Annotated in this window: 51 protein-coding genes and 1 riboswitch (2 of these 52 only partly in view); of the genes, 15 read left to right on the top strand and 36 right to left on the bottom strand. The window is 71.8% G+C overall.

All coding sequences use genetic code 11. The features are described 5' to 3' along the window. The 3 genes in view from IF78_RS0119480 to IF78_RS0119470 are tightly spaced (at most 1 nt apart) and all read right to left on the bottom strand, a layout consistent with a single transcriptional unit that may run on beyond the window. Window positions 1–348 carry the start of a DUF3710 domain-containing protein gene (locus IF78_RS0119480; RefSeq protein ID WP_031486333.1) on the bottom strand. 411 nt of this gene lie to the left of the window's left edge, so only the first 348 of its 759 coding nucleotides appear in the window; the start codon lies at window positions 346–348; its stop codon lies off the left edge, out of view. Window position 349: 1 nt separating this feature from the next. After that, window positions 350–901, bottom strand: a complete 552-nt coding sequence (gene dut, locus IF78_RS0119475) for a dUTP diphosphatase (RefSeq protein ID WP_031486334.1) — start codon at window positions 899–901, stop codon at window positions 350–352. Next, on the bottom strand, window positions 898–1,482 hold the full coding sequence (locus IF78_RS0119470; protein WP_031486335.1) for a PaaI family thioesterase: 585 nt from the start codon (window positions 1,480–1,482) through the stop codon (window positions 898–900). The genes dut and IF78_RS0119470 overlap by 4 nt, the downstream gene beginning before the upstream one ends. A gap of 58 nt (window positions 1,483–1,540) precedes the next feature. On the opposite strand from IF78_RS0119470, the gene IF78_RS0119465 reads away from it, so the two are divergent. Further along, complete coding sequence (locus IF78_RS0119465; RefSeq protein WP_031486336.1) at window positions 1,541–2,002, top strand: DUF3093 domain-containing protein; 462 nt, start codon at window positions 1,541–1,543, stop codon at window positions 2,000–2,002. Window positions 2,003–2,075: 73 nt separating this feature from the next. On the opposite strand, the gene IF78_RS0119460 is transcribed toward IF78_RS0119465, so the two are convergent. The 4 genes from IF78_RS0119460 to IF78_RS0119445 form a co-directional block, all read right to left on the bottom strand. After that, window positions 2,076–3,002, bottom strand: a complete 927-nt coding sequence (locus IF78_RS0119460) for a hypothetical protein (protein ID WP_031486337.1) — start codon at window positions 3,000–3,002, stop codon at window positions 2,076–2,078. A 13-nt stretch (window positions 3,003–3,015) separates the two neighbouring features. Further along, complete coding sequence (locus tag IF78_RS0119455; protein WP_003997302.1) at window positions 3,016–3,312, bottom strand: DUF4193 domain-containing protein; 297 nt, start codon at window positions 3,310–3,312, stop codon at window positions 3,016–3,018. A 405-nt stretch (window positions 3,313–3,717) separates the two neighbouring features. Next, window positions 3,718–4,962, bottom strand: coding sequence for a sensor histidine kinase (locus IF78_RS0119450; RefSeq protein ID WP_031486338.1), 1,245 nt, complete (start codon window positions 4,960–4,962; stop codon window positions 3,718–3,720). A gap of 6 nt (window positions 4,963–4,968) precedes the next feature. After that, entirely contained in the window at window positions 4,969–5,622 is a 654-nt protein-coding gene (locus tag IF78_RS0119445; RefSeq protein ID WP_007385219.1) for a response regulator transcription factor, read from the bottom strand. 420 nt (window positions 5,623–6,042) lie between these two features. Here IF78_RS0119445 and IF78_RS48935 point away from each other — a divergent pair, with 420 nt between their 5' ends. Then, window positions 6,043–6,216 (top strand): hypothetical protein, encoded by a 174-nt coding sequence (locus IF78_RS48935; RefSeq protein ID WP_167348321.1) that lies wholly within the window; start codon window positions 6,043–6,045, stop codon window positions 6,214–6,216. Between the two features lie 70 nt (window positions 6,217–6,286). Here the strand turns inward: IF78_RS48935 and IF78_RS0119435 are convergent, their stop codons facing one another. Beyond that, window positions 6,287–7,102: an inositol monophosphatase family protein gene (locus IF78_RS0119435; protein ID WP_031486339.1), complete on the bottom strand. Its 816-nt coding sequence runs from the start codon at window positions 7,100–7,102 to the stop codon at window positions 6,287–6,289. A gap of 8 nt (window positions 7,103–7,110) precedes the next feature. Further along, window positions 7,111–8,238: a ferrochelatase gene (locus IF78_RS0119430; RefSeq protein ID WP_031486340.1), complete on the bottom strand. Its 1,128-nt coding sequence runs from the start codon at window positions 8,236–8,238 to the stop codon at window positions 7,111–7,113. A gap of 249 nt (window positions 8,239–8,487) precedes the next feature. Here IF78_RS0119430 and IF78_RS0119425 point away from each other — a divergent pair, with 249 nt between their 5' ends. The 3 genes from IF78_RS0119425 to sepH all read left to right on the top strand — a co-directional run bounded on the left by IF78_RS0119425 (window position 8,488) and on the right by sepH (window position 12,508). Then, window positions 8,488–9,726 (top strand): MFS transporter, encoded by a 1,239-nt coding sequence (locus tag IF78_RS0119425; protein WP_031486341.1) that lies wholly within the window; start codon window positions 8,488–8,490, stop codon window positions 9,724–9,726. Further along, window positions 9,686–11,005 (top strand): D-arabinono-1,4-lactone oxidase, encoded by a 1,320-nt coding sequence (locus tag IF78_RS0119420; protein WP_031486342.1) that lies wholly within the window; start codon window positions 9,686–9,688, stop codon window positions 11,003–11,005. Before IF78_RS0119425 ends, IF78_RS0119420 begins: the two co-directional genes overlap by 41 nt. Before the next feature lie 462 nt (window positions 11,006–11,467). Beyond that, on the top strand, window positions 11,468–12,508 hold the full coding sequence (gene sepH / locus IF78_RS0119415; protein WP_031486343.1) for a septation protein SepH: 1,041 nt from the start codon (window positions 11,468–11,470) through the stop codon (window positions 12,506–12,508). Between the two features lie 91 nt (window positions 12,509–12,599). On the opposite strand, the gene IF78_RS0119410 is transcribed toward sepH, so the two are convergent. Next, window positions 12,600–13,451 (bottom strand): sulfurtransferase, encoded by an 852-nt coding sequence (locus IF78_RS0119410; RefSeq protein ID WP_031486344.1) that lies wholly within the window; start codon window positions 13,449–13,451, stop codon window positions 12,600–12,602. Between the two features lie 295 nt (window positions 13,452–13,746). Between IF78_RS0119410 and IF78_RS0119405 the strand changes: the two genes are divergently transcribed. Next, window positions 13,747–14,550, top strand: coding sequence for a VOC family protein (locus IF78_RS0119405; RefSeq protein ID WP_031486345.1), 804 nt, complete (start codon window positions 13,747–13,749; stop codon window positions 14,548–14,550). Window positions 14,551–14,587: 37 nt separating this feature from the next. Here the strand turns inward: IF78_RS0119405 and IF78_RS0119400 are convergent, their stop codons facing one another. The 4 genes from IF78_RS0119400 to IF78_RS0119385 are packed head-to-tail and all read right to left on the bottom strand — an operon-like array spanning window position 14,588 to window position 19,971. Beyond that, on the bottom strand, window positions 14,588–15,235 hold the full coding sequence (locus IF78_RS0119400; RefSeq protein WP_031486346.1) for a thymidine kinase: 648 nt from the start codon (window positions 15,233–15,235) through the stop codon (window positions 14,588–14,590). A gap of 54 nt (window positions 15,236–15,289) precedes the next feature. Then, window positions 15,290–16,483: an alkaline phosphatase family protein gene (locus IF78_RS0119395; protein WP_031486347.1), complete on the bottom strand. Its 1,194-nt coding sequence runs from the start codon at window positions 16,481–16,483 to the stop codon at window positions 15,290–15,292. A gap of 1 nt (window position 16,484) precedes the next feature. Then, window positions 16,485–17,081, bottom strand: coding sequence for a DUF5998 family protein (locus IF78_RS0119390; RefSeq protein WP_078662509.1), 597 nt, complete (start codon window positions 17,079–17,081; stop codon window positions 16,485–16,487). Window positions 17,082–17,124: 43 nt separating this feature from the next. Beyond that, window positions 17,125–19,971 carry a bifunctional acetate--CoA ligase family protein/GNAT family N-acetyltransferase gene (locus IF78_RS0119385; protein WP_031486349.1) on the bottom strand — a complete coding sequence of 949 codons (2,847 nt, stop codon included), beginning with the start codon at window positions 19,969–19,971 and terminating at the stop codon, window positions 17,125–17,127. Window positions 19,972–20,149: 178 nt separating this feature from the next. Between IF78_RS0119385 and IF78_RS0119380 the strand changes: the two genes are divergently transcribed. Beyond that, window positions 20,150–20,431, top strand: a complete 282-nt coding sequence (locus IF78_RS0119380; RefSeq protein ID WP_016432192.1) for an HPr family phosphocarrier protein — start codon at window positions 20,150–20,152, stop codon at window positions 20,429–20,431. A 190-nt stretch (window positions 20,432–20,621) separates the two neighbouring features. On the opposite strand, the gene IF78_RS0119375 is transcribed toward IF78_RS0119380, so the two are convergent. From IF78_RS0119375 to IF78_RS0119360, 4 genes are all read right to left on the bottom strand, one after another. After that, the gene (locus tag IF78_RS0119375) at window positions 20,622–21,317 is read right to left on the bottom strand and encodes a GntR family transcriptional regulator (RefSeq protein WP_031486350.1); all 696 of its coding nucleotides are present in this window, start codon (window positions 21,315–21,317) and stop codon (window positions 20,622–20,624) included. A 241-nt stretch (window positions 21,318–21,558) separates the two neighbouring features. Next, on the bottom strand, window positions 21,559–22,344 hold the full coding sequence (locus tag IF78_RS0119370; RefSeq protein WP_031486351.1) for a M23 family metallopeptidase: 786 nt from the start codon (window positions 22,342–22,344) through the stop codon (window positions 21,559–21,561). A 12-nt stretch (window positions 22,345–22,356) separates the two neighbouring features. Then, a riboswitch (cyclic di-AMP (ydaO/yuaA leader) is annotated at window positions 22,357–22,522 on the bottom strand. Window positions 22,523–22,723: 201 nt separating this feature from the next. Next, window positions 22,724–24,112 carry a M16 family metallopeptidase gene (locus tag IF78_RS0119365; RefSeq protein WP_031486352.1) on the bottom strand — a complete coding sequence of 463 codons (1,389 nt, stop codon included), beginning with the start codon at window positions 24,110–24,112 and terminating at the stop codon, window positions 22,724–22,726. Then, window positions 24,109–25,452 carry a M16 family metallopeptidase gene (locus IF78_RS0119360; protein ID WP_031486353.1) on the bottom strand — a complete coding sequence of 448 codons (1,344 nt, stop codon included), beginning with the start codon at window positions 25,450–25,452 and terminating at the stop codon, window positions 24,109–24,111. The genes IF78_RS0119365 and IF78_RS0119360 overlap by 4 nt, the downstream gene beginning before the upstream one ends. A gap of 666 nt (window positions 25,453–26,118) precedes the next feature. Between IF78_RS0119360 and IF78_RS0119355 the strand changes: the two genes are divergently transcribed. Further along, window positions 26,119–28,575, top strand: a complete 2,457-nt coding sequence (locus IF78_RS0119355) for a DNA gyrase/topoisomerase IV subunit A (RefSeq protein ID WP_031486354.1) — start codon at window positions 26,119–26,121, stop codon at window positions 28,573–28,575. Here the strand turns inward: IF78_RS0119355 and IF78_RS0119350 are convergent. Beyond that, window positions 28,572–29,654, bottom strand: a complete 1,083-nt coding sequence (locus IF78_RS0119350) for a CobW family GTP-binding protein (RefSeq protein ID WP_031486355.1) — start codon at window positions 29,652–29,654, stop codon at window positions 28,572–28,574. The genes IF78_RS0119355 and IF78_RS0119350 overlap by 4 nt on opposite strands. A 320-nt stretch (window positions 29,655–29,974) precedes the next feature. On the opposite strand from IF78_RS0119350, the gene IF78_RS0119345 reads away from it, so the two are divergent. From IF78_RS0119345 to IF78_RS0119325, 5 genes are all read left to right on the top strand, one after another. Next, a complete protein-coding gene (locus tag IF78_RS0119345) occupies window positions 29,975–30,526 on the top strand; it encodes a DUF6082 family protein (protein ID WP_031486356.1) in 552 nt (183 codons plus the stop codon). A gap of 233 nt (window positions 30,527–30,759) precedes the next feature. Beyond that, window positions 30,760–30,996, top strand: coding sequence for a hypothetical protein (locus tag IF78_RS0119340; protein WP_031486357.1), 237 nt, complete (start codon window positions 30,760–30,762; stop codon window positions 30,994–30,996). A gap of 300 nt (window positions 30,997–31,296) precedes the next feature. Then, window positions 31,297–32,238, top strand: coding sequence for a ferredoxin family protein (locus tag IF78_RS0119335; RefSeq protein ID WP_031486358.1), 942 nt, complete (start codon window positions 31,297–31,299; stop codon window positions 32,236–32,238). A 241-nt stretch (window positions 32,239–32,479) separates the two neighbouring features. Continuing rightward, on the top strand, window positions 32,480–34,156 hold the full coding sequence (locus IF78_RS0119330; protein ID WP_031486359.1) for an ATP-binding protein: 1,677 nt from the start codon (window positions 32,480–32,482) through the stop codon (window positions 34,154–34,156). Then, window positions 34,153–34,833, top strand: coding sequence for a response regulator (locus IF78_RS0119325; protein ID WP_031486360.1), 681 nt, complete (start codon window positions 34,153–34,155; stop codon window positions 34,831–34,833). The genes IF78_RS0119330 and IF78_RS0119325 overlap by 4 nt, the downstream gene beginning before the upstream one ends. A 232-nt stretch (window positions 34,834–35,065) precedes the next feature. On the opposite strand, the gene IF78_RS0119320 is transcribed toward IF78_RS0119325, so the two are convergent. The 3 genes from IF78_RS0119320 to IF78_RS0119310 all read right to left on the bottom strand — a co-directional run bounded on the left by IF78_RS0119320 (window position 35,066) and on the right by IF78_RS0119310 (window position 39,489). Next, window positions 35,066–36,658: a solute symporter family protein gene (locus IF78_RS0119320; RefSeq protein WP_031486361.1), complete on the bottom strand. Its 1,593-nt coding sequence runs from the start codon at window positions 36,656–36,658 to the stop codon at window positions 35,066–35,068. Further along, window positions 36,655–37,116: a DUF485 domain-containing protein gene (locus IF78_RS0119315; protein ID WP_031486362.1), complete on the bottom strand. Its 462-nt coding sequence runs from the start codon at window positions 37,114–37,116 to the stop codon at window positions 36,655–36,657. The genes IF78_RS0119320 and IF78_RS0119315 overlap by 4 nt, the downstream gene beginning before the upstream one ends. A gap of 249 nt (window positions 37,117–37,365) precedes the next feature. After that, window positions 37,366–39,489 (bottom strand): DNA gyrase/topoisomerase IV subunit B, encoded by a 2,124-nt coding sequence (locus IF78_RS0119310; RefSeq protein ID WP_031486363.1) that lies wholly within the window; start codon window positions 39,487–39,489, stop codon window positions 37,366–37,368. 444 nt (window positions 39,490–39,933) lie between these two features. Between IF78_RS0119310 and IF78_RS0119305 the strand changes: the two genes are divergently transcribed. Further along, window positions 39,934–40,164, top strand: a complete 231-nt coding sequence (locus IF78_RS0119305; protein ID WP_030945102.1) for a DUF7455 domain-containing protein — start codon at window positions 39,934–39,936, stop codon at window positions 40,162–40,164. A 99-nt stretch (window positions 40,165–40,263) separates the two neighbouring features. Here the strand turns inward: IF78_RS0119305 and IF78_RS0119300 are convergent, their stop codons facing one another. Beyond that, on the bottom strand, window positions 40,264–41,112 hold the full coding sequence (locus IF78_RS0119300; RefSeq protein ID WP_031486364.1) for a S1 family peptidase: 849 nt from the start codon (window positions 41,110–41,112) through the stop codon (window positions 40,264–40,266). A 244-nt stretch (window positions 41,113–41,356) separates the two neighbouring features. Between IF78_RS0119300 and IF78_RS0119295 the strand changes: the two genes are divergently transcribed. Further along, a complete protein-coding gene (locus IF78_RS0119295; protein ID WP_031486365.1) occupies window positions 41,357–41,548 on the top strand; it encodes a hypothetical protein in 192 nt (63 codons plus the stop codon). A gap of 36 nt (window positions 41,549–41,584) precedes the next feature. Here the strand turns inward: IF78_RS0119295 and IF78_RS0119290 are convergent, their stop codons facing one another. The 13 genes from IF78_RS0119290 to lanKC all read right to left on the bottom strand — a co-directional run. Next, entirely contained in the window at window positions 41,585–42,121 is a 537-nt protein-coding gene (locus tag IF78_RS0119290; protein ID WP_051828019.1) for a hypothetical protein, read from the bottom strand. Between the two features lie 106 nt (window positions 42,122–42,227). Then, window positions 42,228–42,683: an FAS1-like dehydratase domain-containing protein gene (locus IF78_RS0119285; protein ID WP_031486367.1), complete on the bottom strand. Its 456-nt coding sequence runs from the start codon at window positions 42,681–42,683 to the stop codon at window positions 42,228–42,230. Window positions 42,684–42,688: 5 nt separating this feature from the next. Beyond that, the gene (gene fabI, locus IF78_RS0119280) at window positions 42,689–43,453 is read right to left on the bottom strand and encodes an enoyl-ACP reductase FabI (protein ID WP_031486368.1); all 765 of its coding nucleotides are present in this window, start codon (window positions 43,451–43,453) and stop codon (window positions 42,689–42,691) included. A gap of 24 nt (window positions 43,454–43,477) precedes the next feature. Further along, window positions 43,478–44,182, bottom strand: coding sequence for a 3-oxoacyl-ACP reductase FabG (gene fabG / locus IF78_RS0119275; protein WP_031486369.1), 705 nt, complete (start codon window positions 44,180–44,182; stop codon window positions 43,478–43,480). Further along, window positions 44,182–44,643 carry an SET domain-containing protein-lysine N-methyltransferase gene (locus IF78_RS45085; protein WP_051828017.1) on the bottom strand — a complete coding sequence of 154 codons (462 nt, stop codon included), beginning with the start codon at window positions 44,641–44,643 and terminating at the stop codon, window positions 44,182–44,184. The genes fabG and IF78_RS45085 overlap by 1 nt, the downstream gene beginning before the upstream one ends. Before the next feature lie 88 nt (window positions 44,644–44,731). Continuing rightward, complete coding sequence (locus tag IF78_RS0119265; RefSeq protein WP_158751435.1) at window positions 44,732–50,299, bottom strand: type I polyketide synthase; 5,568 nt, start codon at window positions 50,297–50,299, stop codon at window positions 44,732–44,734. Next, a complete protein-coding gene (locus IF78_RS0119260) occupies window positions 50,296–52,071 on the bottom strand; it encodes a fatty acyl-AMP ligase (RefSeq protein ID WP_051828014.1) in 1,776 nt (591 codons plus the stop codon). The genes IF78_RS0119265 and IF78_RS0119260 overlap by 4 nt, the downstream gene beginning before the upstream one ends. 54 nt (window positions 52,072–52,125) lie before the next feature. Beyond that, window positions 52,126–52,764, bottom strand: a complete 639-nt coding sequence (locus IF78_RS0119255) for a GNAT family N-acetyltransferase (RefSeq protein WP_051828012.1) — start codon at window positions 52,762–52,764, stop codon at window positions 52,126–52,128. Then, window positions 52,764–54,026 (bottom strand): beta-ketoacyl-ACP synthase II, encoded by a 1,263-nt coding sequence (gene fabF / locus IF78_RS0119250; RefSeq protein ID WP_031498392.1) that lies wholly within the window; start codon window positions 54,024–54,026, stop codon window positions 52,764–52,766. Before fabF ends, IF78_RS0119255 begins: the two co-directional genes overlap by 1 nt. Beyond that, entirely contained in the window at window positions 54,010–55,503 is a 1,494-nt protein-coding gene (locus IF78_RS0119245) for a class I adenylate-forming enzyme family protein (RefSeq protein ID WP_051828007.1), read from the bottom strand. The genes fabF and IF78_RS0119245 overlap by 17 nt, the downstream gene beginning before the upstream one ends. Window positions 55,504–55,651: 148 nt before the next feature. After that, the gene (locus IF78_RS49155) at window positions 55,652–55,744 is read right to left on the bottom strand and encodes a class III lanthipeptide (protein WP_199921444.1); all 93 of its coding nucleotides are present in this window, start codon (window positions 55,742–55,744) and stop codon (window positions 55,652–55,654) included. 209 nt (window positions 55,745–55,953) lie between these two features. Beyond that, complete coding sequence (locus IF78_RS49150) at window positions 55,954–56,046, bottom strand: class III lanthipeptide (protein WP_197972667.1); 93 nt, start codon at window positions 56,044–56,046, stop codon at window positions 55,954–55,956. A gap of 81 nt (window positions 56,047–56,127) precedes the next feature. Then, window positions 56,128–56,502 carry the 3' end of a class III lanthionine synthetase LanKC gene (gene lanKC / locus IF78_RS0119225; RefSeq protein ID WP_051828006.1) on the bottom strand. Its footprint extends 2,256 nt past the window's final position, so 375 of the gene's 2,631 nt are visible here — the last part of the coding sequence; the start codon falls outside the window, past its right edge; it ends in the stop codon at window positions 56,128–56,130.

The raw sequence follows: 56,502 nt of genomic DNA, 5'->3' as shown, positions 1-56,502 counted from the left end.
GCGCACCTCGCCCCAGATGCCCTCGCGCTTGGGCGCGGCGAAGGCCTGCAGCTGGATGGCGCTGTCGCGCAGCACGACGGTCGCCGCGACGATCGCGTCGCCCGCGACCTCCACCCGCAGCTCCATGCCGTCGACGCCGGGCACGAGCAGGCCGCCCAGGTCGACCCGGCCCTCGCCGGGCTCACGAACCTCGGAACTGTCCCAGGGCCCGTCGGGCCGCGGTTCCGGCTCGAGCCGTACGCGCTCGCGCGTGCCGTCGTCGTCCGCCTCAGTGTCGATGTCGACGACCTGCTCGGGCTCGCCGGCCGCGTCCTCGGCGGCACCCTTCTTCTTGCGACGTCCGAACACGTCACTGTCCTTCCCGGTCGGATACGACCGAAGCGTATCGATTCCCACCCGCCCGGCCGCCGTCGGCGGCCTGACCGCTTGTGCTGCTTGTGCCGCCCACCTCGGCATGACCGCCGGTGGACCCGAAGCCCCCTTCGGCCCGTGCCGAATCGGGAAGCTCCGCGACCTCCTGGAAGCGAACCCTCTCGACCTGCTGGACGACCAGTTGGGCAATCCGGTCGAAGCGCTCGAACCGCACGGTCTCATGCGGGTCGAGATTCACCACGATCACCTTGATCTCCCCACGGTACCCGGCATCAACCGTCCCCGGGGCATTCACGAGGGCGACACCGAGGCGGGCGGCGAGACCGGAACGCGGGTGCACGAAGGCCGCGTACCCCTCCGGGAGAGCGATCGACACACCGGTGGGCAGTACGGCCCGCTCCCCCGGCCCCAGTTCGCGGCTCTCGGTGGTGCGCAGATCGGCACCGGCGTCACCGGGGTGCGCGTACGTCGGAAGCGGTACGTCGGGGTCGACGCGCCGGATCAGCACGTTCAGGGGGTCACGGCTCACGGGTTCACCTCGAAGGCACGGGCACGCCGGACCTGGTCCGGGTCGTTCATGGCGGCCCGGATCTCCTCCGGGCGGCCGTTGTCGATGAAGTGGTCGACCTTCACCTCGATGAACAGGGCGTCGGCGCGGACGGCGACGACTCCGTCCGGGCCGCCGATCCGCCCGGTGGCGGAGGAGTAGATCTTGCGGCCCGCCACCGCCGTCACCTCGGCCTCCAGATACAGCACCGTGCCCACCGGAACGGGACGTACGAAGTCGGTCTCCAGCCGCCCGGTCACGGCGATCGTCCGCAGCAGCCAGTTGAGCGAGCCGAGGGTCTCGTCGAGGGCGGTGGCGAGCACACCGCCGTGCGCGAGCCCGGGTGCTCCCTGGTGGGCGGGCTGCACGGTGAACTCGGCGGTGATCCGCACGCCTTCCCCGGCTCGCGCCGCCAGGTGCAGCCCGTGGGCCTGCTCACCGCCACAGCCGAAACACTCGCCGTAGTGCGCACCGAGGAGCTCACCGGGCGCGGGAGCATCAGGGTGACGGACCGGTTCCACGGCGTCGGCCGGGGGCTTGAGAGCCGCTGAAATACCACTCACAGCCGCAGACCTTACCCGCGCGTCGGCGGTATCAGGACACCGTGCCAAGCTTGGCTCCATGCAGCTCTCCGCCGCCCCGTTCGAAGAACGTCTCACCGCCCCCCGCTCCTGGTGGCTGATCTCGTTCCTGGCCGGGGTCTCCCTGGCCCTGATCGCCCTGCCCTTCGGCACGCTGCCCATGCTCGTCGGCCTGGTCGGCGGCACCGCCGCGGCGGCCGTCATGGCCAGCTCGTACGGCTCGGTCCGCATCCGCGTGGTGGGCGACTCACTGATCGCGGGCGAGGCGAAGCTCCCGGTGCGGGCGCTGGGCGAGGCCCATGTCCTGGACCCGGAGGAGGCCCGTGCCTGGCGTACGCACAAGGCCGACACCCGGGCCTTCCTGCTGTTGCGCGCCTACATCCCCACGGCCCTGCGCGTGGAGGTCACGGACCCCGAGGACCCGACCCCGTACCTGTACCTGTCGACCCGCGAGCCGGAGCGTCTGGCGGAGGCGATCAAGGCGGCGAAGGCCTCGGCCTAGCACACCCGACCGGGCCGTCACCGGGCTGGTCAAGACGTGTCCTGCCGGTCGCAAAGATCTCGTCGGCGGGCGCTCAGCCGCCCCCGAGCTCCTTGCGCCCGCGCGGCCGCATGATCTCCCCCATGTCCAGCGGTTGCTCGGGGCTCTCCAGCGGGGGCAGTTGCGGCAGCTCGTCCCACGGCACCTGAACCTTCCGCAGGTCCGCGCGGATCCGCGCCGCGAGTTTCTTGGTGTCCCGGCGGTTCATGGCCGCGCCCACGGCGGCGCCCACCAGGAAGGGCATCAGGTTCGGCAGGTTCCGGACCATCCGCTTCATGATCTGCTGACGCAGCTCCCGCTTCATCTGCCCGCCGAGCGCGGCGTTGACCGTCGCCGGCTTCATGGGGTCGATACCGCGTTCCTCGGACCACGAGGACAGATACGCGGCGCTGCGGTCCTTGAGTCTGCCGGGCGGGCGTACGCCGTACACCTCGTGCAGCTCGGCGATCATCTTCAGCTCGATCGCCGCCACGCCGGTGATCTCGGCGGCCAGCTCCGTGGGCATCGCGGGCGGCACCGGCAGCATCGCCGCCGCGCCGACTCCCGCGCCGACCGTCGAGCTCGCGTTCGCCGCGCCCGCCACGAGCTTGTCCGCGAGCTGCTCGGGCCCGAGGCCCGGGAACTGCTTGCGGAGCGTCGCGAGGTCCCGTACGGGGATCCGCGGGGCGTTCTCGATGATCCGGTCGGCCAGGTACCCGAGGCCGGCCCTGGCGCGGCTGCCGCCCTTACGGACGCCTTCCCGGGCCTTCTCCCGGATCACCGCGGCCCTGCGCCTGGTGGCAGGCGCCGGAACCGCCGTCTGCGCCGGGACGTCGGCCCGGCCGGACGCCGGTTCGAGCGAGGCTCCCGCATCGGGTGAGCCCCGCTCGTCCTCACGCGTGACGTGCGGGCCGTCGGACAGCCCTGGGTCCGCTCCCCGGAACGGGAAGCGGCGCTTCCGAGGTGGGGTCGAGCCAGTCATGCCCGACCCTGCCTCAGTCGCAGTCGCGGCAGATCGGCTGGCCGTTCTTCTCCCGGGCCAGCTGGCTGCGGTGGTGCACCAGGAAGCAGCTCATGCAGGTGAACTCGTCCTGCTGCTTCGGCAGCACCCGGACGGCCAGCTCCTCATTGGAGAGGTCCGCGCCGGGCAGCTCAAGCCCCTCCGCGGCCTCGAACTCGTCGACGTCCACAGAGGAAGTCGACTTGTCGTTCCGCCGGGCCTTGAGCTCCTCAAGGCTGTCCGAGTCGACGTCGTCGTCGGTCTTGCGTGGGGTGTCGTAATCCGTAGCCATGTCGCTCTCCCCCTCTGGGTGTCTGCGGTGTCTCCAGCGCACGTAACGCGTGAGAGGCCGGACTTGTGCCCGACCCGAGGCGGAGATTTTGCCTCACATCAAGGTCTGTTACTCAATCGACACCCAACCGGACTCCTCAAGAGTGATCGGCTTGGATGGCGAACGGGACCGTACACGGTCCTGATACCGCAGTTCAAAGGCGTCTCACCGTGTACTTCCCGTGATCAAGACCCCCGAAAACCCGGATTTTCCCGGCTTTCCGACAGGTCACATGATCACGGAGAGTAGATGGCCGGAAATTCGCCCTTGTGATCGATCACACATGGGACTGCTCGACGAGTGCCCAGAAAATTCCGCGCAAAGAGAACATCCCCGGGAACCCGGCGTGTGTCGGCGCACATGGTCTCAGATCGGCAGGGTGACCCGCATCACGAGACCTCCGCCCTCACGCGGCTGCGCCGAGATGTGCCCGCCGTGCGCCCGCGCCACGGACCGCACGATGGACAGCCCGAGGCCCACACCCTTGTCGCTGCCCGTGCGCTCCGTGCGCAACCGTCTGAACGGCTCGAAGAGGTTGTCGATCTCGTACGCCGGCACCACCGGCCCGGTGTTCGAGACGACCAGGAGCGCCTGCCCGTGCTGGACCTCGGTGGTGACCTCGACCCAGCCGCCCTCCGGCATGTTGTACCGGACGGCGTTCTGTACGAGGTTCAGCGCGATCCGCTCCAGCAGCACGCCGTTGCCCTGGACGACCGCGGGCTTCTGCTCGCCGCGGATCAGCACGCCCTTGGCCTCCGCCTCCGCGTGCACCTGGTCGACGGCCTGCTCGGCCACCTCCGCGAGGTCCACCGGTTTGCGCTCGACGATCTGGTTGTCGCTGCGGGCGAGCAGCAGCAGGCCCTCGACGAGCTGCTCGCTGCGCTCGTTGGTGGCCAGCAGCGTCTTGCCGAGTTGCTGCAGTTCCACCGGCGCGTTCGGGTCCGACAGGTGCACCTCGAGGAGCGTGCGGTTGATCGCGAGCGGGGTACGCAACTCGTGCGAGGCGTTGCCGACGAAGCGCTGCTGGGCGGTGAAGGCCCGCTGCAGCCGCTCCAGCATCTCGTCGAAGGTGTCGGCCAGCTCCTTCAGCTCGTCGTCCGGCCCGTCCAGCTCGATACGGCGGGACAGGTCCGAGCCGGCCACGGCGCGCGCGGTGCGGGTGATCCGGCCCAGCGGCGACAGGACACGGCCGGCCATGGCGTAGCCGAAGGCGAAGGCGATGATCGCCAGGCCGAGGAGAGCCAGGAGGGAACGGCTGAGGAGATCGTCCAGCGCGACCCGGCGCTGGCTGTCGATGCATGCGCTGATCGCCTCGTTGAACTGGGAGATCGTGACGTCGGCCTTGATCGCGGGGCAGTTGTCGCTGGTGACCTGGAGTTGGGTGCCGCCCACGATCTTGAACGGGGGTTCATTGCCCGTGTTGATCGCCTGTGCCGCCAGGAGATAGATGATCGACAACAGCAGGATGCCGGCGATCAGGAACATGCCGCCGTACAGCAGGGTGAGCCTTATCCGGATGGTGGGCCGCAGCCACGGGAAGGGGGGCTCCACCCTGCGGGGGTCCCAGGTGGGCTTGGGGGGCGCCTGGGGAGGCGCGGGAGTCGCTGCCATGGCCGATCAGATCCGGTAGCCGGAGCCGGGCACGGTGACGATGACCGGCGGCTCGCCCAGCTTGCGGCGCAGCGTCATGACAGTGACCCGCACGACGTTGGTGAACGGGTCGGTGTTCTCGTCCCAGGCCTTCTCCAGGAGCTGCTCGGCCGACACGACCGCGCCCTCGCTGCGCATCAGCACCTCCAGGACGGCGAACTCCTTCGGCGCGAGCTGCACCTCCTTGCCGTCGCGGAAGACCTCGCGGCGGTTCGGGTCGAGCTTGATGCCGGCGCGCTCCAGGACGGGCGGCAGCGGGACGCTCGTACGGCGGCCGAGGGCACGCACGCGTGCCGTCAGCTCGCTGAAGGCGAAGGGCTTGGGCAGATAGTCGTCGGCGCCGATCTCGAGCCCTTCGACACGGTCGCTGACGTCGCCGGAGGCCGTGAGCATCAGCACGCGGGTGGGCATGCCGAGTTCGACGATCTTGCGGCAGACGTCGTCGCCGTGCACCAGCGGGAGGTCGCGGTCGAGGACGACCACGTCGTAGTCGTTGACGCCGATGCGTTCCAGGGCGGCCGCACCGTCGTACACGACGTCGACGGCCATGGCCTCCCGGCGCAGTCCGGTGGCCACCGCATCGGCGAGCAGTTGCTCGTCCTCGACGACGAGTACGCGCACGTCGCTTGTCCTTCCTGTGTCCACCCGCGTAGCGCTCGTCCGGCGCGCGGGCAGGGTCTTGTAGATGGGGTTTCCTGGCCTCCATCCTGCCCTTTTCCGCCATAAGTCGGCGGTAAGACGGGTGTGTGGAGCATGAAGGGCGGGTGTGAAGCCCGGGAATGCGAGATTTTCTCGTCCGGTTGAGGTTTCCGTGGAAGGGAGCGGGGGGAGGACGGCTTGTACACCCCGCGATCACGCTCTGCATGTACCGCAACACCATGCGGTACAGCGCAATCCGCTTTCCGCAGAGCGGGTGTGGGTGTCCGGCACCGTCGCCGCCCAGCATGGGCAGCGCTGGGCATCTACTGGAGACGTGATCGCCCCTTCCGAACGGCACACCCCCGTGCCACCGACCCACGACCCAGGACGAGGGGGCGCAGCATGGACGCATTCACCGCAGGACTTCTGCAGCGCATAAAGGCGACCGAGTCCGACCTGACGCGGGCTCGTGACGAGGGCGACGACTTCCTCGTCGAGGTGGAGCAGGGCGAGCTCGACGACCTGCGCCGCCTCGCCGCCGAGCACGGTGTGGAAGTCGGCGCGTCTAGCGTCTGACCGGCTTGTGAGCGGAAAGCGGGCCCCCGGCGAATCCAGCGCCGGGGGCCCGCTTCGTTGCCTTCGATGTCTAGTCGTGCCAGGCCCCCAGGTCCTCCAACAGCCGCTGGAGCGGCTCGAAGACACCCGGAGTGGCGGCGACCGTCAGATCCCACGACGGCCGCTCTCCGGGCCGCCCACCGGTCAGCGCGCCCGCCTCCCGGGCGATCAGGTCTCCCGCTGCCACGTCCCACGGGTTGAGCCCCCGCTCGTAGTACCCGTCCAGCCGGCCCGCCGCCAGGTCGCACAGGTCGATCGCGGCCGAGCCGCCGCGGCGGATGTCGCGGAGCAGCGGGATCAGCCGCTGGGCCACGTCGGCCTGGTGGGTGCGGACCTCGGTGACGTAGTTGAAGCCGGTCGAGACCAGGGCCTGGTCCAGTGGCGCCGTGGGACGGCAGCCGAGCCTGCGCTCGCCCTCCCAGGGCCCGGTGGCCCAGGCACCACCACCACGCTCCGCGTGGTACGTCTCGCCCCGCATCGGAGCGGCCACGACCCCGACGACCGTCTCCCCGTCCTGCTCGGCGGCGATGGAGACGGACCAGGTCGGCAGCCCGTAGAGGTAGTTGACCGTGCCGTCGAGGGGGTCGATGACCCAGCGGATGCCGCTCGTGCCCTCGGTGGAGGCGCCCTCCTCGCCGAGGAAGCCGTCGTCCGGGCGGTGCTCGGAGATCAGGTCGGTGATCAGCTTCTCCGCCGCGATGTCCATCTCCGTGACCACGTCGATCGGGCTCGACTTGGTCGCGGCGACCGCGAGGTCGGCCGGGCGGCCGTCGCGCAGCAGTTCTCCCGCGCGGCGGGCGGCCTCCCGGGCCAGGGCGAGCAGGTCCGTGTGCAGAGCGTCGGTCACGGGGCTCCTCATGCGTAGGGGCTGTCGGCGCCCGCGGCGGCGGGCCTGGGCGCTCGGGACGGGCAGCAGCCCACCGGGCACAGGTTGTGGCTCGCGCCGAGCCCGCCGAGGACGCACGGCGTGACCTCCTCGGCGCGCTCCACGGCGGCGCGCTCCAGGACGAGGTCACGGACCGCGGCGGCGAACCGCGGGTCGTCGCCGACGGTGGCCGAGCGGCGCATCGGCAGGCCCAGCTCCTCGGCCTTCGCCTTGGCCTCGGTGTCGAGGTCGTAGAGGACTTCCATGTGGTCGGAGACGAAGCCGATGGGCGCGATGACCACGGCCGGTGCGCCGGCCTGCTGCCGCTCCTCCAGGTGGTCGCAGATGTCGGGCTCGAGCCACGGGATGTGCGGGGCGCCGGAGCGGGACTGGTACACGAGCTGCCAGGGGTGGTCGACGCCGGTGCGCTCGCGGACGGCCTCGGCGATCAGCCGGGAGACCTCCAGGTGCTGCTCGACGTACGCGCCGCCCTCGCCGTGGTCCTCGACGGGGCCGGAGGTGTCGGCGGCGGCGGTCGGGATCGAGTGGGTCGAGAAGGCGATGTGGGCGCCGTCCCGGACGTCCTCGGGCAGGTCGGCGAGGGACTCGAGCACGCCGTCGATCATCGGCTCCAGGAAACCGGGGTGGTTGAAGTAGTGCCGCAGCTTGTCGACCCTGGGCAGCTCGAGGCCCTCGGCTTCCAGGGCCGCCAGCGAGTCGGCGAGGTTCTCGCGGTACTGGCGGCAGCCCGAGTAGGAGGCGTAGGCGCTGGTGGCGAGGACGAGGATGCGACGGCGGCCGTCGGCGACCATCTCGCGCAGGGTGTCCGTCAGGTACGGCGCCCAGTTGCGGTTGCCCCAGTAGATCGGCAGATCCAGACCGTGCTCGGCGAAGTCCTTGCGGAGGGCGTCGAGCAGGGCGCGGTTCTGGTCGTTGATGGGGCTCACTCCGCCGAACAGGAAGTAGTGCTCGCCGACTTCCTTCAGGCGTTCCTTGGGGATGCCCCGCCCACGGGTGACGTTCTCCAGGAACGGAATCACGTCGTCCGGCCCTTCGGGGCCGCCGAAGGAGAGCAGGAGCAGGGCGTCGTAGGGAGTGGCATGGCGCGCGTCTGGCATGGCTCGATCCTGTCATCCGGTACTGACAGCCGGGAAACGGCGGGGTGACCACCCGGGTTCCCGGTTCGCCCGGACGGGTGCGTTAGGGTCACCTAACTCGTAAGCTGTGTGTACTGCCCACGCGCCTTACCGCGCTGCCCCTGAACTTCCCTTGTGCTGCCCCGAGTTACCCCTGTTGTGCCACTGATCTGCCCCTGACTCGCCTTGAGCCGCCGCAGCGCCGCTGCTCCCGCCCGACCGGAGACCCCCGTGCCCAGCCCCTACCGCGCCCTGTTCGCCGCCCCTGGCACCAAGGCCTTCTCCGCCGCGGGTCTCCTCGGCCGGATGCCGCTGTCGATGATGGGCATCGGCGTGGTCACGATGGTCTCCCAGCTGACCGGGCGGTACGGCCTCGCCGGCGCGCTGTCGGCCACCATCGCGCTCGCCGCGGCGGTGGCGGGCCCGCAGGTCTCGCGGCTGGTCGACCAGTACGGGCAGCGGCGGGTGCTCCGCCCGGCGACGCTGGTCTCGCTCGTGGCGGGGGCACTGCTGCTGTTCGCCGCGCACTACGGGTGGCCGGACTGGGTGCTGTTCGTGGCCTGCGTCGGCATCGGGTGCGTGCCCAGCGTCGGGGCGATGATCCGCGCCCGCTGGGCCGCGCTGTACCGGGGGACGCCGCAGCTGCACACCGCGTACTCCTTCGAGTCCGTGGTGGACGAGGTGTGCTTCATCTTCGGGCCGATCATCTCCATCGGCCTGTCCACGGCGTGGTTCCCTGAGGCCGGACCGCTGCTCGCCGGCTGCTTCCTGGCGGTCGGCGTCTTCTGGCTGACCGCTCAGCAGGCCACCGAGCCGGCACCGCATCCGCGTGAGAAGCAGGGCGGCAGCTCGGCCCTGCGCGCCCCGGGGCTGCAGGTCCTGGTGGCCACCTTCGTGGCGACCGGAGCGATCTTCGGCGCCGTGGACGTGGTCACCGTCGCCTTCGCGGACGAGCAGGGACACAAGGCCGCCGCGAGCGTGGTCCTCGCGCTGTACGCCGCGGGCTCCTGCGCGGCGGGCCTCGTCTTCGGACTGCTGCGCTTCAAGGGGTCGCCCGAACCTCGCTGGCTGCTGGGCATATGCGCGATGGCCGTGAGTATGATCCCCCTCCTACTGGTCGGAAACTTGCCGTTTCTGGCCGTGGCGCTGTTCGCCTCGGGCATGGCCGTCGCTCCCACGATGATCACCACCATGTCCCTGATCGAAGAGCACGTACCACGCGCGCAACTGACCGAGGGCATGACCTGGGTGAGCACCGGGCTCGCGGTCGGGGTGGCGCTCGGCTCCTCAGCGGCCGGCTGGGTGATCGACGCCGCCGGTGCGAGCGCCGGGTACGGGGTTCCGGCGGTGTCCGGGGCCGTCGCGGTCGCGGTCGGTTTCCTGGGGTACCGCCGGCTCAGCAGGCCGGCTCCGCGTCGGGGAGGCACCGTTGAGCAGCACAGCGAGCGGGAAGAACGGCACGTGGCGTAACTGGGGCGGCAATGTCGCCGCCCGTCCCGCGCGTGAGGTCACTCCGGCCTCCGTGGAGGAGCTGTCGGCGGCGATACGCCGGGCCGCCGAGGACGGCCTGAAGGTGAAGGCGGTCGGGAGCGGACACTCCTTCACGTCCATAGCCGCCACCGACGGCGTGTTGATCCGCCCTCAACTGCTGACCGGCATACGCGACATCGACCGGGACACCATGACCGTGACGGTCGAGGCAGGCACCCCGCTCAAGAGACTCAGCATGGCCCTGGCGCGCGAGGGCCTGTCGCTCACGAACATGGGCGACATCATGGAGCAGACGGTCTCCGGCGCCACCAGCACCGGCACCCACGGCACGGGCCGTGACTCGGGCTCGATCGCCGCCCAGATCAAGGGACTGGAGCTGGTCACGGCCGACGGTTCGGTGCTCACCTGCTCCGAGAAGGAGAACCCGGAGGTCTTCGCGGCCGCACGGATCGGCCTCGGCGCGCTCGGCGTCGTCACCGCGATCACGTTGGCCGTGGAGCCCGTTTTTCTCCTCACCGCGCGCGAGGAGCCGATGCCCTTCGACCGGGTCCTGGCCGAGTTCGACGAACTCTGGGCCGAGAACGAGCACTTCGAGTTCTACTGGTTCCCCCACACCGGCAGCACCAACACCAAGCGCAACAACCGCAGCGCGGGCCCGGAGAAGCCGGTACCCCAGCTCCAGGGCTGGATCGAGGACGAGTTCCTCTCCAACGGCGTCTTCCAGGTGGCCCAGTGGGTCGGCCGCGCGGTGCCCGCCACCATCCCGGCGATCGCCCGGATCTCGAGCAAGGCCCTGTCGTCGCGGACCTACACCGACATCCCGTACAAGGTCTTCACATCGCCGCGCCGAGTGCGCTTCGTGGAGATGGAGTACGCCGTCCCGCGCGCGGCCGTCGTCGAGACGCTGCGCGAACTCAAGGCCGTGATCGACCGCTCCGGCCTCCGGGTCAGCTTCCCCGTCGAGGTGCGCACCGCCCCCGCCGACGACATCACGCTGTCCACCGCCTCGGGCCGCGACAGCGCGTACATCGCCGTCCACATGGTCAAGGGCACCCCGTACCAGCGGTACTTCACCGCCGCCGAGCGGATCTTCACCGCGCACGAGGGGCGGCCGCACTGGGGCAAGGTGCACACGCGGGACGCCGAGTACTTCGCCCAGGTGTACCCGCGCTTCGGCGAGTTCACGGCGCTGCGGGACCGGCTCGACCCCGACCGCCGGTTCCAGAACGACTACGTGCGGCGGGTGTTGGGGGCGTAGCGCCCGACCGGCCCGAGCCGGCGTTCGGCCAACCGTGCGGCAAGGGGACGTATGCGCGAAACCATTAGTTCCGTTTCGGCGGATTGCGTGAAGTACGCCACGTTGAAGATCAGACAACGGCTCAACGGTCGGCCGAGTCACGCTTCTTGTCAGAAGTTGGGCGGCGTGCCAATCCACGCACGTGGCCCAAATGGAGTACTGTTGCGAGCCCTGGGTCCGGTCTCCCGCCAGGGCGTCCGTGGCCTTCAAGGACCGCCGGGAGGGGGCTAGTTGCACAGGGTGACGGAGTTGGTCACTTAGCGTTGCGAATAGGTAACCGTGCCATAACGGCGATCCAGGGCCCGTGCCCGACACGCCGGGCAACTCGGCAAGGTTGTGGCAGGCTGCACCCGGGCAGGCCACACTCGACTAGCGGAAGCAGCGACGCACGTGACGTCGGCAGGCACCACCCGGGAGGTCCCCATGCCCGAACTGCGTGTCGTGGCCGTCTCGAATGACGGCACACGGCTGGTGCTCAAGGCTGCCGACGCAACGGAGTACACCCTTCCGATCGACGAACGGCTGCGCGCCGCCGTACGTGGCGACCGCCCCCGCCTCGGGCAGATCGAGATCGAGGTGGAGAGCCATCTCCGCCCCCGTGACATCCAGGCGCGTATACGCGCCGGTGCCACCGCGGAAGAGGTGGCCCAGCTCGCCGGCATCCCCGTCGACCGCGTACGGCGCTTCGAGGGCCCCGTGCTCGCCGAGCGCGCGTTCATGGCCGAACGGGCCCGCAAGACCCCCGTCCGCCGCCCCGGCGAGAACGCGGCCGGTCCGCAGCTCGGCGAGGCCGTCCAGGAGCGGCTGCTGCTCCGCGGTGCCGAGAAGGACAGCGTCCAGTGGGACTCGTGGCGCCGGGACGACGGCACCTGGGAGGTGCTGCTGGTCTACCGGGTCGCGGGCGAACCGCACTCGGCGAGCTGGACGTACGACCCGCCCCGGCGGCTCGTCCAGGCCGTCGACGACGAGGCGCGCTCGCTGATCGGCGAGTCCGACGACCTCGCCGCGCCGGAGCCCAGCTTCCCGTTCGTGCCACGGATCGCCCGGCTTCCGCGCGAGCGTTCGATGGATCGTGCCCTCGACCGCGGCGACCGGCCGAGCCTGCCCGCGCAGGCCTCCGAGCCGGCCGAGGAGATCACGGAGGAACGGGACTCGCTGACCAGCCTGCTGGAGGCGGTGCCGAGCTTCCGCGGCGACCTGGTGGTGCCGGAGCGCCCGTCCGAGCCCGACGTGGAGGAACCTCCCGCCGAACCGGCCACGGAGGAGCCCCCGGCGCCGGCCGCCTCGGCGGGTTCCGCCTACGCGGACGTCCTGATGCCCCGCTCCGTCGGCAGCCACCGCGACCGTCTCATCGGCGCCACGGACCGCCAGGCCGAAGCGGACGGCGTCCGCCCCGGCCGCCGGGCCGCCGTCCCGAGCTGGGACGAGATCGTGTTCGGTACGCGCAGGAAGAAGCAGGAGTAGTCGGTCGTACGGCTGCGCAGGCGACCGTACGAAGACGAGGGCCGCGTTGGTCGCAACGCGGCCCTCGTGCCGTTCGGGGCCGTCCTACGCCCTACTGCGGATCCGGTCCCACAGCCACGGGACGGGACGGATCCGACGACCACTCCGACCACGAACCGACGTACAGCGCCGCCGGAATCCCCGCGACCGCCAGCGCCAGCACCTCATGGGCGGCGGAGACGCCCGAACCGCAGTACACGCCGACCTCCGTGCCCTCGGAGGCGCCCAGCGCCTTGAAACGGGCCCGGAGTTCCTCGGCGGCCAGGAAACGGCCGTCCGCGCCGACGTTGTCGTTCGTGGGGGCGGACACGGCGCCCGGGATGTGGCCGCCGACCGGGTCGATCGGCTCGACCTCGCCGCGGTACCGCTCCCCCGCACGGGCGTCCAGCAGCACCCCGGACCGGGCGAGCGCCGCGGCCCCGTCGGCGTCGAGCAGGCCCGTCGCTCCCGGCACCGGCTCGAAGTCGCCCTCCGCCGGAGTCGGTACGGACGTCTCCAGAGGCCCCTCCCAGCTGGGCAGTCCGCCGTCGAGGACCCGCACGTCCGGGTGCCCCGTCCAGCGCAGCAGCCACCACGCGCGCGCCGCCGCCCAGCCCTGCCCGCCGTCGTACACGACCACCGGCGTCCCGGACGACACGCCCGCCCGGCGCATCGCCGCGCCGAATCCGGCCAAGTCCGGCAACGGGTGACGGCCACGCGAACCGGGCGTGGCGGCCAGTTCCCGGTCCAGGTCGACATAGACCGCGCCGGGGATGTGCCCCGCCTCGTAGGCCTTCCTGCCGTCGAACGGGAGCTCACCGGGCGTCTTGGCCAGGGTCAACTGCCAGCGGACGTCGAGCAGCACCGGCGGGTTCTCCCCCGCCGACGCGCTCGCGAGTTCGGATGCGGAGATGATGGCGTTCATGGCCACCATCCTTGCGCACGGGGTGGCCGCAGCGGCTCGCTCCGGATACTCTGCCCGCCGGACAGGCCCGATCACGAGGCGTACGGGACCGGGCACATGCTGTACAGGAGATCGACATCCGTCGGCAATCGCACGGAAACGGGCGGTAAATCGCACACCGGGCATCCTCCGGGCACCGGCCGCCGTGCGCGGCGCGCCCGCAGCGCGCGCGGCCACGGGTGGTGCGAGCATCGGCACGGGGGTCCGGACAGCGGAAGCGACACGGCCACCGCGAGGGACCGAGGAGAGAGTGACCATGACCGAGGCACGGGGGTCGGCCGGCCCGAACGGCGCGACGCACGCCCGCCACGCGCCCGGCACGCCCTGCTGGGTGAGTCTGATGGTGCACGGCCTGGCCGCGACCCAGGACTTCTACGGCGCGCTGTTCGGCTGGGAGTTCCAGCCCGGCCCTCAGCAACTCGGCCCCTATGTGCGGGCCCTGCTGAACGGCCATGAGGTGGCCGGCATCGGCCAGTTGCCGCCCGACCGCCACCTCCCCATCGCCTGGACGCCCTACCTCGCCTCGAACGACGTGGACCTGACCGCCGAATCGGTACGGCTGTGCGGCGGCACGGTAGGCGTGGGCCCGCTGGACGCCGGCGAGGCCGGCCGGATGGCGATCTGCTCCGACCCCGCCGGCGCCGTCTTCGGCATCTGGCAGACGGCGGCCCACCTAGGCACGGCGGTCACCGGCGTGCCCGGCACCCCCGCCTGGAACGAGCTGCTGACCTTCGAGTCCGTGAACGTGGCCAAGTTCTACGAGTCCGTGTTCGCCTACGAGGAGGAGCCGGTCGTCTCCGCCGACCTCGACTACGTCGCCCTGCACATCGACGGCCGCCCGGTCGCCGGCATCCACGGCGTCGGCAACGCCCTGCCCCGGGACCGGGGCCCGCACTGGATGACGTACTTCGAGGTCGCCGACACGGACGAGACGCTGGCCACGGTCGTCGAACTCGGCGGCCACGTCCTCAAACCGGCCCACGACAGCGCCCACGGCCGCGTGGCGACGGTGTCGGATCCGGAGGGGGCGCGGTTCTCCGTCATCGAGAATCCGCGCTGACGACGCCGGGAGCCGGGCCGCGGGACGGGACCGTGGATCAGGCCGGCTGCACCGGCAGGACATCGGGCGACAGCGCCGCCGCGTGTGCGGTGGCCGCCGTCATACGGCGGCGGTGGTGGCGGCGGCACAGGACCTCGTAGCCGACGGCGTCCGCCTGGTTGACGTCGCCGACGACCACCTGGGCACCCTCGACGACCATCTCGCCGCCTATCGTGCGGGCGTTGTGCGTGGCACGGGCACCGCACCAGCACAGCGCCTCGACCTGGAGCACCTCGACCCGGTCGGCGAGTTCCACCAGCCGCTGGGAGCCGGGGAACAGCTTGGTGCGGAAGTCGGTCGTGATGCCGAAGGCGTAGACGTCGAGACCCAGATCGTCGACCACGCGCGCGAGTTGGTCGATCTGCTTCGGCGCGAGGAACTGGGCCTCGTCGGCGATGACGTAGTCCGCGCGGCCGCCCCGGGAGAGGTGGTCGACGACGTACGCGTACAGGTCCATGCCGTCCTCGACCTCCACCGCGTCCGTGACCAGGCCGAGCCGCGAGGACAACTTGCCCTCGCCCGCGCGGTCGTCACGGGTGAAGATCATGCCCGCGAGGCCACGCGCCGAACGGTTGTGCTCGATCTGGAGAGCCAGCGTCGACTTCCCGCAGTCCATCGTTCCGGAGAAGAACACCAGCTCGGGCATGTTGAGTTGAGCACCTTTCGGCAACGAAGGGAGTGAGGGGGGCGGCGGGACGCGTCAGGAGCGTACTTCGAGCAGGGGGACCAACTGCTCGGCGGGGGTCATGGAGCCGTGGTTGCCGACCATCGCCGACTCCTTCGGCTCCCGCTCGGACGCGATGATCAGGACGTCGTCCCGAGCCGCCGCGACCACGTCGCCGATGCGGTCGTAGACCCGTTCGTCGATCCGCGGCCCGAACCAGCCCGCCGCGATCGCCTCGTCCCGTGAGGCCACCCAGAACTGCTCGCCGAGCACCTCGCGCCAGCAGGTCAGCACGTCCTGCTCGGCCCCCGGCACCGCGTACACGTGCCGCGCCCGGCCCTCGCCGCCCAGCAGGGCGACCCCGGCGCGCAGCTCCCAGTCCTCGTCGAAGTCGATGCGGTGCTCCTCGTCGAAGGGCACGTCGATCATGCCGTGGTCGGCGGTGACGTAGAGCGCGCTGCGCGGCGGGAGCTGCTCGGCGAGGCGCTGGACGAGCCGGTCGACGTACATGAGCTGGCCGCGCCAGGTGTCCGAGTCGACGCCGAAGCGGTGGCCTGCGCCGTCCAGCTCGGCGTAGTACGTGTAGACCAAGGAGCGGTCGCCCGCGGCCAGTTGCCCGGCCGCGAGATCCATGCGGTCCTCGCCGGTGAGCCGCCCGAGGAACGTTCCTCCACTGAGCGCGACCTTGGTCAGCGGGGTGTTCTCGAAGGCGGGCGACGACACCTGGGCCGCGTGCACGCCCGCCTGCTGCGCCAGCTGGAAGACCGTGGGATACGGCTGCCAGACGCGGGGCGACGTCCACGGATTCCAGCGCAGCTGGTTCATCAGCTCGCCGGTCTCGGGGTTGCGCACGGTGTAGCCGGGCAGGCCGTGGGCGCCCGGCGGCAGGCCGGTGCCGACGGAGGCGAGGGAGGTCGCGGTGGTCGCCGGGTAGCCGGCGGTGATCGGGCGTCCGGTGCCGCCGCGCGAGCTGCCCAGCAGCGAGTTCATGAAGGGGGCGTCTTCGGGGTGCGCCCTCAGTTGCTCCCAGCCGAGGCCGTCGATCAGGAACACGCAGTTGCGGTCGGCGGGGGTCAGCTCGGGGATCGCGGCCGTCATGCCCGGTACGGCCATGCCGGCGGCCAGGGTGGGCAGCAGATCGGCGAGCGAGCCGCTGCCGTACTCGGGGGGCGGCGCGGAGGTGACGGCGAGGGGTTCCGGGTGGGAGTCCCAGGTGGCGGGCTGGATCATCTCAGTGTGTGACGTCCGCGGTCGCCTCGGAGAGCGACTGCGCGAAGGCGAGCGCCTGGCGCACCGTCTCGGGGCCGTCGCCGGCCTCGCTGACGCGCAGGCTGAGGTCGTCCGCCGTCGAACTGCCCGTGTAGCCGTGGTCGGCCTCGCAGTTGGGGTCACCGCAGGCGGCGGGCTCCAGATCGATGCGGGAGACGGCGCCCCAGCCGATGGTCAGCACGACCTCGCGGGGCAGCGTGCCCGGGGCGTACTGCTCCGGGTTGGCGACGACGCGGCTGACCACGACCGAGGAGATCCGGCCGAGCTTCACGGACTCCGTGGACGTCGTGGCATACGGCGTCGGGGACGTGTTGTCCGCGGCCTGCTCGTCGGTGTGGCTGACGATGAAGCGGTTGCCGGTGAGGACGAGCACGGTCACGTGCCGCCGCACCTCGTTCTGGTCGAACGTCGTCTCCTGATGGACCAGGTACGACCGGATGGGCTCGCCGCCCACGGCGGCCTCCACCGCCTCGGCCACGAGTGCCGGGTAGTAGCCGCTGCGCTCGATCGCCGCACGCAGCCCCTGGGTCGTCGTACTGGTCTTGGCCATGACGCCCATCCTACGGGGGTGCACTGACTGCGAGGCACCGCTCGCGGCGGTCTCAGTATGCGGGGAGGGTTCTCGGCCCGAGGTCGTCCCGGGCGGGCGGCGGCGCGAGCCGCACGGAGGCGCCGAGCACGCTCAGGCCGTGGGTGGCGACCACGACCGGCTCCAGGGTGACCGCGACAACCTCCGGGTGGTCGTCGACCAGCCGCGACACCCGCAGCAGCAGCTCCTCCAGGGCAGGGGTGTCGACGGGTGCGGAGCCGCGCCAGCCGAACAGGAGCGGTGCCGTCCGGATGGATCGGACGATCGAGGTCGCCTCTCGGTCGGTGACCGGGATCAGCCGGTGCGCCATGTCTCCGAGCAGCTGGGAGGCGGCTCCAGCGAGCCCGAAGGACAGCACGGCGCCGGCCGCCGGGTCGATCACGGCCCGTACGATGGTGTCGACGCCGCGCGGCGCCATTCCCTGCACGACCGGGCGCAGCTCCTCCGGCTTGCCGAACAGCGCCGTCAACTCGGCGTATGCGCGCCGCAGTTGCTCCTCGTCCGCGAGGTCGAGCCGTACGCCGCCGAGGTCGGCGCGGTGTCGCAGGTGCGGGGCGGTGGCCTTGAGGGCGACGGGGTAGCCGAGAGTACGGGCGGCTTCGGCTGCGGCGTCGGGGGTGGGGGCGTGCAGGGCGCGGTGCACCTGGACGCCGTACTTGCCGAGCAGGTCGCAGGTCTCGTCCGTGCCGAGCGTGAGGCCCTGCCCGCGCGCGAGCAGCCCGTCGATCAGCCGGGCTGCCCCCTTCTCGTCGATGTCCTCGTACTCGGGCACCTTGCCGGGGTCGGCACTCTCGCGTCGCCACTGGGAGTACTTGACGGCCTCGGCGAGGGCACGGACGGCGCGCTCGGCCGCGGGGTAGGCGGGGATGAGGCGAGGGGTGTCGTCGGCGGTGTCCGGCTGCTCCGGTGGCGCCTCGGCCAGGAAGTCCAGCGGGCGGAACGGGTGGGGACGGACGGTGGTGCCGGATGCCGGTGTACCCGCCCGGGGTGCGGTGCTCGCGGCGGCCGACAGTGCCTCCGCCAGCCCGCCCAGCTCCACGTGCACCACCAGCACGGGCTTGCCCGGCATCCGCTCGGCCGCCGACCTCAGGGCCTGAGCCAGCTCGGCGTCACCGGTCGTGGCGTCCCCGATCGCCGGGATCGCGGTGACGACGACCGCGTCGCACGTCTCGTCGGCCAGCGCGCGGGACAGCGCCTCGTGGAAGTCCGCCGCCGACGCCCCGGTCGTCAGGTCCAGCGGCGGCAACGGCCGCAGCCCCTCCGAGAGGCACGCGTCGTAGGTCAGCAGTCCCAGCGATTCGGAGTTGCCCAGGATCGCCACCCGCGGCCCGGCCGGCAGCGGCTGGCGCGCGAGGAGCAGCCCCGCGTCCACCAGCTCGGTGATCGTGTCCACCCGGATCACCCCGGCCTGCCGCAGGAGCGCGGACACCGTGGTGTGCGGCAGCCGCGTGGCCCGTACGGCGTGCCCCTGCGGCGCCGCGCCGCCGTGCCGCGCCCCCTGCACCACGACCAGCGGCTTCGCCGCCGCCGTACGCCGGGCGAGGCGGGTGAACTTGCGCGGGTTGCCGATGGACTCCAGGTACATCAGGACGACGTCGGTGTCCGGGTCGTCGTACCAGTACTGGAGGACGTCGTTGCCGGACACGTCGGCCCGGTTGCCGGACGAGATGAAGGTCGACACACCGGTGACCCCCGTCACGCCGCCGCCGCGCCGGTGCAGCCGGGACAGCAGCGCGATCCCGATCGCGCCGGACTGCGCGAACAGCCCGATCCGGCCGGGGCGGGGCATCTGGGGAGCCAGTGAGGCGTTGAGCCGTACGTCGTCGGCGGTGTTGATGACCCCGAAGGCGTTCGGCCCGATGATGCGCATGCCGTACGCGCGCGCGTGCCGCACGAGTTCGCGCTGCCGCTCGCGTCCGTCGGGCCCGCTCTCGGCGTACCCGGCGGAGACCACGACCAGCCCCTGCACACCATGCTCGCCGCACTCGGTGACCACCTCGGGGACGTACTCGGCCGGCACGGCGACCACCGCGAGGTCCACCTGCTCCTCGATGTCCCGCACACAGCGGTGCGCGGGCACTCCGTCGAGCTCCTTGAGGTCCTCCGGGAAGGCCTTGTTCACGGCGTACACCCGCCCCGTGAACCCGGCGTCCCTGATGTTGCCGAGGACGCTGCGGCCCACCCCGCCGGGCGTGCGGCCGACACCGATGACGGCGACGGAGCCGGGCACCAGCAGCCGCCGCACGGACCGGGCCTCGGCGCGCTGCTCGCGCGCGTACTGCACGGCGAGCGAGCGGTCGGTGGGCTCCAGGTCGAACTCCAGGCGGACGACGCCGTCCTCGAAGCTGCGCTTCTGGGTGTACCCGGCGTCGGTGAACACCTTGATCATCTTGGTGTTGGCGGGCAGCACCTCGGCGGCGAACCGGCGGATGTCGCGCTCGCGCGCGACGGCGGCGATGTGTTCGAGGAGGGCGGAGGCGACGCCGCGCCCCTGGTGGGCGTCCTGGACCAGGAAGGCGACCTCGGCCTCGTCGGCGGGTGCCGACGCGGGCGTTCCGTCGGGGCCGATCCGGTCGTAGCGTACGGTTGCGATGAACTCGCCGCCCACCGTGGCCGCGAGTCCCACCCGGTCCACAAAGTCGTGGTGCGTGAAGCGGTGGACGTCCTTCGCGGACAGTCGCGGGTAGGGCGCGAAGAAGCGGTAGTACTTCGACTCGTCCGACACCTGCTCGTAGAAGCTGACCAGGCGCTCGGCGTCATCAACGGTGATGGGGCGGATGCGCGCGGTGCCGCCGTCGCGCAGCACCACGTCGGCTTCCCAGTGGGCGGGGTACTCGTGCCGGTCCGAGGCGCTCTGCATGGGGCCCAGAGTACGGCTCGCGTACGACAACGGCGCGAGGCAGTCTGTGGAGGACGTATGTCGGGTCGAGGCCGCGACCCGACGGTCACCTCAGGAGGGGCGTTTTGTCCCTCCCGGCATGCTTCACGGGTGTGGGAAACTGGTCTAGACAACCCTGAACACCGAAGGGCAGCATCACATGGCTGAGCGCCGCGTCAACGTCGGCTGGGCCGAGGGCCTTCACGCCCGCCCCGCTTCCATCTTCGTCCGGGCCGCCACGGCCGCAGGTATCCCGGTGACGATCGCCAAGGCCGACGGCAACCCCGTCAACGCGGCCTCCATGCTGGCTGTCCTGGGCCTGGGCGCCCAGGGCGGTGAGGAGATCGTCCTCGCCTCCGACGCGGAGGGCGCGGACGCCGCCCTCGACCGCCTCGCGAAGCTGGTCTCCGAGGGTCTCGAGGAGCTGCCCGAGACGGTCTGAACGACCTGAGCGGGTCTCCCGCAGCAAGCGGTGAAGCCGCGCCCGCCTTTCGGCGGGCGCGGCTTCGCTGTTTCGGGCAGACGGACGACGAGTTTCCGGCGAGTGACCGACGGAATTCACCGCGCACCTGAAAAAGGGCAGCGGAAATTCCCCGCCACCGAATATCTCTTCTTTGTATACGGCGCCCTTGTTAATGCCGCAGGCTCGGCATGTTTACGGGATGTTGCGAATTCCTCACACGGTCCGCGCGGTCACCGCCGGAGCCGAACCGCAGCCGGTGCGCGGAGATCGCGCGCTCGGTGTGCAGCGCCGTGATCGCACGGGCGCGTTCGCCGTCGCCGCGCGCCACCGCGTCCACGATCGCGCCGTGCTCGGTCCAGTACTCCACGGGGTCGGCCGGCGACTCCACGGCGTACATCCACGCGATCTTGTGCCGCAGCTGGGTCAGCATCGAGGTCAGGGCGGGGCTGCCGGAGGCCTGGGCCAGCGTCTCGTGGAACCAGCCGCCCAGGGAGCGCAGATCGTCGCTGTTTCCCCGCCTTGCCCGCTCCTGGCCCAGCCTCACCAGGCCGCGCAGGACCTTCAGATGGGCCTCGGTGCGCCGCTGGGCGGCCCGGGAGGCGCCGAGCGGCTCCAGGAGGGTGCGCATCTCCAGCAGGTCGGCGGCCTCCTGCTCGGTCGGTTCGGCGACGCACGCGCCCGCGTGCCGCCGGGTCACCACGAAGCCCTCCGCCTCCAGGGTGCGCAGGGCCTCCCGCACGGGGACACGGGAGACGCCGTAGCGGCGCGCGAGGAGTTCCTCGGTGAGCCGGCTGCCACGCTCGTAGACACCGGCGACGATGTCGTCCCGGATCGCCGTGCACACCGAGTGCGCCGGAATACGCATGACCGACCTCCGCCTTAATCCCCGTGAAACGTCGACGAATGACGTGTGTTCAGTGACTCTATTGCAACCGGCCGGAATTTCCGACGGCGGGCCGGAATCCATGGATATTTTTTGGACAGCGGGTCGTGCGAAACACCGAAAGCCCCGGCCAGGAGAGCCGGGGCTTCGGGGAGCGGAGTGTGTGTCGTCAGACGATCACGAGGGGTGCAGCGAGCGCACCTTCACGCGCGCGTGGCAGGCGTCAGACGTTCACGCCGTGCGAGCGGAGGTAGGCGACGGGGTCGATGTCGGAGCCGTACTCCGCCGTCGTGCGGGCCTCGAAGTGCAGGTGCGCTCCGGTGACGTTGCCGGTGGCGCCGGACAGGCCGATCTGCTGGCCCGGGGTGACCGTCTGGCCCACCGAGACGCCGATGGACGACAGGTGGCCGTACTGGGTGTACGTGCCGTCGTTCATCTTGATCACGACCTGGTTGCCGTACGCCCCGCCCCAGCCGGCCTCCACGACGGTGCCGGAGCCGACCGCGTGGACGGAGGTGCCGCCGGCGGCGTGGAAGTCGACGCCCGTGTGGCTGCCGGAGGACCAGACGGCGCCGCCGGCCTTGTAGCCCGTGGAGACGTACGAGCCGGAGATCGGGGCGACGTAGGACAGCAGACGCTTGCGCTCGGCCTCGCGGGCGGCACGCTCCTTGGCCTCGCGCTCCTTCTTCGCCTTCTCTGCCGCCTTCTTGCGCGCGGCCTCCTCGGCGGCCTTCTTCGCGGCGGCGGCCTCCTTGGCCGCCTGCTCCTGGGCGTCGGCCTGGGCGTCGATCTGGTCGGCGATCGAGTTGTCGACGCTGATGACGGGGATGAGGCCGGTCTGTTCGGCGGCGGGTTCCGCGGCGAGCGCCGGGGCGGCCAGGGTGCCTATGACGCCGGTGGCGGTGAGCGCGGCGACGCCGGCCGCACGGGCCGTGGTGCGCTCGAACCGGCTGGGCCTACGGTGCTTCCCGGCGGGACGATTCTTCCCGGTGGCGCAGGTGAACGCCATGTAGTGGCTGGTCCTTTCCTTCCCTCTCGCCTACCGGGTTAGCTGACGGGTTCGGAGCAGGAAGGTCTCCTACGGGCCCCCTCGCGGCTCGCGCGGGCGTCCGATTCACCCCAGGGACTTCGAGTGGGTCCCCGGCTCCCCTGGCTCGCGCCGTACGGGGACTCGGCGATGGCTGTCCGGTGCCGCGGGCGCGGCGCACTGCCTGACGGACAGCCCGGAAGACGCTAAGCGGGACATCTGTCAATCCCCAAACGGATCCCGGGTTTTGTAGCGCATCCCACAGGCCAGACAGGCAACCTCTCCTCAATTCGGGCATAAGGGGCCCTGGTGACTCTTTCGTCACCAGGGCCCCTACGCGCGCGTGGCGCCGTAAAGCCGTCTACTCGGCTGCCACCACGGTGACTTCGCCGATGCCGAGGGCCTCGACGGGCTCCCGGATCTCGGCCGCGTCACCGACGAGGATCGTCACCAGGCGGTCCGCCGGGAAGGCGCTCACGGCCGCGGCGGTGGCCTCGACGGTGCCCGTCGCGGCGAGCTGCTGGTACAGCGTCCCCTGGTAGTCGTCGGGCAGGTGCTGCTCGACCTGGTCGGCCAGAGTGCTCGCCACGGACGCGGCGGTCTCGTACTTCAGCGGTGCGACGCCGACGAGGTTCTGCACGGCGAAGTCCCGCTCGGCGTCCGTGAGGCCGCCCTCGGCGACGCCACGCAGCACCGTCCAGAGGTCCTGCAGCGCGGGACCGGTGTTCGGGGTGTCGACGGAGCCGCTGATGGCGAGCATGGCCGCGCCCGTGCCGTCCGGGGCGGACCGCAGGACCTGCCCGAACGCGCGCACGCCGTAGGTGTAGCCCTTCTCCTCGCGCAGCACCTTGTCCAGCCGGGAGGTGAGGGTGCCGCCGAGGCAGTACGTGCCGAGCACCTGCGCGGGCCACACGCGGTCGTGCCGGTCGGGGCCGATCCGGCCGATCAGCAGCTGCGTCTGGACGGAGCCGGGGCGGTCCACGATGACGACGCGGCCGGTGTCGTCCGCGGTCACCGGCGGGACGGGCCGCGGCTCGGCCTGGGAGCCGGTCCAGGCGCCCAGGGTGTCACCGAGCAGGGCGTCGAGGTCGACTCCGGTGAGGTCGCCGACGACCACGACGGTGGACGTGGCGGGGCGGACGTGCCGCTCGTAGAAGGCGCGTACGCCCGCGGAGTCGATGCCCGCGACCGTGTCCTCGGTGCCCTGGCGCGGGCGGGACATGCGCGAGGTCGCCGGGAACAGCTCCTTGGAGAGCTCCTTGGCGGCGCGGCGCGAGGGGTTGGCCATCTCGTGGGGGATCTCGTCGAGCCGGTTGCGCACCAGGCGCTCGACCTCGGCGTCGTCGAACGCGGGCGCCCTGAGGGCGTCGGCGAGCAGGCCGAGGGCCTTGGGCAGGCGGGAGACGGGCACCTCGAGGCTGACGCGGACGCCGGGGTGGTCGGCGTAGGCGTCGAGGGTGGCGCCGCAGCGCTCCAGCTCGGCGGCGAACTCCTCGGCGGTGTGCTTGTCGGTGCCCTCGGAGAAGGCGCGCGCCATGATCGTGGCGATGCCGTCGAGGCCCTTCGGCTCGGCGTCCAGGGGCGTGTCCAGGAGCACCTCGACGGCGACGACCTGCTGGCCGGGGCGGTGGCAGCGCAGGACCGTCAGGCCGTTGTCCAGCTTGCCGCGCTCGGGCGCCGGGAACGCCCAGGGCCGGGCCTGGCCGGCCTGGGGCTGCGGGTGGAACTCCATGCTGGCGAGCTCGGTCACTGCGCCGACTCCTCGTTCTCGTCGGTGGTCTCGTCGGCCTCGGCTGTGGTCGGCTCGTACACGAGCACCGCGCGGTTGTCGGGGCGCAGGCGGGCCTTGGCGACCGCCTGGACCTCCTCGGCGGTGACGTCGAGGACGCGCTGTACGGCGGTGAACGCGAGCTGCGGGTCGCCGAACAGGACGGCGTACCGGCACAGTTCGTCGGCGCGGCCCGCGACGGTGCCGAGCCGGTCCAGCCACTCGCGCTCGAGCTGGGCCTGCGCGCGCTCCATCTCCTCGGCGGTGGGGCCCTCCGCCGCGAAGCGGGCGAGCTCCTCGTCGACGGCCGACTCGATGACGGGGACCTCGACGTCGCCGGAGGTCTTCACGTCCAGCCAGCCCAGGGAGGGCGCCCCGGCCAGGCGGAGCAGGCCGAAGCCGGCCGCCACGGCCGTACGGTCGCGGCGTACGAGCCGGTTGTACAGGCGGGAGGACTCGCCGCCGCCGAGGACGGTCAGCGCCAGGTCGGCGGCGTCGCACTCGCGCGTGCCGTCTTTCGGGAGCCGGTAGGCGGCCATCATCGCGCGCGCGGGGACGTTCTCCTCGACGACCTCGCGCAGCTGCTCGCCGATGATCTCGGGCAGCGAGCCGTCGCGCGGCTCGGGCTTGCCGTCGTGCGCCGGGATGGAGCCGAAGTACTTCTCGACCCAGGCCAGCGTCTGCTCCGGGTCGATGTCGCCGACGATCGACAGGACGGCGTTGTTGGGCGCGTAGTAGGTGCGGAAGAACGCGCGGGCGTCCTCCAGGCTGGCCGCGTCCAGGTCGGCCATCGAGCCGATCGGCGTGTGGTGGTACGGGTGGCCGTCGGGGTACGACAGGGCGGTCAGCTTCTCGAACGCGGTGCCGTAGGGAACGTTGTCGTAGCGCTGGCGGCGTTCGTTCTTGACGACGTCGCGCTGGTTCTCCAGACCCTCCTCGTCGAGCGCCACCAGGAGGCTGCCCATGCGGTCGGCCTCCAGCCACAGCGCGAGCTCCAGCTGGTGGGCGGGCATGGTCTCGAAGTAGTTGGTGCGCTCGAAGCTGGTGGTGCCGTTCGGTGAGCCGCCCGCGCCCTGGACGAGCTCGAAGTGGCCCGTGCCCTTCACACTGTTCGATCCCTGGAACATCAGGTGCTCGAAGAGGTGGGCGAGTCCGGTACGGCCCTTGACCTCGTGGCGGGAGCCGACGTCGTACCAGAGGCAGACCGCGGCGACCGGCGTGAGGTGGTCCTCGGAGAGCACCACGCGCAGGCCGTTGGCCAGGCGGTGCTCCGTCGCGGTGAGGCCGCCGGATTGTGCCTCCGGTGTGGCCGTGTGACCCATGGGCAAGGTGTCCTTCCGGTCGCGTGCACTGCGTTGTGCCGAGCAGTTCGGCTTCAGTTCCTGCCACTGTATGCAGCGTCCGAAGGGTCGGCGAAGTTCCCGGTCAGAACGCCGTGCCCGGACAGGGGTGAACGTGGGCAGGGGGCACCGCGGAGAACGGCGGTCGGACAGGGCTCGGTGTCCGCTTCCGGGGCACTGTCGAGGCGGACGGGGATGCGGGGACCGGCCGCGCCGGTGGGAGCCCGGACCGGCACGGTGCCCGGCGATCACTCCGGCGAGTGAACGGTTGCGTGGCGCGAGCTTGCCGTCGCCGAACGGCGGCCGACGGCGACGGTCCGCACTGATCCTTGCCGGGGCCGCTGTCCGGCGTCGCGCGAGACGGGTGGGAGGCCGTGCTGCCTCGCCACAGGGCATGCGCATGACGCCGCCCGGCGTCACAGGGCCTCGCAGGCCGAATCGAGCGGCCCGCGGCGAGAAGGGCGGCCTCCGACAGGGCGGTTGGTGCCCGATACCACCTGCCGGTCGCAGGTCGGGCCGTGCGTCGGCGACACTTCTCGGACGCCGGGCGGGAGCCCAACAATGGGTCCTGGTCGGTGGTTGTCAGTGCCTCGGTCCACAATGGTCCGCGTCAGATCCCGTCAACGCTTCAGCAAGGAGCCGGCAGCGATGGCCCGCCGCAGCACGAAGACCCCGCCGCCCGACGACTCGTACGAGGAGAAGATCCTCGACATCGACGTCGTCGACGAGATGCAGGGCTCCTTCCTCGAGTACGCGTACTCGGTCATCTACTCCCGGGCCCTGCCGGACGCCCGCGACGGCCTCAAGCCGGTGCACCGCCGCATCGTCTACCAGATGAACGAGATGGGTCTGCGCCCCGACCGCGGCTATGTGAAGTGCGCCCGCGTCGTCGGCGAGGTCATGGGTAAGTTGCACCCGCACGGCGACGCGTCGATCTACGACGCCCTGGTGCGCATGGCCCAGCCCTTCTCGATGCGCGTCCCGCTGGTCGACGGCCACGGCAACTTCGGCTCGCTGGGCAACGACGACCCGCCGGCCGCCATGCGGTACACCGAGTGCCGGCAGGCTCAGGCGACGAGCCTGATGACCGAGTCGATCGACGAGGACACGGTCGACTTCACCCCCAACTACGACGGCCAGGAGCAGGAGCCGGTGGCCCTGCCCGCCGCCTTCCCGAACCTCCTGGTCAACGGCGCCTCGGGCATCGCCGTCGGCATGGCGACCAACATGCCGCCGCACAACCTCGGCGAGGTCATCGCGGCCGCCCGCCATCTGATCCGCCACCCGAACGCGGATCTGGACACGCTGATGAGGCACGTCCCGGGCCCCGACCTGCCCACCGGCGGCCGGATCGTCGGCCTCTCCGGCATCCGGGACGCGTACGAGACGGGCCGCGGCACCTTCAAGATCCGCGCCACCGTCGAGATCGAGACGGTGACCGCCCGCCGCAAGGGCCTGGTCGTCACCGAGCTGCCCTTCACGGTCGGCCCGGAGAAGGTGATCGCCAAGATCAAGGACCTGGTCGGTTCGAAGAAGATCCAGGGCATCGCCGACGTCAAGGACCTCACCGACCGCGAGCACGGCCTGCGCCTGGTCATCGAGATCAAGAACGGCTTCGTGCCGGAGGCGGTCCTGGAGCAGCTGTACAAGCTGACGCCGATGGAGGAGTCCTTCGGCATCAACAACGTCGCGCTGGTCGACGGCCAGCCCCTCACCCTCGGTCTCAAGGAGCTCCTCGAGGTCTATCTCGACCACCGCTTCGAGGTCGTACGGCGCCGCAGCGAGTTCCGCCGCGGCAAGCGCCGGGACCGTCTCCACCTGGTCGAGGGCCTGCTCACGGCGCTGCTGGACATCGACGAGGTCATCCGCCTGATCCGGTCCAGCGACAACTCCGCACAGGCGAAGGGGCGCCTGATGGAGCGCTTCTCGCTGAGCGAGGTGCAGACCCAGTACATCCTCGACACTCCGCTGCGCCGCCTGACCAAGTACGACCGCATCGAGCTGGAGGCCGAGAAGGACCGGCTCAACGAGGAGATCGCCGAGCTGACCCGGATCCTGGAGTCGGACACGGAGCTGCGCAAGCTGGTCTCCTCCGAACTGGCGGCGGTGGCCAAGAAGTTCGGCACCGAGCGGCGTACGGTCCTGCTGGAGTCGGCGGGCGCCCCGGCCGCCGCCGTACCGCTGCAGGTGGCGGACGACCCGTGCCGGGTGCTGCTGTCCTCGACGGGCCTGCTGGCCCGTACGGCGAACGGCGACCCCTTCGCGGAGGCCGAGGACGCCAAGCGCACGAAGCACGACGTGATCGTCTCTGCGGTGCCGGCCACGGCCCGCGGTGAGGTGGGCGCGGTGACGTCCGCGGGCCGTCTGCTGCGGATCAACGTCGTCGATCTGCCGCAGCTGCCGGAGACAGCGTCGAGGCCTAACCTCTCGGGCGGCGCGCCGCTGTCGGAGTTCGTCTCCCTGACGGACGGCGAGACGCTGGTCTGCCTGACCACGCTCGACGAGTCCTCGCCGGGCCTGGCGCTCGGCACGGAACAGGGCGTCGTCAAGCGTGTGGTGCCGGACTACCCGTCCAACAAGGGGGAGCTGGAGGTCATCACCCTCAAGGAGGGCGACCGGATCGTGGGCGCGGTCGAGCTGCGCACCGGTGACGAGGACCTGGTCTTCATCACGGACGACGCCCAGCTGCTGCGCTACCAGGCCTCGCAGGTCCGCCCGCAGGGCCGTCCGGCGGGCGGCGTGGCGGGCATCAAGCTCGCGGAGGGCGCGAAGGTCATCTCCTTCACGGCGGTGGACCCGGCGGTCGACGCGGTCGTCTTCACGGTCGCGGGCTCGCGCGGCACGCTGGACGACTCGGTCCAGACGACCGCCAAGCTGACCCCGTTCGACCAGTACCCCCGCAAGGGCCGCGCCACCGGAGGCGTGCGCTGCCAGCGGTTCCTGAAGGGCGAGGACTGCCTGTCCGTGGCCTGGGCGGGCCCCGCCCCGGCACGGGCCGCGCAGAAGAACGGCTCCCCGGCCGACCTCCCGGACATCGACCCGCGCCGCGACGGCTCGGGTGTCTCGCTGCCGAAGACGGTGGCGGTGGTGGCGGGACCGGTCTAGGCCGGAACGTCGTCGAGGTCCTGCTCGTCAGGGTCTTGCACGTAGCGGAGGACGCCCCACATGCCGTGCTCGTCGGCGTGTGGGGCGTCGCTCTTGCACGCCTCCAGCTCCTTGGCCAGAGCGGCGGAATCGATGCCCGAGCCGATGAGGACGAGCTGGGTGAGGCGTGCGTCGGGGTCGGCCCACGGTTCCGGATAGAAGCGCAGGAAGGGCCCGACGGCGTGCACGGCGTAACGGTTCGCGGCGTCGTGGGGGCCGAAGTCGACGTACCCCTTGATCCGGTACAGCCCCTCCGGCCTGCTGTCCAGGAATGCCATCAACCGGCGTGGATCGAGGGGCTCTTCGGAGACGAAGGAGAGGCTGTCGTAGGCGGTGTGCAGGTGGCCGTGGTGGTCGTCGTCGCCGTCGGTGCCGTCGTCGGTGTGCTCGTGCAGGTCGTCGAAGGACAACTGCCCGATGCGCTCCTGGCTGGGCCTGCACTCGAAGAGGAACTCTGGGTCGATCCGGCCGCAGGTGGCGGGGACGACCGCGGCACGGTCGGCGAGCTCGCGCACCAGCCCGAGGACACGCTCGCCGTCCGCCGCCCGGTCGAGCTTGTTGACCACGACGAGGTCGGCGAGGGCGAGGTGCCGGTCGATCTCGGGGTGCTTCGCGCGGGTGCCGTCGAACTCGGCGGCGTCGACGACCTCGACGAGCCCGCCGTACACGATGCCCGGATGCTCACTGGCGAGCACCATGCGCACGAGTTCCTGGGGCTCGGCGAGTCCACTGGCCTCGATGACGATGACGTCGATGCCGGTGGAGGGGCGGGCGAGCCGCTCGAGATAGACGTCCAGCTCACTGGCGTCGACCGCACAGCACAGACAGCCGTTTCCGAGGGAGACGGTGGAGTCCCCGAGCGCGCCGGCGACGGCCATGGCGTCGATCTCGATGGCGCCGAAGTCGTTGACGATGGCGCCGATGCGCGTGCCCCCGCTGCGGTGGAGGAGGTGATTGAGCAGAGTCGTCTTGCCGGAACCGAGGAATCCGGCGAGCACGACGACCGGAATCTGCTGCGCACCGGGGTTCGGCTGGCTCAACGTGCGACCTTTCTCACGCCGACGGGTGCACCGGCTCGCGGCTCGGCGCACGTACGAGGATTGACTGCCGACCCAGGATACGAGCCGGAAGAATCACGGCGAAGTGAACGATTGTTAGCAGCACTTGCCGGGCAGACGTTGGGCAAGGCACCGGAGTGTGCGACCCTCGCTTCCCTCCGTGCGCCTCCTCTCCGCCTCCCCGCCGATCAGAGCCGCTCGGCACTCTGGGAGACGGCAAGCGCCGCCCATCGCTCGCCGGTCCCCTCCAGTCGACCCGCACCCCGACGACCGGCGGACGGCCGCCTGATTCGGGGGTTGACATGGCCACACGGAAGCGTTCTGCACGGAGGCTGCGTTCCGCCGCGCTCACACTCCTGGCCGCCACCGCCACCGTGACGCTGGCAGCGCGTCAATGGCGGTCGGACCAGGCACGACTGCACGAGCGACGGCTGGAACTCGAAGAGCTGGCGATCCGGCGGACAACGCTGGCCCATCAGCAGCGCATGCACTGGGAGTTGCTCGCGAGGGCGATCGACGATCCCTCCCTCGCCGCGGTGATCGACACCTACGACCAGAGCATCCCGGCGGAGAGGCGACGCCAGTTCTTCTACGCCAACGCTTGGTACGCCCACCTCTACCACCTCTACCAGGCGGAACTCCTGGACCGGGAGGAGCTGTACACGCGCCTGCGGGAGTTCTTCCAGAGCCCGGTCTTCCGCGAGTACTGGGAGGCGTCGCGGCACATGCGCGCCAGCCTGAAGGAGTCTTCCGTAGAAGCCCAGTTGGGACACATGGTCGACGGGCTCGTCCGGGATCTCGACGAATCCGACACGGACGAGTGGTGGGTGGTGGGTGATCCGCCGACTGACTGACCGGAGCCCGCGGACGCAGCGGCCGGAGGATGAGGCGCGGCGCGACCCGGATGACTTTTCGCCATGCCTTCGGGGTTGGTTACTGGCTCTCGCAACGCCACGGCGGTCAATCCCGCAGCGGCAACAACGCAACCGGGTGACTTTTCGCCATCCAGCCTCAAGGGACTCAGAATCACCAGTAACCTGCTCCCCACCCAGTATGCCTAGCCCCTTGTTCCTAAGGACCGGTACCTTTGAAGATCGTGCGCCGCATCGGTGTGCCTCCCAGCGCCCGAGGCAGTAGTTCAGGAGCTACCTGCCCGGACGTGTTCGAACTCAGCGACGGCAACTTCGCCGTGATCGGCACCGAGGCCACCGAGGCGCTTGAGCCGGAACTGCCCGCAGACGCCGCCCGCGCCGACTATGAGCGCATCGTCATCGTGAGCAGAGAGACTCTGATTCGCGCCAAGGCAGACATCCCCGACGCCTGAGACCACCGCACGAGCACGCGTCCACCCAGACCCGTACCGTCACGCTCCCCCGGCCGCGCGCAACCGTTGAGCGAGCCGGGCCACCGATCCGGCGGGCAGCCGGCACCCCGTCACTGCTCGATCCTCACCGATGAGGCCTGGCGCCAGAACGGCACCAGGCCACACGCGTTTCTCGGGCCGCCTCCGGCACCCTCCATGGCCCCCCGCCGCCCGCCCCACGCCCCGCGCCGCCGCCGACCGCGGCAGGACAGCACCCCCTCGGGAAGCCACCCCGACCCAAGTCAGGTTAGGCTCACCTCTGTGAGTACGTGCTCAACCGTCTCGCAGGACCTCGACGAGCCCATCGCGGGGACCGCGGCGACCGCGACGACCTGGCTGCTGCTGGAGCAGCCCGGTCCGTGGGGTGCCAAGGCGCTCACCCAGAGCCACCTGGATCCCGGGCTGGGCCGCGTCCTGGAGGCGGCCGCGAAGGGCACGGGCGTACGCGTCGCCCTCATCCGTCGCCCCGGTCGGCACGCCGACTGCGGAGCCCCCGCCGAGCGCCAGGTCTACGTGGCCCACACCGTGCCGGGCAACGTCTGGCTGCACTCCGCCACGACGCGCGACGCGCAGCGGTTGCTCGACCTGGACTTCGCCGCGCTGGGCACGGGTGACCCGCGCACCTTCGACTCGGTCCTCCAGGGGCGGCCCCACACAGGCGATCCGCTCGCCCTCGTCTGCACCAACGGCAAGCGGGACCGCTGCTGCGCGCTCCTCGGCCGCCCTCTCGCGGCCGAGCTCGCCGCCTCCGGTGTCGACGGCGTCTGGGAGGTCACCCATCTGGGTGGACACCGGTTCTCGCCGACGCTGCTCGTGCTGCCGTACGGCTACGCGTACGGCAGGGCTGAGGCGCACGCCGTCAAGGAGGTCCTGCACAGCGTCCAGGACGGCCGGATCGTCGTCGACGGCTGTCGCGGGAACTCGGCGTGGGAGCGGCCGGGGCAGGCTGCCGAGCTGGCCGTGCGCCGGGCTACCGGCGAGGACGCCGCCGAGGCGCTGAGCGTCGTACGGACCGACGGCGCGGCCCCGCGGTGGGAGGTGACCGTCGCCCACAGGGACGGGCGCCACTGGCGGGTCGGCGTGGCACAGGGCACCTCGCTGCCGCCCCGTCCCGAGAGCTGCGGGTCGGTGCTCGGCTCGCCCGCGCGGATGGACGTCACAGCGGTGCGCGAGCTGACCATGGCTACGGCGCTCGCGAGCTGACCGAACCGGGCGCGCCGGGGGCCTGAGTACGCCGACCGCCGGATACCGGCCCGTCCCGCGCGCGTGCCGCGACCGTCCCAAGCCACCGTCGGCTGCCGCTCCCGGGTACACCCACCGCCGGATCCCGTTCCTGGGTAGACCGGCCCACCTCCCGTTCCCGCACCCCTGCACGACGTCGATCAAGAGATCCACACCACATCCCTCTACGGGCCTCCCCGCGCACCCACGTACCGTCATGGGTATGAGCCCCTCTCCCCCCGCCCGCCGCCTGCGCCTCGGTCTGCCGCGGCAGATGTTCGCGCAGGTGCTGCTGATGCAGGTGGCGATCGCCGCGGGAGTCGCGGTGCTCGCGACCGGCCTGTTCCTCGCTCCGCTGAGCGACCAGCTGGACGACCAGGCGATGCGCCGCGCGCTGTCGATCGCGCAGACCACCGCGGCCCAGCCGCAGATCGCCGAGGATCTGGTGAACACCCCCGCGACGGCCGGCGGACCGGTTCAGCGGGAGGCGGAGCGGATCCGTGAGGCGACGAAGGCCGAGTACATCGTCGTGATGGACCGGCGTGGGGTGCGCTGGTCCCACCCCACGGCGAGCGAGATCGGCAGGCGCGTCTCGACCGACCCGGGCCAGGCACTCGCCGGCCACGAGGTCATGCAGATCGACAGCGGCACCCTGGGCCGGACCGCGCGCGGGAAGGTGCCGTTGCGCGACGGGGAGGGGAAGATCATCGGGGCGGTCTCGGTCGGGATCGCGTACGACAGTGTGCGGGCCCGGCTGCTGCACGCCATCCCGGGGCTGTTCGCCTACGCGGGCGGCGCCCTGGCGGTCGGCGCGCTGGCCGCCTGGCTCATCTCCCGCCGGGTTCAGCGGCAGACCCGTGACCTGGCCTTCTCCGACATCTCGGCGTTGCTCGCGGAGCGCGAGGCGATGCTGCACGGCATCCGGGAGGGCGTGGTCGCCCTGGACCGCGGCGGCCGTATCCGCCTCCTCAACGACGAGGCGGGGCGGCTGCTCGGCATCGGTGACGAGGCCGTCGGCCGGTCCCTCGACGAGGCGCTCGGCGAGGGTCGTACGACCGACGTGCTGGCGGGCCGGGTGACCGGCACCGATCTGCTCACGGTCCGTGGCCAGCGCGTCCTGATCGCCAACCGTATGCCCACCGACGACGGCGGCGCCGTCGCGACCCTGCGCGACCGCACCGAGCTGGAGCAGCTCGGCCGGGAGCTCGACTCGACGCGCGGCCTGATCGACGCCCTGCGCGCGCAGGACCACGAGCACGCCAACCGCATGCACACGCTCCTCGGGCTGCTGGAGCTGGAGATGTACGACGACGCCGTGGAGTTCGTCGGCGAGGTGGTCGGTGATCACCGGGCCACCGCGGAGCAGGTCGCCGAGAAGATCCGGGATCCACTGCTCGCGGCCCTGCTGGTCGGCAAGGCCACCGTGGCGGCCGAGCGCGGCGTCGCCCTGCGCCTGGCGGACCGGACCGGGCTTCCGGACCGGCTGATCGACCCCAGGGGGCTCGTCACGATCGTCGGCAACCTCGTGGACAACGCGCTGGACGCCGTCGCGGGCACGCCGCACGCGCGCGTGGATGTCGAACTGCGCGCCGAGGGGCGTACCGCGATCCTCAGGGTGCGCGACACGGGACCGGGAGTCCCCGAGGAGCAGCGCGAGTTGATCTTCACCGAGGGGTGGTCCACCAAGCAGCGCCCGGCCCACCGCGAGCGCGGCATCGGGCTCTCCCTCGTGCGCAGGCTCGCCGAACGGCAGGGCGGCAGCGCGACGGTGGGCGAGGCGGGCGGCGGGGGCGCGGAGTTCACCGTCGTCCTGCCCGAGGCGCTGGCGGAGCCGGACCTGCAGCCCGCCCTCACCGTGCCGTCAGATGGGCGGTCCGTCGCCGAGGAGGAGTCGCGATGATCGAGGTCCTGGTCGTGGACGACGACACGCGCGTCGCGCGGGTCAACGCCGCCTACGTCGAGAAGGTGCCGGGCTTCCACGTCGCCGGTGAGGCGCACAGCGCGGCGGAGGCGCTGCGCCACGTGGAGGAGCTGCCCCGGCTGGACCTGGTCCTCATGGACCACTATCTGCCCGACGGGACGGGACTGTCGGTCGTCCAGGAGATGCGGCGGCGCGGCCACCAGACCGACGTGATCATGGTGACGGCGGCACGGGACGTGTCGACGGTGCAGGCGGCGATGCGGTACGGCGCCCTGCAGTACCTGGTCAAGCCGTTCGCCTTCGCCGGTCTGCGCGGGAAGCTGGAGGCGTACGCGGACCTGCGCCGCACCCTCGACGGCGGCGGCGAGGCGGAACAGGCCGAGGTGGACCGCATCTTCGGCGCTCTCTCTGCCCCCTCGGAGCCCGACCTGCCCAAGGGCCACTCCCCCACCACCGCGGAACTCGTACGCCGCTCCCTGATGAACGCCGAAGGCGCTCTGTCGGCCCAGGAGATCGCCGAGCGGACCGGGGTGAGCCGCCAGACCGCCCAGCGCTATCTGAAGCTCCTGGAGCGTACGGGGCGGGCCCGCCTCACCCTGAAGTACGGCGACGCGGGCCGCCCGGAACACCGTTACGTGTGGGCGACCCGCGCCTGAGGCACGGCCCGTGGGGGCGGGGGAAGGAACCGTGCCCGCCACTTCATACGGACGTGGACCGCCCAAACGTCAGCCGACAGCCCGGCGGTCTCGCGAGTCGCCGGCTGACGGGGCCGTGGCATGGACCGCTTCAGCCGTCGACGACCGGGAAGTCGTACGACGGTGGAGGCGCCGCTGGCCCAAGTGAGGCGTGCCAGATCCCGCGACGCCGGCATGATCCGCCGGACAGGCCCTAAACCGCCCCCGCCCCCGTCAGCGACCGCACCTCGGTCTCCGCGTGCTTGGCCTCGTCGGGGACCTCGGCCGACGTGAGAGTGCCGAGCCAGCCGGCGACGAAGCCCAGGGGGATCGAGACGAGGCCGGGGTTCTGCAGGGGGAAGTACTGGAAGTCGACTCCGGGGAACAGTGAGTCGGGGCTGCCCGACACCACCGGTGACAGCAGCACGAGCACCACGGCCGGGACCAGTCCGCCGTACACGGCCCATACGGCGCCGCGCGTGGTGAAGTCCCGCCAGAACAGGGAGTAGAGCAGCACCGGCAGGTTGGCGGAGGCGGCGACGGCGAAGGCGAGGCCCACCAGGAAGGCGACGTTGAGGTCGCGGGCCAGCAGGCCGAGGGCGATCGCCAGCACGCCGATACCGACCGCCGCGACGCGTGCCACGGCCACCTCGCTCCGGGGCTCGGCGCGCCGCCGCCGTAGTGAGGCGTACAGGTCGTGGGCGACGGAGGCCGAGGACGCGAGCGTGATTCCGGCGACCACCGCGAGGATCGTGGCGAAGGCGATGGCCGCGACGAGGGCGAAGAGAACCGTTCCTCCGGTGGAAGCCGCGCCGCCGCCGAGATCGAGGGCGAGCAGCGGCACCGCCGTGTTCCCGGCCGCGTTCGACCCGCGTACCGCCTCGGGCCCGACGATCGCGGCCGCGCCGAAGCCCAGGACGATGGTCATGAGATAGAAGCCGCCGATGAGCCCGATCGCCCAGACCACGGAACGCCGTGCCGCGCGGGCGGTCGGCACGGTGAAGAAGCGGGACAGGATGTGCGGTAGCCCGGCGGTGCCCAGCACCAGCGCCAGGCCGAGGCTGATGAAGTCGAACCGGGCCGTCCAGTCACCGCCGTACTTCAGCCCGGGCGCCAGGAACGCGTCACCGTGGCCACTGCGCTCGGCCGCCGTGAGCAGCAGCCGGTCGAAGTCGCCGTGGAAGCGCAGCAGGACGAGCGCGGTCAACGCGACGGTGCCGCCGAGCAGCAGGACCGACTTGACGATCTGGATCCAGGTGGTGGCCCGCATCCCTCCCAACGACACATAGATCACCATGAGCGCGCCGACGCCGATGACGGTCCAGGCCTGCGCCGCCTCGCTCCTGCCCCCGAGCAGCAGCGCGACCAGGGCGCCCGCGCCCACCATCTGCGCCACCAGATACAGAACGGACACGGTGACCGAGGAAGTTCCCGTCGCGATCCGCACCGGGCGCTCCCGCAACCGTGCGGCGACCACGTCGGCGAGCGTGAACCGCCCGCAGTTCCGGACCAGTTCGGCGACGAGGAACAGCACCACCAGCCAGGCCACGAGGAAGCCCACCGAGTACAGCATCCCGTCGTAGCCGAACAGGGCGATGAGCCCGGAGACCCCGAGGAAGGAGGCGGCCGACATGTAGTCGCCGGCGATGGCAAAACCATTCTCCATGGGTGTGAAGAGCCGGCCGCCCGCGTAGAACTCCTCCGCCGAACCACGCCGGTTGCGGCTCACCCACGTCGTGATGGCCAGCGTGATCGCCACGAAGACACCGAACAGCAGCAGTGCCAGGGCCTGGTGGTCCTCCGTCACGAGACACCGCCCCGTGTGACGCGCGTCAACTCCTGGGTGTCCCAGCGCAGTTCCAGTGCCGACCGGTCCCTGCGCAGCCGCGCGTGGCGGGCGTAGGCCCAGGTGAGCAGGAAGGTGGTGAGGAACTGTCCGAGCCCCGCGACCATCGCGACGTTCACGGCACCCACGACGGGGCGGGCCATCAGCCCCGGCGCGGTCGTGGCGGCCACGACATACGCCACGTACCACGACAGGAACACAGCAACCGCCGGAACGACGAACCTGCGATACCGGCTCCGCACTTCCCGGAAGGCCGCGCTGCGCTGCACCTCGAGGTACACGTCACCCGCGACCGGAGGGTCGGCCTCCGGAGCGTCCGTACCGCCCGACTCCCCCCACCCGGAGGCGAGGGCGTCGTACCAGGGATCGTCGTACCGTGCGCCGCCGGCTGCGCACGGACGACCGTCGCTTGAGCACATGCCCAAGCATGGACAGAACGGAAAGATCGCCGACTCGGCTTCTCGGCGGGCTTCACCCCATCAGGTGATTCATGCGGGGGTGGCCAGGCAGATCAGCAGACGAACGCGCGGCCGCCGACGGCGAACAACTCCCTCTGGGGCCACCCGCACCCGGCGACGAAAGCGTCACGGGCGGTGCGGGTGGGAACCCAAAGCAGGGGCCGAAGGCGAAGCCGAGGCCGAAAAGCCGGCCCAAGCCCAGCGCAGCGGCTACGCGTCGATACGCGACCGATCCAACGTCGCCGCCGAGCTGGAGATGAACTCCTTGCGCGGCGCCACGTCGTTCCCCATCAGCAGATCGAAGACCCGCTCGGCGGCTTCCAGGTCGGAGAGGGTGATCCGGCGCAGCGTACGGTGGCGCGGGTCCATCGTCGTCTCGGCCAGCTGGTCGGCGTCCATCTCACCGAGACCCTTGTACCGCTGGATGGAGTCCTTGTACCGGACACCCTTGCTCTCGAACTCCATGAGCTTGTCGCGCAGCTCACGGTCCGAGTACGTGTACACGTACTTGTCCTGCCCCTTCTTGGGCTGGACGAGTTCGATCCGGTGCAGCGGCGGCACCGCGGCGAACACCCGCCCCGCCTCGATCATCGGCCGCATGTAGCGCTGGAACAGCGTCAGCAGCAGCGTGCGGATGTGGGAGCCGTCGACGTCGGCGTCGGTCATCATGATGATCTTGCCGTAGCGCGCGGCGTCGATGTCGAAGGTCCGGCCCGACCCCGCCCCTATGACCTGGATGATCGCGCCGCACTCGGCGTTCTTGAGCATGTCGGTCACGGACGACTTCTGGACGTTGAGGATCTTGCCGCGGATCGGCAGCAGCGCCTGGAACTCGGAGTTCCGGGCGAGCTTGGCGGTGCCGAGCGCGGAGTCACCCTCGACGATGAACAGCTCGCTGCGGTCCACGTCGTCACTGCGGCAGTCGGCGAGCTTGGCGGGCAGCGACGAGGACTCCAGGGCCGTCTTCCGGCGCTGGGCGTCCTTGTGCTGGCGGGCCGCGATGCGTGTGCGGGCGGCTGCCACGGCCTTCTCGAGGACCACGCGCGCCTGTGCCGCGGCGTCGCGCTTGGTGGACGTCAGGAACGCTTTGAGCTCCTTGGAGATCACGGTGTTCACGATGCGCCGGGCCGCCGAGGTGCCCAGGACCTCCTTGGTCTGGCCCTCGAACTGGGGCTCGGCGAGGCGCACGGTGACGACCGCGGTGAGGCCCTCCATGGCGTCGTCCTTGACGATGTCGTCCTCGGCGACGCGCAGCAGCTTCTTGGTACGCAGCACCTCGTTCACCGTGCTGGTGATGGCCGTCTCGAAGCCCGCGACGTGGGTGCCGCCCTTGGGGGTGGCGATGATGTTCACGAACGACCTCAGGGTCGTGTCGTACCCCGTGCCCCACCGCAGCGCCACGTCGACGTCTAGCTCACGGGTGACCTGGGTGGGGGTCATCTGGCCGTGCTCGTCCAGGACGGGGACGGTCTCCCTGAAGGTGCCCTGGCCGGAGAAGCGCAGGACGTCGCAGACCGGCCGGTCGGTGGCGAGGTACTCGCAGAACTCGCTGATGCCGCCGTCGAAGCGGAAGGACTCCTCGCCCTTGCTGCCGCCCTCGCCGAGGCCGAACTCGTCGCGGACGACGATGGTCAGGCCGGGCACCAGGAACGCGGTCTGGCGGGCGCGCTGGTGCAGCGTCTCCAGCGAGAGCTTGGCGTCCTTGAGGAAGATCTGGCGGTCGGCCCAGTAACGCACGCGCGTGCCGGTGCGGGTCTTGGGAATCTTCTTGGCCTTGCGCAGGCCGCCCTTGGCGTCGAACTTGGCGTTCGCGCCATCGCCGGCGAAGGCTCCGGGGACGCCGCGCCGGAAGCTGATGGCGTGCGTGTGCCCACCCCGGTCCACCTCGACGTCGAGCCGCGCCGACAGGGCGTTCACCACGGACGCGCCCACACCGTGCAGACCGCCGGAGGCGGCGTACGAGCCGCCGCCGAACTTGCCGCCGGCGTGCAGCTTGGTCATGACGACCTCGACGCCGGACAGGCCGGTCTTGGGCTCGACGTCGACCGGGATGCCGCGGCCGTTGTCCCGGACCTCCACCGACCCGTCGTCGTGGAGGATCACGTCGATGTGATCGCAGTAGCCGCCGAGAGCTTCGTCGACGGAGTTGTCGATGATCTCCCACAGGCAGTGCATCAGACCGCGGCTGTCGGTCGAGCCGATGTACATGCCCGGGCGCTTGCGCACGGCCTCGAGGCCCTCGAGGACGAGCAGGTGCCGCGCGGTGTAGTTGGAACCGTCCCGGTCTGCTCCTGCCAGCAGCGCTGTGGACGGCACGGACGTCTCGGCGGTCACGCGGTTCGCTCCTCGCTGAATTTCAGGTGACGCCCTGATGGGTAAGGGCGCGGCTTCGGTAGCCGTCAAGAGGGTACCGAGGCCTGGTAGAGCCGTTGTAACGCCACCCTCGTGCGAAACACAGACTAGTCCAGGGTCGCATGCGTGTTCGATCCCTCGATGGGGTGAAGTACATATCACGTTCCCTTCCAGGCATGAACCATTTAGGCTCCGGGCACGTCCTCATGAACAAACCGGCAACCAGCCGGGAGGACCTGACCTTGACCGACAGCGCGAAACCGTAAGCAAGCCAGAGACGCACTACGGCACATTCGCCGCCAAACCCGGCAGCAGCCGGCCCCCTCGGAAAATTTCACTGAGGGAGAAGCCACGAGCGGGAACGTTTTGGGGCTGGTTGGATGTTGACCCTGGTACGACAGCTCGTCGAGCTAGAGAAGAGGCGACGTGACTACTGTTCTGACCCCCGCGAGCCCGCTGACGGCCGCTGACCGCTGCGACCGCTGCGGCGCACAGGCATACGTGCGTGTCGTCCTGCTCAGCGGCGGAGAACTGCTCTTCTGCGCCCACCACGGCCGCAAGTTCGAGCCGGAACTCAAGAAGATCGCCGCTGAGATACAGGACGAGACGGAGCGGCTGACGTCCGTTCCCGCATCGGCGTCCGAAGAAGAGCGCTGACACCTCGCACCAACGACGAGCCAGCTCCGGCACAGGCCGGTTGACGGGCGGCCGCCCCTGACGTCAGGGGCGGCCGCCCGCGCTCATACCCTCAGGCCTTCAGGCCTTGTCGGCCGCCCGGACGCTCCACCGCAGCGCCCGGGCGATCTCGGACACCCGCGTATAGACGCCAGGACTGCCCGCGCGACCGCAGCCGGTGCCCCAGGACACCAGCCCGATCAGCTTCCCCTGAGCGACCAGCGGCCCTCCGCTGTCCCCCTGACAGGCGTCCCGCCCTCCCTGCGGTTCCCCGGCACAGACCATGCTGGCGGCCTGGTACCTGCCTTCACCGCCGCCTGGATAAGCGTTTCTGCACAGAACGTCGGGCAGCACATGCACACGCGCCGCCCGCAGCCCCCGCGCGTAGTCACCCGCGCCCGTGACGTCCCCCCACCCGTAGACCAGGGCCGACGACCCCGGCAGATAGGCGGGATCGCCGGCGCCCGCCATCCTGATCACCGCACCGGCGGGAAGCGGCTGGGCGAGGGTGAGCACGGCGAAGTCGCCCGCGTTGGTGGCCTTGTCGTAAGCCGGGTTCACATAGGTGCGGCGGACCCGGATCTCCTGGCCGCCGCTCGACAGCAGGTCCGTACGGCCCGCGATGACACTGAAGTCGCGCAGCCGGTCCGGCGTGGTCCCGAGGACCTCCTCGCCCATGCAGTGGGCCGCGGTGAGGACGGTGTGCCGGCTGACCGCCACACCGACGCAGAACTGACCGGCCCGCGTACCCCCGAACCGGTCACGGCTGGCCAGCGCCACGGTCCAGGGGCTGTTCGACACATCGACCGGGAACCCGCCGACGACGACACTGTCAGCGGCCGCGGGGGCGGCGGACACCAGCGGTACGGCGGCTGCCGCAGCCGCCAGAACCAGCGGCCCGGCCAGCGCCCGGGCAAAGGTACGACGCATGGCGCTCCTCACTCTCGGGTGGTCGTGGGAAACCCAGAGTGAGTCAGCCCGCAGCACCCCGCACCTGCGGCGACAGCGCGAAGGCCCGGTCCCCGCTCGGGGGACCGGGCCTTGGGTGCCGTACGAACGCGACCTGGTCGGCAGTCGCGCAGTATGGACGTGTGAGCGCTGTGCTCGGCCTGCGCGGACGCAGGTGGGTGGGGAGCGCAGGCCGCGGAAACACCTTGGATTGGGATGACCCGCCATGACCCTCCGCACGATCGCCCACCACCTCGGTCTGCCTGTCCGGCGCGACCCGCAGGAGGTGGCGAAGATCATCGAGGGGCTCCGCCCCAGGCTGGACGAGCTTCCTGACGACAGGCGGGAACAGCTCGAAGGCGAGTGGGCCGAGGTCCTCAGCGAACGCCACTGGCACCGGCCCTACCTCCGGGACTGACCGCACACCGCCGGTGACCGCCGAGGCGGGGCCGGCTCAGCCGGCCCCGCCGGCCTTGTCCTGCACCGGCTCCGGTGCCTTGCCGGGCCAGAGCGTGGTCACCACGGGCCAGATCAAGCTGTACACAAGGACCTTGGTGAGCGGGTTGAGCCAGACCAGCAGCGGGGCGCCCCTGTCCAGGCCACCGACCAGCACCACCAGACCGAAGATCATGCCGACGCTGATCGCGTAGGCCAGCAGGAACCTGAACCAGGACTTCCACGCGTCGACGACGGCCGCACGGCCATAGAGCTTGGGGCGCGGCGGCGGGGCGTCACCGCCGAAGCGGCGGGCGAACTTCGCGTCGGCCCAGCGCACGGTGCGGTGGCCGTACACCACGGTGAGGCCGAGGTAGGCCGCGGACAGGCCGTGCCAGACGGTCGGCTCCGCGCCGTCCCGGACGCTGAGGACGGTGGCGCCCAGGAGCACGACGTCGATCAGCGGGACGCAGAGCAGCAGTGCACCGCCCAGTGCCCGCCAGCCGGCGGCGTAGCGCGCCGCCAGGCCGCCGACGAGGAAGACCCAGAACAGCACGTCACAAGCGAGAATCAGATAGAGAATGACAAGCCCCCTTGTGCGAAATTTCGATCATCATTGTCCCGGGCGGTCCCCGTCCGATATCCGGTTTCGGCCATCCCGTTCAGGGGGCGGGTGCTGCCTGCGGAGCGAGCAGTGTCGTCAGGACCGTGGCCACGGTCGCGCCCCGGGCGTCGCGCAGCAGACTGCGGAAGACGACGCGGTCACGGCCGGCCTGGGTGTCCAGGGTCTCCGGAGTGACCTCGGCCCGGAGGGTGTCACCGGCGTGGATGGGCCGTGTGTACAGGAACCGCTGTGCCAGATGCACCGTGCCCTCGGGGCCGAAACCGAAGTCCGGGTCCTCCAGCAGCGGCCAGTACGCGTTCCCGGCGACCAGCGCGGCGAACGTCGGTGGGGCGACCAGGTCCGGGTGGCCGGCCGCGCGTGCGGCGTCCGGGCTGTGGTAGACGGGATGCGGGTCGCCGATGGCGTCGGCGAACGCGCGCACCGCGGCGCGGGTGACCTCGTACGGCTCGGTGACGGGGAAAACTCGGCCGAGATACGCCCTGTTGACCGCCATCGGGATCAGCTGCCGCCCACGGCGTGCGCGCCGCCGTCCACATGCACGATCTCGCCGGTGGTGGCGGGGAACCAGTCCGACAGCAGCGCTGCGCAGGCCCGTGCGGTGGGCTCCGCGTCCGCCGCGTCCCACCCCAGCGGCGCGGCCCGGTCCCAGAAGTCGCCGTCGAACCCGGGGACGCTGCGGGCGGCGGTGGTCGCCAGCGGGCCGGCGGCCACCAGGTTGACTCTGATCGCGCGGGGGCCCAGCTCGCGGGCGAGGTAGCGGGCGCAGGACTCCAGCCCTGCCTTGGCCACGCCCATCCAGTCGTACCCCTCCCAGGCCCGGGAGGCGTCGAAGTCCAGGCCGACGACCGAGCCGCCCTCGCCCATGAGCGGAAGCACCGCCGTGGTGAGGGACTTGAGCGAGTATGTCGAGACGTGGACCGCGGTCGCGACGTCCTCCCACGGCGTCGACAGGAAGTTGCCGCCGAGGGCGGACGGCGGGGCGTACCCGATGGAGTGCAGGACTCCGTCCAGGCCGTCCACGTGCTCCCCCACACGGTCGGCGAGGGTGGCGAGCTGGGCGGTGTCGGTGACGTCCAGATCGATCACCGGGGGCGGTTCCGGGAGGCGTTGCGCGATGCGCCGCACCAGGCTGGGCCTGCCGTGCGCGGTGAGCACGACCCGCGCACCCTCGGTCTGCGCGACCCGCGCCACGTGGAAGGCGATGGATGCCTGGGTGAGGACGCCCGTGACCAGGACGCGCCGGCCTTCGAGGATGCCCATCAAGTCTCCTTGCGATCGTACGGGGGCTCAGTGCCCCATCGAGGAGCCGCCGTCGACGGGGATGACGGCTCCGGTGACGTAGTCCGCGGCGGGCGAGGCCAGGAACCCGACGACACGGGCCACTTCCGCGGGCTGCGCCATGCGGCCGAGCGGGATCTGCCGGAGGTACTCCTCGAGCAGTGCCGGGGCCAGCCGCGCGGTCATGTCGGTCTCGGTCAGGCCCGGCGCGACGATGTTGACCGTGATGTTCCGCGGCCCCAGCTCGCGCGCGAGGCTGCGGCCGAAGCCGATCAACCCCGCCTTGGAGGCCGCGTAGTTGGCCTGCCCGGCGGATCCCTGCAGCGCGACCACCGACGAGACCAGGACGATTCGTCCGCGCCGCTGCCGCAACATGCCGCGGACGGCGCGCTTCACCACCCGGTAGGCGCCGGTCAGATTGGTGTCGAGGACCTCGGTGAAGCACCGCTCCGGCATGGCGGCCAGCAACTGGTCCTGAACGATGCCCGCGTTGACGACCAGGACCTCCACCGCGCCCTGCTCGGCCTCTACGGCGCGGAAGGCGGAATCGACCTCCGCGGTGTCGGTGACGTCGCACTGGACGGCGAACAGCCTGTCGGGCGGTGAGCCCTTGCGGTAGGTGACGGCGACCCGCTCACCCGCCGCGTGCAGTTCCTCCGCCACGGCCCGGCCGATGCCGCGGCTCCCGCCGACGACGAGACAGGACCGCGGCATCAGGCGCTCCGGATCGCTTCGGCGGCCGCGAGGCGTTCCGCCACGTGCCGGTTCAGCCGGTGGCCGCCGAGCACCGCCGGGGAGGCGGCGCGTGCTCCCGCGACGGTGCCCAGGCAGTCGGCCGCGCCGCACAGGCAGTCGAACGGGGCGACCATGTCCCATTCGGTGGAGGGGTAGAAGAAGGCCAGCTCCTCCCCGGCGGCGACCGGCCGCAGGGCGCGTACGTCCATCCGCTCCGCGTCCACGTACACGTTGGGCGTGCAGGAATGGTTGAGGTAGCGGACCTGGGGACCGTCGATGTGCCGGCCGCCGCCGACGTCGATGGTGTAGACGGACGGGGCGTCGGCGGTGACGCACTCGCTGAGGTCGGCGACGACCTCGCCCGCGGCCAGCGGACGGGCGGCGACGACACCGGCTCCGTACGGACGGTCGTGGACGACGACGAAGGCGTTCTCGGACATGGCGGTTTCCTTCTTTCCTCCGCGGGCGGACGTGCCCTCGGTGTGGGTGCGAGGTGGTGGGTGGTGGGGAACGGGCACGGGCGCCGGGTCAGACCGCTCCGGTCTCCTCCCGGTGCCGGAGCACGGCGTCGGCCAGGGCGGTCACCGTTCGGTGCGGGCTGATCGCGGCCAGGTTGAGACCGGGAGCCAGTGCCTTGAGGCGTCGTAGGACGGTCATGGTCATCAGCGAGTCCATGCCGTGGGCATGGAAGTCGGCGTCGGGGTCGAGCGCCTGTGGCCCCTCGAGGTCCAGGGCCCGGGCGACCGTCGCCCGCACGTGGGCCAGGACGATCTCGCGGCGCCGTTCCGCGGTCCGTGCGCCGGCCAGAAGGGCCGCCACGTCGTCCTCGGCGACAGGCTCCGCCCCGGAGTCTTCGGCCGTGCGGGGGCCGGGCAGGACGGGGTCGACGTCCTGGCGGAGGTCCGCGAGGAGCGGCACCGGGGTGCGTACGGCGTAGGCGGCGGCGACGGCCGGCCAGTCGGCGTCGGCGATCACGAACTGCGCCGTGTCCGCGCCGAGTACCTGGTCCAGTGCGGCGGCGGCCTGCTCCCCCGGCATGAGGCGCATGCCGGTCGCGGTGATGGCCTGGTGGACCGCGGGGTCCAGGCCGTCGCGCCACGGGCCCCAGTTGACGACGTGTGCGGGCGCTCCGTTGCGCCGGCGCTCGTGGACGAGTGCGTCCATGTAGCAGTTGGCGGCGGCGTAGTGGGCCAGGCCCTGGGACCCGAGCAACGCCGTGGTGGAGGAGAAGCACACGAAGTGCTCCAACGGGTGGCCGGCGCTGAGGCGGTGCAGCAGGGCGGTGCCCGCGACCTTGGGCCGCAGCACGGCCGTGACCCGCTCGGGGGTGAGGTCCGCGAGGGGGGCGACGTCCTCGACGAACGCCGCCTGGAAGACGCCGCGCAGCGGGGGGAGTTCGGCGCCGAAACGGGCGAACAGCGCGCGCAGGGCGTCCTCGTCGGCGACGTCGGCGGCGACCTCGTGCACCGTGGTGCCCGTGGCCCGCAGCCGTTCCACGGTCCGTGCCGCGGCCCCCGGCACGCCGCGCCGGGAGAGCAGCACCAGATGGCGGGCGCCGAGGGCGGCGAGCCTGGTCAGCAGGGCGGGACCGGTCCGGCCGGTGGCCCCGACGACGAGATGCGCGCCGTGCGGGTCCAGCCGGACGGCACGGCCACGGGTCGTGGCGGGCGGGCGTGCGGTGAGCCGGGGGACGTGGCGCGCGGTGGCGCGGTACGCGCTCTGGGTCCCGGTACCGGGAGCGGCGGCCAGTTCGGTCACCAGCGCCCGCGCCGAGGCGGCGGCGTCGTCCGGCTCCGCGGGGGCCTCCAGGTCGACCAGGCCGCCCCATGCGGACGGGTGCTCCAGAGCGGCGCTGCGGCCGATGCCCCACAGGGCCGCGTGGCCGGGGTCGACGGGGCCGCCGCTTCCCACCGGCTGGGCCTGCACGGTGGCGAACCACAGCCGTGGCCCGTCGGCTTCGGCGACGGCGCGGACCAGCCGGACGGCGTCGAGGGTCAGCGCGAGGGCGGACTCCGGTCCGGTGCCGGGGGCGGGCAGGTGGACCACGTGCCGGACGCCGTCGTCCAGGCCGAGGTGCCGGCGCAGCTCGGCGCCGGTGAGTTCGGCCGGGCCCGGACCGGCCACGGACCGGCAGGTGACGCCGAGTTCCGTGAGGCGCTGCGCCAGGGAGTCGGCGAGTACGCCGGATCCCACGACGACGACCGGGCCCTCCGGGACACCGTCGGGCTGAGGTGCCGGCTGCCATTCCAGTCCGTGCAGCCAGGCCGGTCGCACGGCGGCGGGACGCGCGTCCGTACGGCGCACGCGTACGCCGCGGGCGCGGGCGACCGGCGTTCCGGACCGGTACCAGTCCAGCTCCGCGACGAGCGCCGGCCCGGCAGGATCGCCAAAGATCCTGGCCCGGACCGTGAGCGCTCCGGGGGGACCGTCAGGACGCTGGACCAGGCTGTCGAGTCCGGTCACGGTCCAGCCCGAGGCGGGCGGCAGCACGGCGGGCAGCGCCTGGAACGCGGCGTCGAGTTCGCGGAAGGACCCGGTGGCGGTGTGCGGCTCGGCCTCGGCGACGGCTTCGCCCGGGGCGCTCCGCAGCCGGCGCAGGGTGCGCAGGGCGGGGCCGTAGGTGAGGCCCGCCTCGGCCAGCCGTGCGTAGTACTCGACGGTGTCGGCCCGTTCGGCGGCCTCGTCGGCACCGGTCCCTTCCACTTGCCCGGTGACGGCCGCGTCGGGTGCCTCGTCGACCAGGGCGCCGGGGTCGTCGTGCAGTCGGGCGGAAGCGTGCCGCTGCCAGTGTCCGGCGGGGTCCAGGGCGTGGATGTCCAGGTCGGCGGGCTCGCCGGGGGTGTCCCCGGTGCGCAGGGTGATCTGCAGGGCGCGGACCGTCTCGTCGAGGACGAGCGGGCTGTGGACGGTCAGATCGCGTACGTCCGGAGCACCGAGGCCGGCTTCCCGTGCGGCGGCCAGCGCCAGGGCCGCGTAGCCCGACAGCGGCATGACTTCCCGGCCGTGGAGGAGGTGTGCGCGCAGCGGGTCCCAGGCGGGTCCGACCGGCTGCGGCTGCCACAGCCGGGTGCCGGGATGGGCTGCCAGGGTGGTGACCGTGCCGAGCAGTCCGGCGCCGGACGGTACGGGGGCGTCGACGGGAGTACGGCTCACTGCCACGGTGGGGACGGCGGTCCAGTGCCGGGTCCGCCGCCAGGACATGAACGGGAGGTCGGCGGTGCGTCCGTCGGGGGTGAAGTGCTCCCAGTCCGGTCGCAGGCCGTGGCAGTGGAGGCGCCCGACGGCCGCCAGGAAACTCTCCTGGGCGTCCTGGTCCCTGACGAGGGTGCCGGTGACCAGCACACCGTCGTGGTCGCCGAGGGTCGCGGCCGTGTCGCGGGTGAGCAGGGGGTGGGCACTGATTTCCACGAAGGCGGTGTGTCCGGCGCGGAAGGCGGTGTGCACGGCGTCGGCGAAGCGGACGGGGGCGCGCAGGTTGTCGCACCAGTACGCCGCGTCGCAGGCGGGCGTACGGTCCAGTCGCCCCTCGACGGTGGAGAGGAAGGGGATACGGGGCGATCGCGGCGTGAGATCGGCGAGTTCCGCCATCAGCGGGTCCAGCAGGACGTCCATCTGGGGCGAGTGCGACGCCACGTCCACCTGGACGAGGCGGGCGTTGAGCCCGTCCGCCTCGTAGGCCTCGGCCAGCCGCCGGACGCCCTCGGGGTCTCCGGCGATCACGGTGGAGCGGGGACTCGGCACGACCGCCACGGTCACCGCAGCCGCCTGAGCCGTCCGGTCCAGCCGGGCGGCGACCTCCTCGGCAGGACTCTCGATCACCGCCATGGCGCCCTGGCCGGCGACCTTCAGCAGCAGCCGCGACCGCCGGCAGATCACCTTGACGCCGTCGCGGATGTCGAGGGCGCCCGCGACGACGGCCGCGGCCACCTCCCCCATGGAGTGCCCGACGACGGCGGCGGGCCGCAGCCCGTGCGCCCGCCACAGCTCCGCGAGGCCGAGCTGCACCGCGAAGATCAGCGGCTGCACGACGGAGACGTCGGTGGGCACCTCCGGGTCGTCGAGCACCCGGCGCAGGGAGAAGCCCGACTCGGCCGCGATCATCGGTTCCAGCTCGTCGATCACCCGCCGGAAGGCCGGAGCGGTGTCCAGCAGGGTCCGTGCCATGCCGGCCCACTGGGAGCCCTGGCCGGAGAACAGCCAGACGGCGCCGGGCGGTTCGGCGGCGGCCCGGCCACGGGCGAGTCCGGGCACGGCGGTGCCGGCCATGTGGTCGGCGAGCGCCCGCCGCAGCCCGTGCGCGTCCCGGGCGGGTACGGTGAGCCGCTCCGGTTCGTGGGACCGGCGCAGGGCGAGGGTGTGCACCACGTCGTCGAAGGGCACATGGGCGCCCTTCCGGGCCAGCCAGTCCTCGAGCCGTCGCAGCCGGTCGTCCAGCGCGTCCGCCGATCCGGCGGAGACCGGCACCAGCAGGACCTCACCGGATCCGGCACGACCGGTGCCCCGGCGGGGCGCCTCGGGCGGCGCCTCCTCCACGACGACATGCGCGTTCGTACCGCCGAAGCCGAAGCTGCTCACACCGGCCCGGCGGGGGCGCTCGGTGCGCGGCCACGGTGTGCGCTCCGTGACGACGCGCATCCTCAGCTCGTCGAAGGGGATGAGCGGATTGGGGCGGTCGAAGTTCAGGCTGGCCGGCAGGGTGTCATGGCCCAGGGCCAGCACCACCTTGATGAGGCCCGCGACGCCCGCCGCCGCCTCCAGATGGCCGATGTTCGTCTTCACCGACCCGATGAGGAGGTCCCGGTCGCGTCCGTCGAGGAGGGCGGCGCTGAGGGCGGCCGCCTCGATGGGGTCGCCGAGGGCGGTCCCCGTGCCATGAGCCTCGACGTAGTCGATGTCCGGTGCGGTCAGTCCGGCCGTGGCCAGCGCCGTGCGCAGCAGGTCCTCCTGTGCCTCCGGGTTGGGGGCGAGCAGGCCGTTGGACGCGCCGTCCTGGTTGACCGCGCTGCCGCGGATCACCGCCAGCACGCGGTCGCCGTCGCGCCGGGCGCGGGACAGCGGCTTGAGCATCACCACGCCGCAGCCCTCACCCCGGCCGTAGCCGTCGGCGTCGGCGGCGAAGGTCTTGCAACGGCCGTCGGAGGCCATGACTCCGGCCTCTTCGAAGTTCACCGTGACCGCCGGGGAGAGCAGCAGGTTCACCCCGCCGGCCAGCGCGAGATCGCTCTCCCCCGACCGCAGGCTGCGTACGGCCTGGTGCACGGCGACCAGCGAGGAGGAACAGGCCGTGTCGACGACCAGGCTCGGGCCGCGCAGCCCCAGGACGTAGGAGACCCGGTTGGCGATGACCCCGAGCGCGGAGCCGGCACCGCTCCAGGCGTTGATCTCCGGAAGGTGGCTCATCTGCACCGCCCCGTAGTCGGAGACCGAGGCGCCGACGAACACGCCGGTCCGGGAGCGGGCGAGGGAGCGCGGGGGGATGCCGGAATGTTCCAGCGCTTCCCAGACGACCTCGAGCATGAGGCGCTGCTGCGGGTCGGTGGCGGCGGCCTCACGGTCGGACATGCCGAAGAAGGCGGGGTCGAAGGCGGCCAGGTCGTCGCTGAGATAGCCACCGCGGGCGGGCGTGCGGTCCAGCACCGCGCGGGCGGCGGGGTCCAGCGCCCCGAGCAGGTCCCACCGTCCCGGGGGCGGATCACCGACCGCGTCCCTGCCGTCGCTCAGCAGCTCCCAGAAGGACTCGGGGGTGGCCACCGCTCCGGGCAGGCGCATGCCGAGCCCGATGACGGCTATGGGCTCGGCGTCCGGTCCGGCGGTGGGCGCGTCCGGGAGGGCCGGCGGGTCCGGCTCCGTCCGCTCGGTGGGTCCGGGCGCGAGGAGCCGCCGGGCGAGGGACTGGACGGTGGGCGCCTCGTAGACCAGGGCGGGCGACAGGGCGCGGTCGAGGAGCTCCTCCAGGCTCCCGGAGAGTTCCACGACCTGCCGGGAGGTGAGGCCCATGCCCGCGAGGGGCTGGTCGGGAGCGATGTCGTCCTCGGCGACGTCGAGGTGCCGCGACAGCCAGGAGACGAGCCAGGATCGCAGGGTCTGCTCGTTCATGCGGTCCACCACTCCGTTTCCAGGTAGTCCAACGTCCCGAGGCGGTGGCGTTCCGCGCAGGCGTGGCGTCGTACCTTGCCGCTGCTGGTCTTGGGCAGGGCACCGGGCCGCAGGAAGACGACCTCGTGCGGTTCGACGCCGTGGTGCTCGCCGACGGCGCGGCGCACGGACCGCACCGCCTCCGCGCGGGTGACGGGCAGCTCGGCTCCCGCCGCCCGGCGCAGTTCCACGGCGACGACCAGCCGTTCCCCCTGCTCGTCGGTGACCGGGAAGGCCGCGGCGGTCGCGACGGGCATGCCGTCGAGTGCGGTGCCCACGGTGGCTTCGATGTCGGACGGATAGTGGTTGCGGCCGTCGATGACCACGAGGTCCTTGATCCGCCCGGTGACGAACAGCTCGCCCTCGTACAGGAATCCGAGGTCACCGGTGCGCAGCCACACGGGCGCGGTCCGGCTGCCGTCGCGGCGGAGCAGCTCGGCCCCGAAGGACCGCCGCGTCTCCTCGGGACGGCCCCAGTAGCCCGGCGAGACGTTGGGTCCGCTGACCCAGATCTCCCCGACCCGGTCGGCGGGCTGCTCGGTGCCGTCGTCGGCGATGCGCACCTCCACCCCGGGCAGGGGCGTGCCGCAGCCCACGAGTTGCCATGCCCCGGGCGCCTCAGGCGGACAGCGGCGGACGCGGCCGTCGGCCAGTTCGGCGCGGTCGAACGTGAGGATCGTGGCGCCGTCCAGGGCGGAGGTGACGCCCAGGGTGGCCTCCGCCAGGCCGTAGCCGGGGGCGTGGCCCGAGAGGGCGAAGCCGCAGGCCGCGAACTTCTCGGCGAAGGCCCGGACACTCTCCGAGCGCACCTGTTCGCTGCCGTTGCACAGCGTGTGCAGGGTGTCCAGGCGCAGGGACGTCATGTGGTCGCCGGTGACCCGGCGTACGCACAGGTCGAGGGCGAAGTTGGGGGCGGCGGTCCAGGTGCCGCCGTAGTCGCTGATCAGGCGGAGCCAGCGGTACGGCTGCTGCACGAAGGCCATCGGGGTCAGGTGCACCGCGCGGGCGCCCGCGAGGAGGGGCATGGCGATGCCCGTGATCAGGCCCATGTCGTGGAAGTACGGCAGCCAGGAGACGATGACGTCCTGCTCCGTGAGGCCCGACTGCTCGGCGCTCTGCCGCGCCGCGGCCACCAGGTTGTCGTTGCCGATGAGCACGCCGCGCGGGGACTGGGTGGATCCGGAGGTGTACTGCAGGTAGGCGATGTCGCCGGGGTCCGCCGGTTCCGTGGCCGTGCCGGCCGGGCCGTCGGCCGCCGTCAGGTCGTCCAGGAGCAGTACGGTCGTGGCCTCGCCGCATGTGGTGCGGGTCAGCGCGGTGACCCCTTCGGCGGCGGCCCGGGTGGTGAGCACGCACGACGGCCCGGCGTCCCGCAGAACGGCCTCCAGCCGGTCGTTGCTGCGGAAGAGCTCCGGGGCGTACAGCGGCACGGCGACCGTACGGGCGTACAGGCAGCCGAGGAAACCGACCACGTAGTCCAGGCCGTGCGGAGCCGTCAGCGCGACGCGGTCGCCGGGGCGGCAGCGCACGGCCAGCGCCGCCGCGACGGCGGACGCCCGCCGGTCCAGTTCGGCGTAGGTCAGGGTGGTGGCCACGCCCTTGCGGTCGGTGCCGTGGTCGACGAACGTCAGCGCCGGGGCCGCACCTCGGTCGCACGCCCAGTGCCGGACGGCGCGTGGCAGGTCGTGGAACCCGGTGCCGCGGACGGCGGTCACCGGTGCGTGGGAGGGCATGGGTGGGGCCTCTTTCATGCGGGAAGCTGGGGTGCGCGCCCGCTTCGGCGCGGCTCAGCGGCGTTCGTGGACGTCGCGCAGGTATCGGGCGTCGGTGCGGTCGAGGTGCTCCAGGAACAGCCGCCGTGCCTCGGCCTTCTCACCGGCGGGCACCACGTCGGCCGCGAGGCCCAGTTCGGAGGTCCGGGCCAGGGCGTAGAACTCGTCGCGCAGCAGGGAGCAGACGACGGCGTCCCAGTACCGGCCGTCGAGGAAGAAGTAATCCCTGAGGACCCCTTCGAGGGTGAAGCCGCCGTGCGCGATGATCTGCACCATCTGCCGGTTGTGCAGTCCCAGGGTGAGCTGGACGCGGTGCGCGTTCTTCGCGTGGAACAGGTAGTTGAGCAGCAGGACGTTGGCCTCGGCTCCGTAGCCCTGCGTCCACATTCCGGAGGCGCCGATCGCGGAGCCGATGGTGTAGCTGCCCTCGTAGGCGAGGGGGCCCCAGTTGACCGCGCCGACCCGGGTGCCGTCGTGGGTGGCGATCATCAGGTAGCGCATGCCGCCCTGGTGGACCGCCTGGCGCAGCTGGTCGGCGGAGAGGAACTGCGGCGATCCGGAGGAGTAGGTGCTCACCGTGCTCGCGGACCAGTCCGCGATGAGCTGGAAGTCGTCGTCGGTGCACGCCTCCAGCGAGACGAGGTCGCCGCGCATCACGGCTCCCAGCGGCGCACGGCGAGTACGGCGTTGTGGCCCCCGAACCCGAACGAGTTCGTCAGCGCCGTGCGTACGTCGTGGTGCTGCGCCTCGTTGGGCACGAAGTTGAGCTCCGCGTCCTCGGGGTCGTCGCAGTTGAGGGTGGGCGGCACGATCCCGGTGGCCAGGGTGCGCAGCGTCGCGATGAGTTCCACAGCGCCGGCCCCGCCGATGAGGTGACCGATCATCGACTTCTGCGAGCTGATCGGGATGCGGGGGGCGTGGTCGCCGAAGACGCCCCGTACGGCGGCTATCTCGGTGGCGTCGTTGAGGGCGGTGCCGGTGCCGTGGGCGTTGATGTAGTCGACGTCCGCCGGCCCGATCCCCGCGTCGTCCAGCGCCATCCGCAGGGCGCGCTGGGCGCCGAGGCCCTCCGGGTGCGGGGCGGTGGCGTGGTAGGCGTCGGTGGTGGCGCCGTAGCCGATGATCTCGCCGAGGATCGGCGCGCCGCGTCTGACGGCGTGCTCGGCCTCCTCCACGACGACGATCCCCGCGCCGGCCCCGAAGACGAATCCGTCACGGCCCCGGTCGAAGGGGCGGCTGGCGCGGGCGGGTTCGTCGTTGCGCCGCGACAGGGCACGCACGTTGGACATGGCCGCGACGTCGAGGCGGGTGATCGGGTCGTCGGTGCCGCCGGCGATGACGGCGTCTACCCGGCCCGAGCGGATCATGTCCACGGCCTCGCCGACACACGTGGTGCCGGTGGCACAGGCGGTGATGATGGCACCGGTCGGGCCCTCGACGCCGTACCGCATGGCGATCTCGGCGGAGGGGTTGTCCGGGGAGCCGCCGATGGCGTAGCCGGTGGGCACGCCGCGGGGGCCCCGCTCGCGCAGGCGGTCGACCGCGTCGATGCCGGCGATGTTCGCCCCGTATCCGGAGCCGATGAGGGCGCCGATCCGGGGGCCGAGGCCGTGTTCCGCGGAGAGCTTGGACTGCTCCATGGCCTCCGTGGTGGCGGCGACGGCGAACCAGGCGAAGCGGTCCATGCGCCGGGCGGCGATCCCGGTCATGTACCGGGTGGGGTCGAAGCCCGTCACTTCGGCGGCGATGCGCGTGGGCAGGTCCGAGGCGTCGAATGCGGTGATCGGCCCGACGCCGCTGCGTCCGTCGACCAGCGCCGACCAGTACTCGTCGACGGTGGAGCCGGTCGCCGTGACGGCGCCTGCGCCGGTGACGACGACGCGCCGGCGCGGCACACCCTCAGCGTTGCGTGACATGGGACCTTCCATTTCGTTCGTTCCGGTCCGGACGGGCCGCCGGCACCCGGATCCGCTGTTCCAGGGTTCCGACGACGCGGGCGGTCAGGGCGGGCACGTCGACCTTGCCGCGGTGGGTGACGGGGAAGCTGTCCACCACCAGGAGGTGGTTGGGCTGTTCGAAGGGGGCGAGAAGGGCGCAGATCCGTTCCCGCCAGTGCCGGGCGTCCCCGCCCGTGGGATCCGCGACGACGAAGACCAGCTCGTGCCCGCGCCGCGCGTCCTCCAGCGGGATGATCTTCACGGGGCGCCCGCAGGCCGCGGCGCGGTGCTCCAGTACCTCGGGGTACAAGGTGTGGCCGAGCCGGTGGACGGCGGATGCGCGGCCCAGGACGAAGAGGTTGCCGGCCGCGTCCAGGTGACCGAGGTCGCCGGTCCGGTACGGCCCGGCCGCGGGCGGGTCGAGGGCTGCGGCCGTGGTCATGTAGCCGGCCATGAGATCGGGGGTGCGGAGCCTGATCTCGCCGATCTCGCCGGGCGGCAGCGGGGTGCCGTCCTCGCCGGTGACGAGCACCTCGATGCCGTCCAGCACCCGACCGCAGCCGACCGGGTTGCCGGGTGTCGCGAAGGCGACGTTGCCGGCCTCCGTGCTGCCGTAGCCGTCGAGCAGCGGCGCGCCGGCGGTGGCCGCGAAGCGCCGCCCGAGGCCGCCGTCCATCGGAGCGCCACCGGTGCACCACAGCCGGACCCGGTCCAGTGCGGCGAGGAGCCCGGGCCGGCGGTCGTCGAGGTTGAGCATGCTGAGGTAGGTGGCCGGGGTGGCGTCGACGACGGTGGCCCCGTGCTCGGCGCCGAGCCGAAGCGCCCGGTCGAGACGGGTGTAGGGGGTGATCAGGAGATCGGCACCGGCCATGCGGGCGAGCAGGAGCAGCGACAGCCCGTACTGGTGCGAGAAGGGCAGCAGCGGAAGGAAGACGTCCTGCGGCCCGTAGTCCATCAGGCGGCGGGTGCGCTCCAGGTTCTCCAGGACGGCCCGGCCCGGCTTGACGATGCCCTTGGGCTCGCCCGTGGAACCGGAGGACCACAGGACGAGGGCGTCGTCGCGCGCCCGCCAGCGGCTGTCCGACAGCGCCGTCGCGGGGGCGGCGGGCAGGTGTGCGGCGGCGTCGGCCGCCAGGTCCGCCGTCGACAGGGCGGTGACGCCCGTGGGTGCCGGGTCCGCGCCGTCGAGGACGGCGTAACGGGCCCGGGCCAGGGCGGCGAATCGCTCCGTGGCCCGGTGGGTCTGCTGGCCGTCGAGGAGGACGACCGAGGTGTCGAGGTGGATCAGCGCGAACAGCAGTGCCGGGTACAGGGCGGAGTTGCCGGCCTTGACCAGGACCCGGTCGCCGGAGCGCACGCCCCGGTCGCGCAGAACCCGCGCCACGGCCGCCGCGTACGCCTCGGCGTCGAGGCTTGCGTGAGGCGCGAGGGGATCGATGATCCTGGTGGTGGCCATGGGGCTGTCGCTTCCTGGTTCCTGGTGGTACGTGGCCGGGTGACGGGGATGCTGACGGGTGGGGTGGGTATCCCGCCTGTCGGGATGGCGTGAGCCGAAGTGCAGCCGGCTCACGCCATCCCACGCGGTCCTGCTAGTGAGCTGCCGTTCAGCAGTTCCAGCTGGACGCGCTGGCCGCCATCAGGGCGGTCTCCTCCTCGGAGGTCTCCAGCTCCTGAAGGTCGAGAATCGACTCGGTCATGTCACACACCTCCTCATGCGGTCTCGGTGGTCCGTGGCCGGGCGTCGCGGCCCGGCCGGCCTCAGCACTCCCAGCTGGTGACGCTGGCCGCCATCAGGGCGGTCTCCTCGTCAGAGGTGTCCAGCTCCTGAAGGTCGAGAACGGGCTCGGTCATGGTCTTGCGCCTCCCTCCTGGGGGCCGTGGTCCTGCGGTGGGTCACCGCGGTGACTCAGCAGTTCCAGCTGGACGCGCTGGCCGCCATCAGGGCGGTCTCCTCCTCGGAGGTCTCCAGCTCCTGAAGGTCGAGAACGGACTCGGTCATGTCACACCTCCTTTCGCATGCCGATGGGTGCCGAGCCGGCGGGCGCGGCAGGTCTGGGGGCGGTCGGCGGACGGGGGCGCGTTACGCGGGCCCGTCGGCCACCGGGCGGGGAGTGAAGAAGGGCAGGAAGGGGCCGGTGCCGTCCACCGCGGCCCGGATGCCGAGGAGCACTCCCGCGTTCCCGGTCGCCAGGTCCATCGAGAGGCGGTACGACTGGTCGCCGGGGAAGGCGAGCCGGCCACGGTAGGCGAGCTTGTGCCAGGTGAGCGCCCTGAGGTGGCGGCGCACCGCGTCCCGGGCCTCGGTGCCGGGGTCCCGGTGGGCCAGCCGTGCGGCGGTCGCCATCAGCCCGCTGCGGCCGTTGAGCAAGTGCGGCTCGGCCACATACTCGGTCTGGCAGGCACGCCGGATGGCGGGCAGGAGCTCCTCGATGCCGGGGTCGGGCCGTGCGGCGAG

Origin of the sequence: Streptomyces bicolor, assembly GCF_000719285.1 — a bacterium.
GTDB lineage: Bacteria > Actinomycetota > Actinomycetes > Streptomycetales > Streptomycetaceae > Streptomyces > Streptomyces bicolor.
Note: the sequence above shows the minus strand (reverse complement) of the source record. Positions and strands in the feature narration are given on the sequence as shown.

Excerpts from the sequence above, each read along its gene's own strand:
- IF78_RS0119245 (WP_051828007.1), bottom strand. The coding sequence starts at position 55,503 with ATGGCCACCACCAGGATCATCGATCCCCTCGCGCCTCACGCAAGCCTC.
- IF78_RS49155 (WP_199921444.1), bottom strand. The coding sequence starts at position 55,744 with ATGACCGAGTCGATTCTCGACCTTCAGGAGCTGGAGACCTCCGAGGAG.
- IF78_RS0119360 (WP_031486353.1), bottom strand. The coding sequence starts at position 25,452 with ATGGGTCACACGGCCACACCGGAGGCACAATCCGGCGGCCTCACCGCG.
- IF78_RS0119265 (WP_158751435.1), bottom strand. The coding sequence starts at position 50,299 with ATGAACGAGCAGACCCTGCGATCCTGGCTCGTCTCCTGGCTGTCGCGG.
- IF78_RS0119430 (WP_031486340.1), bottom strand. The coding sequence starts at position 8,238 with ATGCCAGACGCGCGCCATGCCACTCCCTACGACGCCCTGCTCCTGCTC.
- IF78_RS0119460 (WP_031486337.1), bottom strand. The coding sequence starts at position 3,002 with ATGACTGGCTCGACCCCACCTCGGAAGCGCCGCTTCCCGTTCCGGGGA.
- fabF (WP_031498392.1), bottom strand. The coding sequence starts at position 54,026 with ATGTCACGCAACGCTGAGGGTGTGCCGCGCCGGCGCGTCGTCGTCACC.
- IF78_RS0119405 (WP_031486345.1), top strand. The coding sequence starts at position 13,747 with ATGACCGAGGCACGGGGGTCGGCCGGCCCGAACGGCGCGACGCACGCC.
- IF78_RS0119385 (WP_031486349.1), bottom strand. The coding sequence starts at position 19,971 with ATGCAGAGCGCCTCGGACCGGCACGAGTACCCCGCCCACTGGGAAGCC.
- IF78_RS0119315 (WP_031486362.1), bottom strand. The coding sequence starts at position 37,116 with ATGTGCTCAAGCGACGGTCGTCCGTGCGCAGCCGGCGGCGCACGGTAC.
- IF78_RS0119285 (WP_031486367.1), bottom strand. The coding sequence starts at position 42,683 with ATGGCGGTCAACAGGGCGTATCTCGGCCGAGTTTTCCCCGTCACCGAG.
- IF78_RS0119395 (WP_031486347.1), bottom strand. The coding sequence starts at position 16,483 with ATGATCCAGCCCGCCACCTGGGACTCCCACCCGGAACCCCTCGCCGTC.
- IF78_RS45085 (WP_051828017.1), bottom strand. The coding sequence starts at position 44,643 with ATGTCCGAGAACGCCTTCGTCGTCGTCCACGACCGTCCGTACGGAGCC.
- IF78_RS0119325 (WP_031486360.1), top strand. The coding sequence starts at position 34,153 with ATGATCGAGGTCCTGGTCGTGGACGACGACACGCGCGTCGCGCGGGTC.
- fabG (WP_031486369.1), bottom strand. The coding sequence starts at position 44,182 with ATGCCGCGGTCCTGTCTCGTCGTCGGCGGGAGCCGCGGCATCGGCCGG.
- IF78_RS0119400 (WP_031486346.1), bottom strand. The coding sequence starts at position 15,235 with ATGCCCGAGCTGGTGTTCTTCTCCGGAACGATGGACTGCGGGAAGTCG.
- IF78_RS0119330 (WP_031486359.1), top strand. The coding sequence starts at position 32,480 with ATGAGCCCCTCTCCCCCCGCCCGCCGCCTGCGCCTCGGTCTGCCGCGG.
- IF78_RS48935 (WP_167348321.1), top strand. The coding sequence starts at position 6,043 with ATGGACGCATTCACCGCAGGACTTCTGCAGCGCATAAAGGCGACCGAG.
- IF78_RS0119410 (WP_031486344.1), bottom strand. The coding sequence starts at position 13,451 with ATGAACGCCATCATCTCCGCATCCGAACTCGCGAGCGCGTCGGCGGGG.
- IF78_RS49150 (WP_197972667.1), bottom strand. The coding sequence starts at position 56,046 with ATGACCGAGTCCGTTCTCGACCTTCAGGAGCTGGAGACCTCCGAGGAG.
- sepH (WP_031486343.1), top strand. The coding sequence starts at position 11,468 with ATGCCCGAACTGCGTGTCGTGGCCGTCTCGAATGACGGCACACGGCTG.
- IF78_RS0119355 (WP_031486354.1), top strand. The coding sequence starts at position 26,119 with ATGGCCCGCCGCAGCACGAAGACCCCGCCGCCCGACGACTCGTACGAG.
- IF78_RS0119255 (WP_051828012.1), bottom strand. The coding sequence starts at position 52,764 with ATGCGCGGCGACCTCGTCTCGCTGGAGGCGTGCACCGACGACGACTTC.
- IF78_RS0119370 (WP_031486351.1), bottom strand. The coding sequence starts at position 22,344 with ATGGCGTTCACCTGCGCCACCGGGAAGAATCGTCCCGCCGGGAAGCAC.
- IF78_RS0119295 (WP_031486365.1), top strand. The coding sequence starts at position 41,357 with ATGACCCTCCGCACGATCGCCCACCACCTCGGTCTGCCTGTCCGGCGC.
- IF78_RS0119390 (WP_078662509.1), bottom strand. The coding sequence starts at position 17,081 with ATGGGCGTCATGGCCAAGACCAGTACGACGACCCAGGGGCTGCGTGCG.
- IF78_RS0119450 (WP_031486338.1), bottom strand. The coding sequence starts at position 4,962 with ATGGCAGCGACTCCCGCGCCTCCCCAGGCGCCCCCCAAGCCCACCTGG.
- IF78_RS0119455 (WP_003997302.1), bottom strand. The coding sequence starts at position 3,312 with ATGGCTACGGATTACGACACCCCACGCAAGACCGACGACGACGTCGAC.
- IF78_RS0119300 (WP_031486364.1), bottom strand. The coding sequence starts at position 41,112 with ATGCGTCGTACCTTTGCCCGGGCGCTGGCCGGGCCGCTGGTTCTGGCG.
- IF78_RS0119375 (WP_031486350.1), bottom strand. The coding sequence starts at position 21,317 with ATGCGTATTCCGGCGCACTCGGTGTGCACGGCGATCCGGGACGACATC.
- IF78_RS0119380 (WP_016432192.1), top strand. The coding sequence starts at position 20,150 with ATGGCTGAGCGCCGCGTCAACGTCGGCTGGGCCGAGGGCCTTCACGCC.
- IF78_RS0119465 (WP_031486336.1), top strand. The coding sequence starts at position 1,541 with ATGCAGCTCTCCGCCGCCCCGTTCGAAGAACGTCTCACCGCCCCCCGC.
- IF78_RS0119260 (WP_051828014.1), bottom strand. The coding sequence starts at position 52,071 with ATGCCCTCCCACGCACCGGTGACCGCCGTCCGCGGCACCGGGTTCCAC.
- IF78_RS0119345 (WP_031486356.1), top strand. The coding sequence starts at position 29,975 with ATGGCCACACGGAAGCGTTCTGCACGGAGGCTGCGTTCCGCCGCGCTC.